The sequence below is a fragment of the Bacillus sp. SRB_8 genome (assembly GCF_003264205.1).
In the GTDB taxonomy this organism is placed as follows: domain Bacteria; phylum Bacillota; class Bacilli; order Bacillales; family Bacillaceae_G; genus Bacillus_A; species Bacillus_A mycoides.
Genome location: NZ_NADT01000003.1, coordinates 1 through 57,357 on the forward strand (window position 1 = coordinate 1; position 57,357 = coordinate 57,357).

The window sequence follows — 57,357 nt, forward strand, 5'->3', positions numbered from 1 at the left end:
AGAGAAAGAGAAAGAGAAAGAACAACGAGAAGAAAGAAAGATAGAAACAGACCGAGGAATTATTACAGTTAATAAGCAGGAATTAAAAGTTGGCGAAGAATTGCGAATTGCTGTAGCGCCAAATGAAAAAAATATTCAAAGTGTAAAAGGTATACTGCAATTACAAAAAAATGGTGTGCAGTACAGGCAGGAAAGAGTAATATCTTTCGAGTATGAAGAAGGAATGAAACGATGGATCGCCAATTACAAAGTCGGAATATATGATTTGCAAGGTGATTGGAACCTTCAGCTCGTTGAAAGTTATAAAGAAGATGCGAAGGAAGAAGTAATAGAGAATGAATTAAATGTACCGCTCATTCGAATAAATAACGAAACACCGACTATAGATAAAGAATTGCCGAAGTTTGAGAAGGTTACTATTGATGATGCGAAAGAGAACTTCATTGAACGGAAAAAGGGAGAATCCGTTCATATACGAGTAAAGACGGTAGATATAGAATCTGCTGTTAAAGAAGTGCGAGTTATATTAAAGGGAAAAGAAGAAGGTAACGATATTACTTTTTTATTAGACTATAATAAACACGACATGGATTGGCAGAAAATAATTGAAATAACAGAAGCGCTGCCTATTGGCCCGCACCAACTTATTGTGGAAGTAACAGATGTGGCAGGTAACAAACTTGTGACAGAGAGTGAATATATCATTTCTATTATCGAACAAAAAGTGGAAGATAATGAAAAGATAGAAGAACATGAGAATCAAAATAAACTAGAAGATAAGAAAGAAGCTGAGAAGCAGGAAGATTCGAAAATAGCGACTCCGCTTCCGGAAGAAAAGCTTCCAGTTGTTCAAATCCCAAAACAAGAAGAGAAAGTAAACTATTTTATAAAAGAGCCGTTGAAAGAGAAAGAGGAAAGCAATTACGTTATAAAAGAGCCAGGGGCAGACAATAGGGAAGTAAATAATGTGAAGGCTCATAAAGAGAAAAAAGGTAAAAATGACGATCAAGTCGTTTCTAAAAAGAAAGAAAAAATAGAAGAACAGCAAGAGAAAAAAGAAGAAGAAAGTGAACAGGGAGTACAAGCCTCTAATGTGTTTGCTATTATGTCAGGATTATTTGTACTGTTTTTAGTTTTAAAGAGTAATAAAGAGTGGGGCTAATAATTTGATAGTAGTGGAGGCGCTTAAATGGAAATTAAACGTACTACAATTGAAAATAAGACGCTACACCCATTAAAACAGCCTGCTGCTATTTCAGAACATGAAATTCAGAAAGAACGAAAACGGAGTAACCTTGTGTTTACGGGGCAGTCCCAAATCATTTCGAAAAATAATGAAATAGGGATTCTACTTGCGAGTTTAGGTGATGGAAAGATTGTAAAAGAAATGCTTTCTAAGGAAATGGATACCGTGTTGCAGTTGTTTTCAAAGCTACATATGTTGTCTGAAGAAGGAAAGCAATCGGACAAAATATATGAACAAATTGTTAGAAGTTTGCAGGGGCTTATTAAACAAGCGCATATAAAGGGAGTTCCGTTATTAGATGGAACGTATGATTTCGCTGAAGTGCAGCTTGCGTTTGGAAGAAAAGTACATATTCCGTTACTTGATGTAAGTGCGCTCATTTCTAGAGTGGAACAAGATCCATCAGAAGGAAATACGAACTTAATGATAACAGTTATTACAGCTTACATGACAAAATTGTCTAACGAAACAATTTTAATTAGCGGTACGGATCGTATTTCTAAAGAACGTGATGCAAGTGTGTGGAAAGCACTTGCAGAAATGAATATGACGCAATTATCGCATGCGTTGAAACATACGATTCAAGAGCACAAATGGTCTGTTACCGCTCTATTTCTCTTTATATGGGTTATAGGTATCATATTGATTCGTATTATATAATAAAAAAAGGTCGTCATTTCAATTATGACGACCTTTTTTTATATTTTTTCGTAGAAGAATGTATCAAAACGCTGAAGGTTGTAGCGTTCGGGTGTTAAAATTTGTTCTGTGCTACCAACGAATAGTACGCCACCTTTTCGTAAAGAACGACTAAACTTTTCATAGAGCTTTATTCTTGCTTCTTCTGTAAAGTAAATCATTACATTTCGACAAATGATTAAATCGTAGTTCGTATCAAATGTCTGCATTAATAAATCGTGTTGTTTGAATGCAACTTGCTGTTTAATATTTTGATGCAATATATATGTATCATCTTCTTTTGTGAAATGACGTTGTTTTAAATCATTAGGTAATTCTTTCAAAGAGCGTTCCGTATATTGACCACGTTTCGCAGTTTCTAAAACATGAAAATCAAGATCCGTTGCTTGAATGTCATAACGAAACGGAGCTAGATGCTTCGATAATATTAAAGAAAGTGTATATGGTTCTTCACCGGCAGCGCAAGCAGCACTCCAAATTTTTAATTTACCGTTATTTTGTTCAAGTAGCTTTGGTAGAGCTTTTGTCTCTAATGTTTGCCAGCGTTCTTTATTTCTGAAAAACTCTGAAACGTTAATCGTAATGTAGTCAATAAAACTTAAAAATAATGTTTGATCAGTGCGTAAATTGTTTAAAAAGCTTGTATAATTGTCAAAACCTTTTCTTGAAATGAACGCATCGATTCTTCTATGCATTCTATCTTGCTTATAGGAAGCGATATCCATATTAAAAAGCTGTTTAAAACTCGTAATAAAATGATTATAATCTTGTTCAGTTTTCATATTTACAATAGGCACAATAACGATATTGTGCCTCCCCCTTTACATCATACGAATTTTTTGTTCAAAGCTTTTTTTCATCTGCTTTTCATGTAAGCCAGGTAAATCATAAATAACGGCGTCAATTCCTGCTTCTTTTGCAATGTCAACAGGAATGACAGACGTATGTTTATCCCTATTATAAAAACAGAGAACTAAATCAGTATCTTCGACAATTTGTTTTACAAAAAACATATAATCTGATCGATAAATGGAGTCGGAAGGATGATCAAAAGCAATATATTCAGCTCCGTGTTTTTTTAAATAATCAACGACTTCTTGAAATTCGTCTGTTAATACATGTAACGGTTGTAGCGTATAAAAGCATAAATTTTGAGCGAGTCTTTCATTTTCAATGAAAAAACGAAGAACTTCATTTTCAATAGACTTATAACATAATATGCAAATTTTATGTTTGTGAGCATAGTCAATTAAAATTTTTTTTATTTCTTCTTGATCTAATGCTGTTAATTGATTTGAACCACAAAGAAAAATATTCATAGATTCGTGCCACCTCATGCTAAATTGTAACATATCTTCTATAAAAAATAACTGCAAAATATGAGTGTTCAGAGTATAATTATAAATAACTGGATTTTACGATTAAGTTTTGAAAGAAATAAAAAAATAAATAGGTGATATATATGCTACGTTCTATCTCGCATAATCCAATTTTATCGCATATACCGCCTGCTACTCAAATGCCGAAAGAAGCAAATGTCAGGACAGGACTTGCATTTTCGGATAATTTGCATGCAGATCCGAAAAAAGATAAATTGTTAGAACAAATGGAAGCGCTAGTTGATAATATTGGGGAAATTAAAGAGAAAATTGAATTAGAGTTAACGCTCGATAATGTTATGGAATACAAAAATACTGTGAAATCATTTTTGAATTTTTACGTTGATAACTTACTGCAATATAAAGATGTTATGTCTCGTCATCCACGTTATGGATATTCGCAGAAAATGACAATTGTAAAACAAGCTGAAGTGGGATTAAATGAAATGGAAGATGTTATGAATTTAATTAATACGAAAACAGGGCATTTAGAAATGTTAAATCAAATTGGAGAAATTCATGGTTTAATTGTAAATTTAGTCTTGTAAAAGGGAAGGAAGCTATATGTACATACAATTATATGAAAAGCTTGTTATCATTCAAAAAGCATATGAAAATATTCAAACGCTTGGAGAACAAATATATGAGAATTTAAAACATAAAAATGTAAATGCAGTTCAAAAGCTGCAAGTGGAACAATTGCAGTACATAGAAGGTGTAAAAGGATTATCTCGCTCTTTTGAGGAGATGGTTGTTCAGTTTTGTGAAGAAAAGAAAGTCGAACAATTGCGTATGCGTTCGCTATTTTCGTATTTTTCACCGGAAGAAATTGAAAAAATGGAAGAATTACAAAAAAGTTTAAATGAATTAGAAGGAAATGTAAAAATGATTCTTTTGAAAAATCAATATTACTTAAACGTGCTATTAAAAACTACAGAGAGTATTGTGGATTCCGTTTCTGAATACAATTTGGAGAAAAACAATAATTCGCAAATCTTTATGAATGAACTATTGTAAAGGAGAAGTGAAGCATTATGAGGTTATCCGATTATAATACACCGCTATCTGGTATGCTAGCGGCCCAAATGGGATTACAAACGACGAAACAAAATTTATCTAATATTCATACACCTGGCTATGTGCGTCAAGCCGTGAATTTAGGTTCTGTAGGAGCAAGTAACGGTCATACGCCAGGACAGAGAATTGGTTCGGGTGTACAAACATTAGGTGTTGACCGAATTACTGATGAAGTGAAAACGAAGCAATTTAATGATCAGTTGTCACAGTTCTCTTACTACGCATATATGAATTCTACTTTATCACGAGTAGAGTCTATGGTAGGAACTACAGGAAAGAATTCATTATCTAGTTTAATGGAGGGTTTTTTTAATGCTTTTCGTGAAGTTGCGAAAAATCCAGAACAATCAAACTACTACGATACATTAGTTGCTGAAACTGGAAAGTTCACAAGTCAAATAAATCGTCTTGCGAAAAACCTAGATACAGCGGAAGTACAGACGAAAGAAGATATTGAAGCGCATGTCAATGAATTTAATCGTCTTGGTGCTAGTTTAGCAGAAGCGAATAAAAAAATTGGACAGGCAGGAACACAAGTACCTAATCAACTATTAGATGAACGTGATCGCATTATTACAGAGATGTCTAAATATGCCAATATAGAAGTGTCTTATGAATCTATGAATCCTAATATCTAGAGTATTAGAATTAATGGTGTTTTAACAGTAAATGGACAAGACACATATCCACTTCAATTAAATAAGGGGAACGAACCGATGACTGTTGCGATTTATGGATCGGATATTCCTTTAACAGGTGGAGCCATTCAATCAGCAATAGATACGAAAGGGAAGATTGCTAGTTATAAGAAAAATATTGAAGACTTAATGAGTTCTGTGAAAAATCAAGTGAATACAGTGATGGGAAAAGATTTCTTCGTTGGAGATCAGGCGAAAGATATTCAGTTAAATCCTGAATTCGCAAAAGATGTTTCAAAAATGAAAATTTCTGCTGAAACAGCAAATAAACTGGCTGGAATTACAGATGGAGATTATAAAGAAGGTCTTTCTTATAAACAAGCGTTAGACCAATTCATCGTTGGTGTAGCTTCTGATAAAAGTGCAGTGAATGCTTATCAAAATATTCATAAAGACTTATTAGAAGGTATTCAGCAAGAAAAGATGAGTATAGAAGGCGTCAATATGGAAGAGGAAATGGTTAATTTAATGGCCTTCCAGAAATATTTTGTCGCAAACTCTAAAGCTATTACGACGATGAATGAAGTGTTTGATAGTTTGTTTTCGATTATTAGATAAAACGTAATAAAAAAGAAAAAGCTTTTTTTATGCTGGAAGAGAGGGTCTAGCATAGTGTGGAAGCGGACAGAGCCTTTTAGTGGACCGAGCGATATGAGACCAGAGATATGAAGTAGTTGTGGGATAAGTTAGGTTAGAGAACAGCCGTGTCAAATAGAAACGAAGCCCCTTTTTTATGTGTAGAGAGAGGATCCGGTATAGTGTGGAAGCGGATAGAGCCTTTTAGTGGGCCAATCCGTGTTAGATCAGAGATATGAAATGGTTGAAGGCTAGGGAAGAAACTAACAGTACATAGTTGCAGTTGCTTCTCTAGCCCAGTCAAATATAGATAAAGGAGAAGATAGGGATGAGAGTATCTACATTTCAAAATGCAAACTGGGCAAAGAATCAGATGATGGATTTGAATGTGCAACAGCAATACCACCGAAATCAAGTAACTTCTGGGAAGAAAAACCTTCTTATGAGTGAAGATCCACTTGCGGCAAGCAAATCATTTGCGATTCAGCATTCTTTAGCAAATATTGAACAAATGCAAAAGGATATAGCGGATTCTAGAAATGTGTTAAGTCAAATGGAAAATACATTACAAGGTATTGTGAAATCTTTAACGAGAGTAGATCAATTAACTTTGCAAGCGGTAAACGGGACGAATAGTCCTAATGAATTAAAAGCAAGCGCTGTAGAAATTGATCAGCTTTTAAAACAAGTGGTGTATTTAGCGAATAAACAAGAACAAGGGCGATATATTTTTGGTGGAGATAGTGCTTCAAAACCACCATTTGCAGAAGAAGGTACATATCAAGGTGGGGAAAATGACGTTACCTGGAAATTAAATGATGGATATGAACTCAAAATGTTTCGTACTGGAAAAGATTTATTGGAACCCGTAATTAAAACGTTAACAAAAATAAGAGATGCTATGCAAAAAGGAGACCAAGATGCACTGGAATCTGTAATGGGAGAAAATAAAAAAAGTTTAGATAATATATTGAATCGTACGACTGAAGTAGGTTCAATATTAAATACAGTGGACACATTTAAGACGATATTAAGTGAACAAAATCTAGCTCTTCAAGAAAATAGAAAAGAGATAGAAGATGTAGATTTAGCGGTAGCAATTTCAGATTTAGCTTATATAAATGCGACGTATGAGGCAACATTAAAAGCGGTTAGTACAATGAGTAAGACAAGTATTTTAGATTATATGTAGAAAAGGAGTGAAAAACTTGGGGACTTCAGTATCAAATTTAGGTGGAAGACAGCAAATATGGAATCTTGGTAACAATATTATTGATACCTCTAATCTAGTAAATTTAGAATTGCAGGCTTTAGAAATGAAAAAAACGCCTTACAATAATCAAAAACAAACCTTAGCTACGGAACGAAATGTATATGCGAGTATGAAAAAAGAATTCGGTAGTTTTATGCAAGTATTCAAGGATATGTATGCGTTTAAAGGGAATGAGAAGAAAGCAGGGGTGTCTAAAGAGGGATTTATTAATGTTCAAGCTGATGCTTCCGCAATTGCAGGAACGTATACGATTAATGTTAAAAAAGTAGCGGAAAGACATCAGATTACAACTACACTCATAGATAAATCTGATTCTGAAAATCCTAAAAATATAATCGACTTGGATTCGGAAATTGGAAAAGATGCTACATTTCGTATTAACGATAAAGAAGTTAAGCTTACTAAAGAGATGACATATAAGGATTTTGTTAATAAAATGAATAATGGAAATTATGGAGTGTCTGTATATTCATTAGGTGGACAGTTGTTTTTCACATCAACTACTGCTGGGAAAAATGGAGAAATTAAATTAGTTGATGGTGAAGGTGGAATATTAAAAGACATTGGATTGGTAACTTCGGAAATGATAGATGGAAAAAATGTAATTGCCAAACAAGTAACAGCGCCTCGAAATGCCGAATTTACAATTAATGGTATGACTGATAGCAGTCCCTCTAATAAAATTGATACAATTCCAGGATTAACTATTGATTTGGAAAAGGAAACGACTGAACCAATTAAGGTTACGATTGAAGATTCAAACATTAAAGAATCAATCAATATGATAAAAAAAATGAGAGATCAATATAATAAGGCTGTTTCAACGCTCGATTTATTTGCCGGCGAAAATGGAGCTATGCAAGGTAATAATATTGCATTTTCTATTAGTAATATTATGGCTAATGTATTTAGACACAAACAAGATGATAAATTTATGTTTTCATTTGGAATTGAAGTCGATAAGACTGGAAAAATGGTTCTCGATGAAGAAAAGCTAAGTAAGGCTTTTAAGGAGAATCCAGAAACTGCAAAACAGTTCTTCTTTGGCTTTAATGGACTAGGGCATGAGATAGAAAAAAAACTAGATGGTATTTTAGGAGATGAAGGTGTAATAGGGCAGAGGTCAAAAAGTATAGAGGGGCAAATAAAAGAGCTAGATAAAAAAATTGATGCAATAGATAAGCTGAATAAACAAAAACAAGAGACCATTATTGATAAATATTCAAAGTTAGAACAACAGTTATCGATGTTAGATCAGCAACTAAAAACAATTAAAGCAATGACAAAGCAAAAAAGTGATGATTAATGAAAGTTAAGGACGTGATCGTATGCAAGCATGGCAACGCTATATGCAAAATGATATTATGACGAGTAATCCAATTAAAAATACAATTTTTATTTATGAAAGATGTATCGTTGAGTTTCGTAATTTAGAAGAGCTTTTAAATACTTTTAAACTACAAGAAGGAGATGCACTTCTTGAAAAATTAGAACGTATTTTTGAAGAGTTAAAGCTTCAATTAAATCCTGAGATTACTAAATATTTGTATGATAGTCTATTCGGTTTATATGATTGGATTAGTATTCAAATTCAGACGATGAAAGTAACGCGTGAAGCAAAAGACATTGATGCGATTGTACAAGTGTTACAAGATTTAATAGACGGTTACCGTGGAGCACTTGAAAATGAACAATGATATTTATCGAGCGTTTGTCGGCTGCTTTAATGAAATCGGTGAATTGCAAGTGTCAGATGAAGAATTTGCTGAGAAAAGTGCTATGTTAAATCGCTGGATGATGACCTTGGATGAAAAGACGAGAGCAGATGTTGCAGCGGAAGTGAGTCCATTAATAATAAAGGCAGCTCAACATATTCGAGATAAGCAAAAAATCTTGGAAGAAATGATTATGACAAATGGTGGACGAATGAAAGCTAATTCGTTTTACGGTAAATATTAATTGTAAAGTATGGAAACGGGTTCTCTTTATTACAAGGGGGATCCATTCCGTTGTTTAAATAAAGGCGTTCCGCTCATTGAGGTTTCACTTTATGACTGTAATGAAAAAACAGAAATAATATAAAAAATAAAAAAATGAACTTTTTTTATTGTTCTTATATTGAAATGTTATATAGATTACTAAGTGAATACAGTTTTTTTTATTCTTTTATATATTTTTGTATTTTTTCTAAAGACAACAATGGGAAAATGGAATAAAATATGAAAGGGTACATAAGAGGTAATATTTTAATAAATACATATAAGGAAATGAATAATAAAGTGAAACTTCCATCAGTGGATGATCATGCCATAAGCGAGCTTGATGGAGTAAAGAAGGGTGTGGAATATGCCGGACTTAGTTAGTGATGTTAGTCATTATATGAATTATTTAGTAACGAAGCGAAATACTGTTTCTAGTAATATTGCAAATGCGAATACACCGGGGTTTAAAGCACAAGATGTAACATTTGCTGAACAAATGAATATGAATAATCCACTATTCAAAAAAAATGCTGCGGATTTAAAGAGTAATTCAGACTTATATCAAACGAATGAAATGCACTTGCCGACAGCGAATACGAAAAATACATATGCAAAGATTCAAACGAAATCAATGCAAACGAATAAAGATGGAAATAGTGTGGATGTAACGACAGAAATGCTAGATTTAATGAAAACAAACCAATTATATGGTATCTCAATTAACGCGATTAATACGCAATACGCAATTAACCAAGCAGCACGTGGACGTTAAGAGTAGAAGGGGAGACAACGATGTTCCAAGCAATTAATGCAAGTGGCTCAGCGCTAACTACAGCGAGAAAATGGATGGAAGTTACTTCTAACAATATCGTAAATACGAATACGACGGGAGCGCCAGACGCAGAGCCGTATCACCGCCGAAGTGTGGTGCTAGAATCAAATAATAATTTTGCAAATATGCTACAGGGAGCTCCTGCTAACGGAGTGAAAATAAAAAGTATTGAAACAGATCGAAATGAAAATCTAGTATATGATCCAACACATCCACATGCAAATGAAGAAGGCTATGTACGTTATCCGAACATTGATGTGACAGCTGAGATGACGAATGTAATGGTTGCTCAAAAAATGTATGAAGCAAATACAAGTGTATTAAATGCGAACAAAAAAATGCTCGATAAAGATTTAGAAATCGGCCGAGGATAAGAGGGAAGAGGGGAAATATGAAAATCCAACCAATGTTAAATGCCCAGCCATTTGGAGCGATTCAGCCAATTGGTGCACCGAAAACTTCACAAACATCTGTAGTTGAAGGCAAAAAATTTATTGATTTATTGGAAGATATGGATCAAACGCAAAAAAATGCACAAACAGCAGTATATGATTTACTGACGAAAGGGGTAGGAGAAACGCATGATGTTTTAATTCAGCAGAAGAAAGCTGAATCACAAATGAAAACGGCTGCTCTTGTACGAGATAATCTTATTGAGAATTATAAGTCACTAATTAATATGCAAATTTAGGAAAATGGACGGGTGTGTTTAAATGGAAAAGATAAAAAATGTTTTCCAATCGTTGAAAACGTGGCATAAGTTAGTAATTGGTGCTGCGCTCTTAGCGATTGTAACAGGAGCACTTTTATACTTCACCTTGCCAGATAAATATGTTGTTGTATATCAAAATTTAAACGATACAGATAAGCAAGAGATTACAGCAGAATTATCGAAGCTAGGTGTTGATTACCAATTAGCAGCCGATGGTTCGATTCGAGTGCAAAAGAACGATGCTCCATGGGTTCGAAAAGAAATGAATGGAATGGGCTTACCGTTTAATTCAAAAAGCGGTGAGGAAATTTTATTAGAAAGCTCGCTCGGTTCAAGTGAGCAAGATAAGAAAATGAAGCAGATTGTCGGTACGAAAAAGCAATTGGAGCAAGATATTGTACGAAACTTTGCGGCAATTGAAACGGCAAATGTTCAAATTACATTACCTGAAAAAGAAACCATTTTCGATGAAGAAAAGGCAAAGGGAACAGCAGCAATTACTATTGGTGTGAAACGTGGACAACTATTAACAGCTGATCAAGTTGCGGGTATACAGCAAATGATTAGTGCAGCCGTTCCAGGTGTGAAAGCAGAAGAAGTAAGTGTTATTGATAGTAAAAAAGGTGTTATCTCAAAAGGAGCAGATGCAGCGCAATCTACTAGTTCCTCTTCTTATGAAAAAGAAGTTGAGATGCAACAACAAATTGAAGGCAAATTAAAGCAAGGTATTGATGCGACGTTAATGACGATGTTTAAGCCAAATGAATATAAAGTGAATACGAAAGTCTCTGTAAATTATGATGAAGTTACACGTCAGTCAGAAAAATATGGGGATAAAGGTGTACTTCGCAGTAAACAAGAGCAAGAGGAAAGCTCTACTGCGCAAGAAGGGGCGGATACGAAGCCAAGTGCTGGTATTACAGCGAATGGTGAAGTGCCAAACTACGGTACGAACAATAATCAAAATGGTAAAATCGTCTACGATAATAAAAATGGTAACAAAGTTGAAAATTATGAAATAGATAAAACAGTTGAAACGATTAAGAAACATCCAGAATTAACGAAAACAAATGTTGTTGTATGGGTAGATAATGATACGTTAGTAAAACGAAGAATTGATATGACGACGTTTAAAGAAGCAATAGGTACAGCAGCTGGACTTCAAGCTGATCCGAACGGAAACTTTATAAATGGTCAAGTTAACGTTGTAACTGTTCAGTTTGATCAGCCGAAAGTAGAGAAAGAGAAAGAACCAGAAGAAAGTGGTATTAATTGGTGGTTATTCGGTGGAATTACAGGTGGATTGTTAGCGCTTGGTGGCCTATTATTATGGTTCTTCTTAGCAAGACGTAAGAAAAAGAAAGAAGAAGAGGAATATGATGAATACTTAGCAGAAGAGGAAGTTGCTGCTAGTAGTGAAAGCATTATGGAAATTCCTGAAGAGAAAATAGTACCAGAGCCAAGAAAAGAACCAGTAGAACCGACAGAACCTACATTAGATGACCAAGTGCAGGAAGCTACGAGAGAGCATGTAGAAGGTACTGCAAAAGTTATTAAAAAATGGCTAAACGGATAGTAAGGGAGGAAAAACAATGTTAGATGAAATCTCCTCCAAAGAAAAAGCTGCCATCCTCATTCGTACATTAGACGAAGAGGTGGCAGCAAAAGTCATTGAATATATGACGGCTGAGGAAAAAGAAGTGTTACTTCGTGAAATTGCGAAGTTTCGTGTATATAAAGCAGAAACGTTAGAAAATGTACTAGGGGAGTTTCTGTATGAACTAAATGTAAAAGAATTGAATTTAGTGACCCCAGATAAAGAATACATTCGTCGTATATTTAGAAATATGCCAGAAGACGATTTGGAAAAATTATTAGAAGACCTTTGGTACAATAAAGATAATCCGTTTGAATTCTTAAATTCACTAACAGATTTAGAGCCACTTCTTACAGTGCTTAATGATGAATCGCCACAAACGATAGCAATTATTGCTTCTTATATTAAGCCTCAATTAGCATCTCAATTAATTGAGAGATTACCAGATCATAAGCGTGTAGAAACGGTAATGGGCATTGCGAAGCTAGAGCAAGTAGATAGTGAATTAATTAATCAAATTGGTGAGTTATTAAAAGCAAAATTAAATAATATGGCATTTAGTGCTATTAATAAAACAGATGGCTTGAAAACGATTGTGAACATTTTAAATAATGTTTCACGAGGCGTTGAAAAAACAGTCTTTCAAAAGCTCGATGAAGTTGATTATGAGTTATCTGAGAAAATTAAAGAAAATATGTTTGTCTTTGAAGACTTACTTGGTCTTGAAGATCTTGCACTTCGCCGTGTATTAGAGGAAATTACAGACAACGGTGTTATTGCGAAAGCAATTAAAATTGCAAAAGAAGAAATTAAAGAGAAATTATTTACATGTATGTCTTCAAACCGTAAAGAGATGATTTTAGAAGAGTTAGATGGCTTAGGACCGCTTAAGATGACGGAAGCTGAAAAAGCGCAGCAAACGATTACAGGTACAGTGAAAAAGCTAGAGAAAGAAGGAAGAGTTATCATTCAAAGAGGTGAAGATGATGTCCTTATTTAAAAACAGAATTCCGAAGAATTCTGTTTCTTTTTCTGAGGAAACGTATGAATTACAGTTTCCAAAGCCAATACCAGTTCACAATGAAGGGGAAATACAAGTAGATCATGCAGAACTTCTTGCGCAGCAAGATGCATTGCATATTGAAATGAATCAGCTAAGGCAGCATCAACAAACGTTAGAACGAGAGCATCAGCAGTTGTTGCAGGCTAAAGAAGAGTTTCAAATGCATATTCATGAACAAATGGGACAGATGGAAGCAGCGCGTATGCAGTTTCAAAAGGAGCAACAAGAAACGGCATACGAATGGACTGAGTTATTATGGAATCAATCTTTTCAATTAGCAGAAAAAATTGTGAATCAAGCGGTAGATTCACGAGTATTAGACGTTCTGCCAATATTAACAGGTATCGTTCAAACTTTGCCTACTTCATTTGAAAAGTTAATTATAACGGTTCATCCAGAAACATTTGAGCGTATACAAGAAGAGAAGGAAAATACGAAAGAGTATTGGTTGCTACAATTAGTAGAATGGAAGTATGATTTTTCTTTACAGTTTGGCGAATTTGTTTTGGAAGAAGAGAAGGAGTTCTTTGAATTTAAATTTGCACCTATATTTGCGAAACTTCGTCATAAATGGGAAGAAGAAAAGTTGTTTGAGGAGCAAAACGTATGAACAATAAGCTCATGAACGAACATAATAAATGGAATACGTTTATTGAAACGCCGTTTTATACGAAATTTGGCAAAGTTCATAGTGTACAAGAGCAGTTTTTTGTAGCGAAAGGTCCGAAAGCGAAGATTGGAGATGTTTGTCTCGTTGGAGAACATAGCGTCTTATGTGAAGTTATTGCAATTGAAAAAGAAAACAATATGTTACTCCCATTTGAACAGACAGAAAAAGTGTGTTACGGAGATTCAGTTACATTAATTGCAGAAGATGTCGTTGTGCCCCGTGGTAATCATTTGCTTGGCAAAGTGTTAAGTGCAAATGGAGAAGTGTTAAATGAAGATTCTGAAAATATTCCAGTACAAAAAATAAAATTAGATGCACCGCCGATTCATGCATTTGAGCGTGAAGAAATTACAGATGTATTTGAAACGGGAATTAAATCGATTGATTCTATGTTAACGATTGGAATCGGTCAAAAGATTGGTATTTTCGCTGGATCAGGTGTTGGGAAATCTACATTACCTGGAATGATTGCAAAAAACGCAAAAGCTGATATTAATGTTATTAGTTTAGTAGGTGAGCGTGGCCGGGAAGTAAAAGACTTTATTCGAAAAGAATTAGGCGAAGAAGGCATGAAAAAAAGCGTCGTTGTTGTAGCGACATCAGATGAAAGTCACCTTATGCAACTTCGTGCGGCAAAGCTTGCTACATCTATTGCTGAATATTTCCGTGACCAAGGAAATATTGTATTACTTATGATGGATTCGGTTACTCGTTTTGCTGATGCTCGCCGAAGTGTTGACATTGCAGTCAAAGAATTACCAATTGGTGGTAAAACACTGTTAATGGAAAGTTATATGAAAAAGTTATTAGAGCGATCCGGAAAAACACAAAAAGGGGCAATAACAGGTATTTATACAGTGCTAGTTGATGGTGACGATTTAAATGGTCCTGTACCAGATTTAGCTCGTGGTATTTTAGATGGACATATTGTATTAAAACGTGAGCTCGCAACTCTTAGTCATTACCCTGCCATTTCTGTACTAGATTCGGTTAGTAGGATTATGGAAGAAATCGTATCGCCGAAGCATTGGCAACTTGCAAATGAAATGAGAAAAATTTTATCTATTTATAAAGAAAATGAATTGTATTTTAAACTAGGAACAATTCAAGAAAATGAAGAAAATGCTTATATTTTTGAATGTAAAAATAAAGTGGAAGCTATAAATATGTTTTTAAAACAAGGTCGAACGGATAGTTTTCATTTTGAAGGTGTTGTCCAAGCAATGCACCATATTGTATAAGATCTCGTCCCTTGAGGTCTTATTTTTTTGTTTTTAATATTTCACAGATTTTTTTGTGAAAAAACTATATAATAGAAAAAGGGAACGTTATAATAGGAAGGGGCTATGAAAACGGGTGGATAAGCAGCAGTACGACACGATAAAATTGCAGATTAATCAAGAGAAAGAACAAATCTTGAAAGAAGTGTATGAACTAACAGCTGAAAAAAGAAAAATAGAACAAAAAAAAGAATATGATCTGTATGTTGTGAAATCACGTAGTAAAGTCGTACAAACTGGGCAACGTATTATGGCTGGTATGCTGTCTTCACATACATTTTCACCTGAAAGAATAGAAGAATGGAATCGAAAAATTAAAAAAACAGAAGGTTTTATTCAAAAAAATGAAAGCCTTTTAGAGCAAATAAAAGAAAAAGAACGTGTCCTTGATGAAATGTATCAAGAAGATTGTAAGAAGCTTGTGGAAGTAAAAGAAAAGTTAGAAGAAAAAATGCTTCTTGATTTAAAAATGTGTATGAACGGATGAGGTGGATGTAGTGATGCAATTTGTATTACCGGTGCAACAAAGTTTACCTCCGCAAAAAGAAAAAGGGCTAGAAATAAAATCGAAAAATGAAAATTCTTCATTTGATAATACAATGAGAATTGAAAATAAAAAGCAGCCGAAAACGGAGAAAACGAAACGAGAAGAAGCACCAATAGAAGAGAAAAAAGATTATATTCTTTCTAAAAAATCGGTAACGAAAGAAGAGCCTATTGTTAAGAAAGAAGAAAAAAAAGAGACAGAACAGTTATTATTATCTGTATCTGAGCAAATGGTTGCAATTGAGCAATTACGTGTGCAGTCAGAATTGTTATATCAATACATACAAAAAATACAAGAGTTATATAAAGAATACGGAAATATTAAACTGAACGAATTGCCCGCAGCTGAATTACAGCAATTACAAGAGCTTCTTTCAAACATAAATATTAAAAATGCCATATATTTAGAAGGTACAATGCGAATGACGTTAGACAAGGTGACGATGCCAGAGCAGATGTTGCAAGTATTAAAAGTCGTAGAATCAGAAACTTGTAATATTGCAAAGAAACAAGAAGAATTTAAAGACTTAGATGTAGATCTTCCGAAATCAGAGAGTGATGATGTAAAGATAGACTTGCCAGAAGTTGATACATTAAACGATTCGAGTTCTGCGGGTGTGGAGTTATTAAATAAAGCGACCAGTACCGATCAAATAGGAAAATCAAATGGTGGCGCTGAGAAGGTTTCATTGCCTGACTTAGGAAAGAAAATGGAAGCGCAAGTAGAGGCGCTACAAAAATTTGTAGTGAAACAAGAACGCGTTTTATTCCAGCTAAATCCAGAAAAACTTGGTATATTAACTGTGTTTATGAAAAAACATGGAGACCAAATTGATGTTCATGTAGAAATGGAAAAACACGATGCGAAAAAACGTGTTGAAATCATTTTTGATGAATTGAAACTAAAGTTAAAAGAAAAAGAAATCAATATTCAAATTAGCTATTCAGATAAAGATGAAAATCGTAAAGAACAGCGAGAACAAGAGCAAAGGCAAAAGCAAAAATTAGCAAATACGAAACATGAGAAACAACAATCAAAAGAATTTGCGGGATTATTGGAGGAATAAAGCGTGCCAACAGTTGGATTAAATACAACGAGTACAAATCATATTCCGTTACAAGCAGGAGCGCAAAAAAGTAATGTACCTGTTAACGGTTTACAATCGCCAGTTCAACAAGCAAATGGAGTTTCAGCAGGAGAGCAAAAGACTCCTGGGGTAATGGGGAAAGATGATTTCCTAAAATTGTTTTTATCGAGTTTCCAGCACCAAGATCCATTTAATGCGATGGATATGAATCAAATGATGAACCAAACAGCGCAGTTATCTCTTATGGAACAAGTACAAAATATGACCAAAGCAGTTGACTCCTTAAGAACGACGATGTATTCGACAGCGCTTGATGGTGGAATGAAGTTTTTAGGAAAGTATGTAAGAGGTATTGACGGTGAAGGGAACAAAGTAACTGGTCAAGTAGAGACAGTTCGCCTTGCAGAAAATAACGATGTACAGCTCGTTATTAATAATAAAGTAGTATCTCTTCGTTTCGTTGAAAGAGTGTCTGATAAACAGATTGGAGACACGAATCCAGAAGATGTAAAGGAAGCCGATCAAAAAGTAGTTGAAGAAGTAAAAACAACAAATTCATAAGGAAGTGTCCATACATTATGATTAAAGCGTTATATACAAGTATTACAGGGATGAATGCAACACAAAATGCATTAAGTGTAACTTCAAATAATATTGCCAATGCACAAACAGTTGGTTATAAAAAACAAAAAGCAATGTTTGATGATTTATTATACAACAATTCAATTGGTGCAAAAGGTGATGATAGATACGCAGGGACGAACCCTAAAAGTATCGGTAACGGTGTAAAAATGAGCGGAACGGTTACGGATTATAGCGATGGTACAATTACGTTAACAGGTGGTAAAACACAAGCAGCAATGGAAGGTAATGGTTTCTTCGTTGTAGGTGATTCAAAAGCTGGAAATATGGAATTTACACGTAAAGGGACATTTACAATATCTTCAGATTACTATATTACGAATATAGAAGGTCAATATGTATTCGCTTATCCAGCAGATCCATCAACTGGTAATGTTGACTTATCTGGTATCCCGGGACCATTGCAAATTCCAATGGGATCAGCAATCGGTGGTATTCGAACATCAAAAGGAGTCGTTGGAGGGAATATTCCAGCCGATGCAAAACAAATTACGCAAGAATTGCCTGTATACGATGATGCCGGTAATACATGGACAATGCGCGTGGAGTTTACACAAACTAGTGAACATAATTATAAATATACAGTAAAGATGCGTAACGACTCGAAGAAAGAAACAACGTTTAATGAGGTTCAAGGCGCAGGTGGTGATATGACGTTTGATGCAGTAGGAAAGCCAAATCAGCAAAATCCTGGAGCATCTATTCCATTTAATGGCGGCACAGTAAATTTAGATTTTAGTAAACTAACAAACCATCCGACAGAAAAAACATTAGCAGTAACAAACGTAGATGGTAGAGCAGCAGCGACTGTTAAAGATTGCTTTATTGCTGACGGTGGATATTTGATGGTGAAATATTCTGATGGAAGTATGAAAGCTGCGGGTCAATTAGCTGTTGCAATGTTCCCGAACGAAGGCGGCTTAATGAAAACTGGTAATGGTAACTATACAGCGACAAATACAACGGGTATTTTAGCAATGGGTGTATCTGGTCAAAATGGTGCAGGAAAAGTACGCGGTAGTGCACAAGAAGGTGCAAACGTAGATTTATCTGTAGAATTCGTTGATTTAATGTTATACCAACGCGGATTCCAAGGAAATGCGAAAGTAATCAAAATTTCAGATGAAGTATTAAATGAAGTTGTGAACTTAATTCAATAATAAATCGTAAAGAAAAATTGTAACGTAGTAGGAAGGGTTTTATATTCGTATGACAAGACAAGAGCGAATTTTACAATTGCCTTTTTTCGAAAATAAACGTGAGCTTGCTGAGCAAATGTTAAAAATAGAACGAGAAGAGCATGTATATTTACCAGATCAATTTGAAATCAAACAAGTGCCTCCATATTCGTTTGGTGAAAAACAAGCAATCATTGGCCGTATACACGAGTTTTACTTCGTAAGTATTGGTAGTAGTGGTGTTTGGAAGTATCAACTGTTTAAAGATGAGATGAAGTGCCGTGAGTTTTTTGTTATGTTGCCGGATATTACGGATCAGCAGCTTGCTTTTTGGTTCAATAACATTGAGTTGTTGAAAGGGGCTTAAAAGATTTCTTTTAGGTTTTGAGAGAGGGCCTAGCGATGAGTAGTAGCGGTCAGTGCCTATGAGTGGTTCGTGCATTGTTTAAGATGTGTGAACCGATAGTTTAGATGAATAACGATTATAGTTGTATTCATTTAAAGTTTTGAGAGAGGGCCCAGCGATGTTTAGTAGCCGTCAGTGCTTATGAGTGGCTCGTATGTTGTAAGACTAGAGATATGTAGTGGTTTTAAGGTAGTTGGAGAGGCTGGAATCCAAGTGTTTAGGTGGTGCCTCTTCGCTCTTTGAAGATATAGGGCCTATGAGCAGTGATTTGAAATAGATATAGATTAATTTAAGATAGTTGTGCTATGTTGTACAATTAGACTAAATTTATATAAAAGGAGAGGTGAGGAGGATGGCGCAGAATAAGTATCGCGTTACATTCATTTCGCCAAGTGAGGTTGAGCAACGTACTGTAATGATGGCGAGTAGTTTGCCTAATTTAATACGTCAAGTAGAGAGTATTATTGCAGATCTGAACGGTTATTTTGTAAATGATAAAAAGAATAATTGCTATTTTAAAGTGATTAAAGAAAATGTTACGTTTATTCAATATGAGTTACTATTTTCGGATAAGGAAATTCACATTGAAAAGTTAAAACATATAGCACCGGCGGTATTGAAACAATTATTTGAAAAAATAAACGATCCGGAATTATATGCACTTGCACTTCTTGATGTCGATATAGCGACAAAGGAATATGTGCTAGGAGAAATGAATCCAGAGCTTAGAGTGAGAGTGGAAACAGAGCTTTCGAAAAAATGGGAAGCGATGCCGACAGAAATTGTAGGAGCGCAAGAAGTGTTACTAGAAGCACTTGCTTCGTTTATACAAGATTAAGCTTTACCAGTGTTTTTATTATTTTAAAACGGCAAGGCTCACGCAACTATCTATATTTTTCATATAGGTAGTTGACTTTTGGATGTTATTAAAGCTTAATAATTAAATATACGGAATTAATGGAAGGGGAGCGACACCTTTATGTCACAAGCACAAAGTATTTTATTAGAAAGTGGAACAAACGAATTAGAAATCGTAACTTATACTGTGGGTGAAAATTTATTTAGTATCAATGTAATGAAAGTGCGTGAAATTATTAATCCATTCCCTGTTACAACTGTGCCGGAATCTCATCATGCAGTTGAAGGTGTTGTTCAAGTACGTGGCGAAATTTTACCTGTTATTAACTTAGCGACAGCTCTTAATTTAAAATCTACAAAGCCACTTGATCAAACGAAATTTATTATCTCGGAATTAAACCAAATGAAAGTTATCTTCCGTGTTGATGAAGTACATCGTATTCAACGCATTTCTTGGGAACAAATTGATGAGCCAGCTTCATTATCTATGGGACTAGAAGAAACGACGTCTGGAATTGTAAAACTAGATGGGAAAATTATCTTATTGTTAGATTATGAAAAAATTGTTTGCGAAATTAGTAACAGTGGTTATGACAATAAAACACTTTCAGGATTAGAGCAAAAAACAGATCGAGCTGAAAAGGTTATTTATATTGCGGAAGATTCAGCGATGCTTCGCCAAATACTAGAAGAAACATTATCAACAGCTGGATATACGAAAATGAATTTCTTCAGCAATGGTGCAGAAGCGTTAGCGCAAATTGAAAAACTAGCAAAAGAGCAAGATGAAAAAATGTTTGAACATATTCATCTGCTTATTACAGATATTGAAATGCCGAAAATGGATGGACATCATTTAACGAGGGTGATTAAGGATAGTGAAGTGATGAATCATTTACCTGTTATTATTTTCTCTTCTTTAATTACGAATGAGCTGTTCCATAAAGGTGAGGCTGTAGGAGTAAATGCTCAAGTGAGTAAGCCGGATATTCAAGAGTTAATTGGTTTGGTTGATAAGTTAGTGTTATAAAAAAGCTTTTTAGTTGGAAGAGGGAACTATCCTGTAGTACAGGGTGGTTCTTCTTTTTGTTCCATTTATGTAAAGAAAGAATGAGGGAGTGTTTCAAATATAGTTTTTGTTTTCTATAGTCACGGTTTTATTTGAAAGCGTCTTCTTGACTGGGGAATTGATTCTAGGACGTTTTTTATTATTTAATATGTAGAAATATTGAAATTGCTGTGTGTAGTTCAATTTAATTTTCATCCTGTATTCCTTACTTTTAGTATAAAGTTGAGTTTTTTATTTGGAAATATAGTGGTGAAATTACGTGATGGCGCAAATTTTCGGTGGAATTATATTGGAAATACCATATGATATAATCGGATAGATTCCTACTAATACCACTTTATACTATTTATATATATATTTTCTAAAAAGTTTTTCTATTGTTTTTTGATTTTTTTTGTAGATTTATCATTTGACGGACAATTTCGAAATGCTATAATGTTGATATGTAAAAATTTCTATTTTCTTGAAAGACATGGGGGTCATATGAGAATTGTGAAAGAATGAGGGGGAGTGACACGTATTATGTATCACCACACAGCAATCAATGTATTAAGTCTTTTAAAAAAAATGTCAAATGATAAAATGAACGATACGAAGTTGGGAGCGGAATTTCAAAAAATAGAGAAACAATTCCGCATAGAGTATGAAGAGCTAATAGATTTATATAATAGAATGGTATTATTTCAAATAGATATAGAGAAAAATGGTGGTATACGAGCCTACGAAAAATCAACGATTACATGGCTGAAGTCTGAACTAGAATTACTTTATGAAGTGTATCAATTTTGTCAACGTCACGGGTTAAACATCGCAAATATTTCAAAATATATTAGTAAAAATGAACTGAATCTTTTTCAAAAAACGGAAAGTCAATTGCAAAACACATATTATAAATTGAAGAAACAAGAGATACCGTTTGAAAATATTGAAAAACAAAAACCTGGGCGGAAACGTAAATATACATTTGCAAAAGAAACAACTTCTAAGATGAAACAGGAGAGAAAACAGGAAGTAATCGAAGAAATTCAAAATGAAGCAGATGAAAAAAAACTCGTAACAGTTATATCTGGAATTGTTGATAATTTTGAAACAATTAATCAACATGGTGAAGAAAAAGAAGGTGAATTACATAAGTTTATGAAAGGGATTTATAAACTTTCTAGCATGGCCGCAGAGCGTTCAAAAGATGAAAAAAACACACGTGGTCTTGAGGGTGAATTACAGTTACTACGAGCTGAAAATGATAAGTTAATACGAGAAAAAGAAGAACTCATTTACGATATTAAAGATTTAACGCAGTATCTGATTCATTTCATAACTAGCTCTGATATTGATCAACTTCGTACGTTACCGACTTTCGTAAAATGTTGTAAAAAAGATTTAAATAAACTTGGATTATATAACGCACAAGACGGTAAAATGAAAATAATGGTCGACCGTAGAGGGCAAGTTATGACAGTAACACCTTAAATATAGGATACAAAAAAGAACCTGTTTCTAAAAATCGTCAAAAACGATCTTTTGGAGACAGGTTTCTTATTTACTTTTATATTGTGAAAATATGTAAGTTTAAATAATTAACTGCTCATAATAAAACAACATAGATTCTTCATAACCTAAAGAAGAGTATATGTCTTTAAGTATTCATCCATAATAACCCATATGAAACACAACAACGAAAAAGGTGAATGTATGGATTCTTTTCATAAATGGTTACGAGGTGAAAAATCTTTTTCTACGCAGGAACAAGCTGACATTGTAATAAACGGTTCGGTTTCTTCTATGTCTTATAAACCTAGAGCAATTGTCCAAACTATTTAGCGGAATTCCAGAGCTAGTTATAAGAAGTTTTCCGTTGAAAAGCGGACAAAGAGTCACGCTCGTGTATATGGAGGGGTTAGTAGACAAAAATGTCATTAATACGGATGTTCTACGACCTCTCTTATTTCAAGAATGGAATGAAAAAGATTTTTGGGAGTCTTCAATTTCTATTGGGCAGATTAAGAAGGTAAAAAAATGATTAGAAATCGAATAGGCTATTTTACATGGTAAAAGCATTTTGCTTATAGATGGTCAGTACACAGCGTTAGAGTTAGACACGCAGGGGCACCTAAGAGGAGTATTCAGGAACCAACAACTGAAACTTCATTAAAAAGTTCACACGAAGGTTTTACGGAAGTAGCTAGCGAGAGTATTGCCTTCATTCGCTGATATATTCCAAATCGTGAATTGAAGGTGAAAGAGTTCACTGTTGGAGATCGGGCAAATTCAAAAATTGTTATGCTGTATTTAGCAGATGTTACAAATGAAACTGTCGTCCACGAAATGGCAAGTCGTATAAAATCAATCAACATTGATGCTATTCTCAGTACCGGTACATTAGAGGGACTCGTTGAAGATAATTCATATACACTATTCCCACAGTTTTCTATAACCGAACGTCCAGATACAACTTCGCATCATATTTTGAAGGGCCGAATTGCGATTGTTCACCAGGTGTGTTAATTGGTCCGATGACTTTTTTATCATTTTTTCAAACGATGGATGATTACAGCTTAAGGATAGCTATAGCATCATTTACATGGCTACTTCGCCTCACGGGATTATTTATTGCGATCTTTGCTTAGGCTCTTTATATTGCTATGATTTCCTTTCATTATGAAGTAATTCTTCTTAAAGATAGTCATTTGATTTATCTATTGCCGAGCGTACATTCGATGTAAATATGAAGAAAGATAAAGGGGAACTAGTTGCACTTATTATGATACAGCTAAATCATGATTTAAATGATCTAATTCATAAAGTACAAAGGCAGAAGCTAGATCCATTTGGATTTGGTGACTATGCACGTACTTTTCAATATGAGCATTGGAAAAAGTCGAAAATGAATGGCCGAATACATTTTCAGAAGCAAGTGTTAAAGTAACGCTGGTATTAAAGATTTTAGAAAGTGGGATTATTAAATGATTTCAACTTATAACAAATAGAGGACAGAAAAGTAACTGTCAAAATGTTTTAGCCATAAGTTTTAGGATTTAATTTGGCTTAATAGGAAATTCTATTGATAGCAAAGCCCTTATCTGATTTTAATTTTAGAAAGGAGAGAAACGGATGGAGTCAATATGGCTAGAGTATGCTTGGGCATTATTAATTCTAATCGGATTAGAAGGTTTGTTATCAGCTGACAATGCCCTTGTACTAGCAGTTATAGCGAAACATTTACCCGAAGAAGAGAAAAAAAGAGCTATAAATTACGGAATCATTATGGCCTTTGTATTTCGATTTGCAGCCCTATTTGCCATTTCATTTATTGCAAATGTTTGGCAAATACAAGCGATAGGAGCAGCCTATCTTCTTTATTTAGGATTGAAGCATGTCATTCAGGCGCAATTCGGAAAAGGCAATCAAAATATTCATAAGGACGATGAAAAGAAAGCGGCAGGTAAAAGCTACTGGTTCACAGTAGGGAAGATTGCATTAGCTGACCTCGCGTTTGCAATTGATTCGATATTAGCTGCGGTTGCTCTTGCTCTGGGGCTTCCGGATTCACCGCTTGACGATTTCGGAGGTATGGATGGAGGACAGTTCATTGTTGTACTTCTTGGAGGGATCGCTGGACTTATTTTAATTAAATTTGCGGCAACTTGGTTTGTTGGGCTTCTTGAGAAACGGCCAGCATTGGAAACAACGGCATATGCGATTGTTGCTTGGGTTGGTGTCAAACTAGCTGTAATTACACTGGCTCATGAGGACATTGGTATTTTAAATGATGATTTTCCGCACAGTACAACTTGGACTTTAATCTTCTATGGAGTATTAGTTGCCATCGCACTAATTGGTTGGTTTGCACCGGGAAATAAGTCAGCCGAAAATAATCCCGAAAGGTAAGTATCATTAACTGTATTTAGCGTTTTAAACATTTGTTCTTTTCTAATTTAAGGAATACGGAGTGAAACTATACTAATTTTTATTCAATATATAGTTTCTTTTTTTACATTAAAGAGAACGATTGGAGTAGAATCATTACTAAAAAAGGTCAGAGCATTATATGCTTTGTCCTTTTAGCACATTATTCGAAAGAATTTGCACTAATTGCAAATCGAACAGCTAAATCACGCATACGAGTCACAATTGTCACATTCGCAGGATTATCAGAAGCAGCATTTAACTTCTTACCAGTCGCTAAACGCTCCATCCCAACATTTATACTCTGCTCATTCTTATATAAAGCTAACTTAGCGTTCATACTTAAAACGTTTGTACTAATACGCATATTGGACACTCCTTATAGATTGATATATGGTCAGTATTCTAACGCTAATAAACGGCTATGAAGAGAAAAAAGGGCTTATGCTCACTTTATCTTTTGGTTTTCATACACAGGACGAGGATAAAATAAGCCCTGATCGCTTCTAAATATGGCTGGAGCTTCTCTCCAGGCTGAAAAGAAATCTATTAATCTATTTATATAGAAAAAACAAACCTCTTCGCAAGCAGAGAGGTTTGTTCATGAAACTAACTCAAATGGCTTATTGTAATAATTTAGAAACCATTTGTGGAGTTTGGTTTGCTTGAAAAAGCATGCTGATACCAGCTTCGTTCAAGATTTTGAACTTAGTCATTTCAGACATTTCTTTCGCCATGTCAGCGTCTTCGATTTGAGAAGCAGAAGATGCCATGTTAGAAGCTTGGTTATTTAAGCTTTCTACATTGAAGTCTAGACGGTTTAATGTAGCACCTAAATCAGCACGGCTACCTGCGATAGATGCGATCATACCATCGATAGCTTTAATTGCATCGTTAGCATTATTGATAGCAGTAGTATCATCTTCAGTTCCAGCAGTGCCTGCGTTTGTTGCTGAGATAGAAATTTGGTTAAGTTTCTTTTCATTACCTTCTAAATTAGCACTTGTAACATTTGCTAGTTTGATATCGATAGTGCCGTTAATAGCAGGTTTTGTAGTACCAGGATCAGTACCAGGATCAACAACAGGAGCTGCTGATCCTGTTGCAGCAGTTGCTTGTCCATCATCATAACTATGGATTTTAATAGATCCATTATCACCATTTAATAATGTTTTTCCGTTAAACTGAGTGTTTGTTGAAATGTAATCAATTTGATCTCTTAATGCAGAAAATTCTTTTTCTAGTGCACCACGGTTTTCGTTTGTGTTTGTACCGTTGGCAGATTGAACTGCTAGGTCACGCATACGAAGTAAGATGTTAGATACTGAGTTCATTGCTGAATCAGCTGTACGAATCATAGAGATACCATCTTGTGTATTACGAGATGCAACACCTAATCCGTTTTCTTTTGCACGCATACGAGTAGCGATTGCAAGTCCAGCTGCATCGTCAGCTGCACTGTTAATACGTTTACCGCTTGATAAACGGTTCATAGAAACGTTCATTTTGTCTTGGTTTTGACGCATGTATTCTTGCGTACGCATGCTATTAATGTTTGTATTGATTCTCATGTGAAGAACCCCCATTTTTTTATATTGACTTTTCTGCAAATTAAAAAACGGTAATATGCGAAAAAATCGATTTCGAGATTTATTGTAAGCCTTGCTACAAAGGGTGTCAACTAAAAATCCGAATTAATAAATATAAAAAAATAACAGTTTAACAATATAGTCATTTTTTTATTGCAAAGGATTATTGCAAACTTTTAAAAAAAAATCTAATATTAGATTATCTTTGTTTATCGAAAAGGTGATATTATGGTAGTTGGAAATATAGTAAAAGAAGTTCTTGCATATAAAAAAGGACAATTTCAGCAAAAATTAAGTAGTCCGCAGGCGTTCGTTAGTAGTCGTTTTCAAGATCAATTGCAAAGTGAACCTGCGAAGGAGACGAAGGTTGCTCCGCAAACGGCAAAAGTAGAGGATATGAGTCAGCCGGTACAATCTATGAAAATAGAAACGGTTGTTAATAAACCGGAAGAACCTATTAATAAAGTAGTAGAGGAAACGAGTAAGCCTGAGGAGAAAGCTGAAACGAAGAAAGTAGATGAAGTGCAAGTTGCACAAAAAGAGTTTGAGCGACGTTTCCCAGAAACGAAAAATGAGCCTGCTGATACGTGGGGATTAACGAATAAATATAATATTCGGAAAATACGTTCTTCAAATGAAGGTAAGTATGAGGATATTATTGATCGCGTAAGTAATACATATGGAATTCCGAAAACGTTAATTCAAAAAATGATTGAAGTCGAGTCTAATTTTAATCCGAAAACGGTGTCACATGCAGGAGCGATGGGGCTTATGCAGCTTATGCCAGCAAATGTGAAAGAGATGGGTATAAAAAATCCATTTTCACCAGCTGAAAGTATTGAAGGCGGTGTGAAAGAGTTAAGCGGTTATTTAAAGAAACATAACGGTGATCTCGTACTAGCGCTTGCTTCTTATAATGCTGGTCCTGGTAATGTGAGAAAGTACGGAGGCGTACCGCCATTTAAAGAAACGCAAGGATATATAAAGAAAATATTGAATATAGACGTTTCGAAATAAGAAATTTCATTTATATATAAAGTGAAACTTTAATCAGTGGGGGTTTTGTTCATCCCCCACTGATTATTAGCCTTCACCAATCGGGCTTTTACGGGCAGTTGCCCCTCCGCCTAACTTCTTTGCTTTCGCTGAATTTTGAGGTAGGGGTCTTACTGCCCGCAAATAGCGGGATAAATAGAGAATATGAAATTTTCGTTAACATGATATGGGAGTTGGCTAGATTTGAAATTACAAGATGATATTCCGTTAACAATTTATTTTGAAATCGGAAATACAAAAAAGAAAATTGAAGATCTGCTTCATATTACGAAAGGTACATTGTATCGTCTTGAAAATTCAACGAAAAATACGGTGCTTATTATGCTTGAGAATGAAGAGATTGGAACCGGAAAGATTTTGACGAAGAATGGAAAAATGTACGTTGAAATTGTTGAATTGAAAAGGTAGGGAAGGGGATTTTCATGAGTAGCGATAAATTAAGTCAAGAGCAAATTGATGCCCTACTGAAGGCGGTAAATGAAGGCGAGGAAATGCCAGCTTTCGCACAAGAAGCAGGGAAGCAAGATAAATTTCAAGAGTATGATTTTAATAGACCGGAGAAGTTCGGTGTTGAGCATTTACGTAGTTTGCAAGCGATTGCGTCTACTTTTGGCAAACAGACGTCACAGACGTTGTCAGCGCGTATGCGTATTCCAATTGAACTAGAGCCTTCGACCGTTGAGCAAGTTCCGTTTACGAGTGAGTATGTGGAGAAAATGCCGAAAGATTATTATTTATATTGTGTTATTGATCTCGGTCTTCCAGAGCTTGGAGAAATTGTAATTGAAATTGATTTAGCGTTCGTTATTTATATTCATGAATGCTGGCTTGGCGGAGATAGTAAGCGTAACTTTCTAATGCGTAGACCATTAACGGCGTTTGAGTTTTTAACACTTGATAATATATTTACTCTTCTTTGTAAAAATTTGCAACAATCATTTGAAAGCGTTGTTGCGATTGAACCGAAATTTGTAACGACGGAGACAGATCCGAATACGCTGAAGATTACGACAGCGAGCGATATTATTTCACTATTAAACGTAAATATGAAAACGGATTTTTGGAATACGACAGTTCGTATCGGTATTCCGTTCTTATCTGTTGAAGAAATTATGGATAAGTTAACGTCTGAAAATATTGTCGAACATTCTTCAGATAAGCGTAGAAAGTATACGTCTGAAGTAGAAGTGAAAGTAAATCAAGTGTACAAGCCTGTTCACGTTGCGATTGGTGAGCAGAAAATGACAATGGGCGAGATTGAGCAAATTGAAGAAGGCGATATTATTCCGCTTCATACGAAAGTAACAGACCAACTGCGTGGTTATGTAGATGGAAAACATAAATTTAATTGTTTTATCGGGAAAGATGGAACGCGTAAGGCGCTCCTATTTAAAAGTTTTATAGAGTAGGAGGATCTATATGAAGCATGAAGTATCTCCTGTGTCATTAATGGGATTAGAAGAATTTGCAGGGAAGCGAAATGAAGCGGGGAAGGCACATATTGATACCGTTTCGGATATTTCGATTGAACTTGGAGTAAAGCTTGGGAAGTCATCTATTAAGCTTGGTGATGTGAAGCAATTAAAAGTTGGCGATGTTCTTGAAGTAGAGAAAAATTTAGGACATAAAGTAGATGTATATTTAAGTGATATGAAGGTCGGTATTGGTGAAGCGATAGTAATGGATGAGAAATTCGGCATTATTATTTCTGAAATTGAAGCTGATAAGAAACATGCAGCGCTTATGAAGGCGCAAAATCAAATGCAGGATAAAGAGTAGAGGAGGAGTCATATGTCGTATATGACGACCTTATTTCAAGTCGTTTTACTGTTTGGTGCGCTCGGCTATGGTGCATATTATATGACGAAAAAGACGCGCAAACAGCAGTTTTTTAAGCAAGGTGAAAACGGCCATATTCAAGTGAAAGACGGCGTATATTTAAATCATCAAACGAGCGCCTTTTTGTTTGAAGTGGACGGAAAGCAAGTGTTCACTGTTATTAGTAATAACGGTGTACAATCTGTGCAGTTAACAGGAACAGGAAATCAGTTTCAGCAAGCGCTAGAAGACGCGGTGAAGAGTGAAACGAAAAAAGTAGAGGATCCATCATGAGAATAAAGAAACAGTTATCGTTATTTGCCGTTATTTTCGTATTTTCTATTATTTTTTCATTTGTTTTTGTAAATCCAGCGTATGCAGCCCCGAACGGCTTTATTAATTTCGAAAATGGAAAAGAGTTTACGAGTAATTCAAGTGTACAACTATTCGCACTCGTTACCCTTCTATCATTATCTTCTTCTATCGTTCTTTTATTTACGCAATTTACGTATTTTATGATTGTTCTTGGGATTACTCGTCAAGGACTTGGGGTTATGAATTTACCACCGAACCAAGTGCTTGTTGGACTTGCATTATTTTTATCACTATTTACGATGCAACCAGTACTTGGTCAGTTAAAGAGTGATGTGTGGGACCCGATGACGAAAGAAAAAATAACAGTAAGTCAAGCTGCGGAGACGACAGCTCCGATTATGAAAGATTATATGTCGAAGCATACGTATAAGCATGATTTGAAAATGATGCTGAAAGTGCGCGGAGAAGAGTTGCCGAAAGATTTAAAGGATCTTTCACTGTTTACGCTTGTGCCATCCTTTACGTTAACGCAAATTCAAAAAGGTTTACTTACAGGGATGTTCATTTATTTAGCGTTTGTCTTTATTGATTTAATTATTAGTACACTTTTAATGTACCTTGGGATGATGATGGTACCGCCGATGATTTTAAGTTTACCATTTAAAATACTCGTTTTCGTATATTTAGGTGGATATACAAAAATCGTCGATATTATGTTTAAGACGGTCGCCTGAAGCGTTTGATGCTATGTGATAGGAGTCATATAAATGAATACGTCACCAATTATAGATATTTTCCAAACCTTTTTTTATAAAGGGGTTATGATTTTAATGCCGATTGCCGTTGTAAGTATGATTGTCGTTATTATTATCGCGGTTATTATGGCGATGATGCAAATTCAAGAGCAAACGCTGACGTTTTTACCGAAAATGGCGAGTATTGTGCTCGTTATTATCATTTTAGGTCCGTGGATGTTTCAAGAGTTAACGATGCTTATTTTAGATTTATTTGATAAAATCCCATCGCTATTGCGTTCGTACTAAGATAGGTGAACTGAAATGAATATGGAATTATGGGCGGCGACGTTTTTTGCGTTTTGTCGCATTACTTCATTTTTATATTTTCTACCGTTTTTCTCAGGCCGATCAATTCCGGCGATGGCAAAGGTTACATTTGGAATCGCTCTTTCGATTACAGTGGCAGATCAAGTGGATGTCTCTCACATAAAGACAGTTTGGGATGTAGCAGCTTATGCAGGAACGCAAATTGTAATTGGGTTATCACTTTCAAAAATTGTAGAGATGCTGTGGAACATTCCAAAAATGGCAGGGCATATTTTAGACTTTGATATCGGTTTATCACAGGCAAGTTTATTTGATGTAAATGCAGGATCACAGTCTACTTTACTATCAACAATTTTTGATATATTTTTTCTTATTATTTTCATTTCACTTGGCGGCATTAACTATTTCGTTGCCACGATTTTAAAGTCGTTTCAATATACAGAGGCGATTTCAAAATTGTTGACGACTAGTTTTTTAGATAGTTTACTCGCAACGTTATTATTTGCAATTACATCAGCGGTCGAAATTGCTTTGCCGCTTATGGGGAGCTTATTCATCATTAACTTCGTTCTTATTTTAATCGCAAAAAACGCACCGCAATTAAACGTTTTTATGAATGCGTACGTAATTAAAATAACGTGTGGTATTTTGTTTATTGCGATGAGTGTACCGATGCTCGGTTATGTGTTTAAAAATATGACAGACGTATTACTGGAAGAGTATACGAAACTATTTAACTTTTTCTTAACGAAGTAGGGGGACGCGCATGGCAAAGGATAATAAAACAGAAAAGGCCACCCCGCAGAAGCGTAAAAAATCGCGTGAAGAAGGGAATATCGCCCGGAGTAAAGATTTAAATAATTTATTTTCCATTCTTGTATTAGCAGTTGTCGTTTACTTTTTCGGAGATTGGCTCGGTTATGAGATCGCACATTCCGTAGCGGTACTGTTTGATCAAATTGGAAAAAATACAGATTCGACCGAGTATTTTTATTTAATGGGCATATTACTTCTGAAAGTATCGGCTCCTATATTAATACTTGTATATGCTTTTCATTTGTTCAATTATATGATTCAAGTCGGTTTCTTATTTTCTTCTAAAGTACTTAAGCCGAAAGCATCACGTATTAATCCGAAAAACTATTTTACGAGATTGTTTAGTCGTAAAAGTTTAGTAGATATTTTGAAATCACTATTTTATATGGGATTAATCGGTTACGTTTCGTACGTTCTCTTTAAAAAGAATTTAGAGAAGATTGTTAGTATGATTGGATTTAACTGGACAGCGTCACTTACTGAAATTATTAGCCAAATTAAATTTATCTTTCTAGCCATTTTAATTATTTTAATCGTTCTTTCTATTATTGATTTCATTTATCAAAAATGGGAGTACGAACAAGATATTAAAATGAAAATAGAAGAAGTGAAACAAGAGCATAAAGATAATGAAGGGGACCCGCAAGTAAAGGGGAAACGAAAAAACTTTATGCATGCCATCTTGCAAGGGAGAATTGCGAAGAAGATGGATGGTGCAACGTTTATTGTGAACAACCCGACGCACATTTCAGTTGTGCTTCGTTACAATAAACAAGTTGATGCAGCGCCTATTGTCGTTGCAAAAGGGGAAGATGAGTTCGCATTATATATACGAACGCTTGCCCGTGAACAAGAAATACCAATGGTGGAAAACCGTCCGCTTGCTCGTTCTTTATATTATCAAGTTGAGGAAGACGAGACGATTCCAGAAGATTTATACGTAGCTGTAATTGAAGTTATGCGCTATTTAATTCAAACGAACGAACTTGAAGTATAATAGCGCGTTTGGAGGGGATCTCTTTGTTTAAGATGGATTCTGCAAGAACCTATTTTTCTATCTTTTTAGCAGCGTCATTCGTTGTGGCGCTCTTAATTCCACTTCCACCATTTATACTTGATATCGTTATCGTTTTTCTACTAAGTATGTCAGTGCTTATTTATATGCGAGCTACAAGTATTAACGAGTGGGATGAATTAAAGTCATTTCCGACGATGTTGTTATTAATCGGGATTTTCCGCGTATCGATTAACGTTTCGACGACGCGAGCGATTTTAACAGACGGAAATGCGGGTCATGTTATTGAAGAGTTCGGTCAGTTCGTAATTGGCGGGAACTTATTAATTGGTATCGTTATTTTTATAGTTTTAATCATATTCCAGTTTATCGTTGCAAACGGTGCGTCTCGTACAGCTGAAGTAGCAGCTCGTTTTACACTTGATTCTTTACCAGGGAAACAAATGTCTATCGATGCTGACTTGAATCAGCGTCTTATTACAGAAAAAGATGCACAGGCAAAACGAAAAAAATTAAATATGGAAACAGAGTTTTACGGAGCGATGGATGGTGCCGGAAAGTTCATTAAAGGGGACGTTATTTTCGGGATTGTCATTTTATTCGTAAACATTATTTTCGGTTTAATTGTCGGTATGATGCAGCAAGGAATGAGCTTTGCAGATGCGGCTATTCACTATACGCAGTTAACTGTCGGTGACGGAATTGTAAACCAAATCGGTTCGTTAATGCTTGCGATTTCAACAGGTATTATCGTAACGCGAGTATTTGACGGTTCATCTGATACAGTAACTGAAGGAATCTTTAAAGAGTTATTAGCGCATGAAGTTGTTGTATATGCACTCGGTGGTTTATTTATCGCAATGGGTGTTTTTACACCGTTACCATTTCTACCCTTTGCTCTCGTTGGAGGCACGATTGTTTTCTTAGGAGTTCGTAATAAAAAGCGAATAAAGAAAGAAAAAGAAGACGAGCTTCAAAAAGAATTAGAAATGATTCAAGGCGATGAAGAGCAACTGCAACAAGTGGAAGATTCATTCGGCGTCTTTACAGATAAATATCCAATTATCGTAGAGCTCGGTTTAGATTTAGCGGCACTTGTAAAGCAGAAGATTAACGGGGAAACAGCTCGTGATAAAGTTGTTCTTATGAGGAAGTCAATTATTACCGACCTTGGAATTAACGTTCCGGGAATTAACTTTAAAGATAATACGAGCTTTAGACCACGCGGACGTTACATTATTCGTATTAAAGGTGCGAAGGCGGCTGAAGGTGTTTTAAAATCAGGTTATTTATTAGCACTGAAAACACCGAATGTAATGGCTGATTTAGATGCAGAGCCGGCGAAAGATCCAATTTTTGGTGAAGATGGATATTGGATTTTGGAGCATATGGTACAAGATGCACAAATGAAAGGCTATCAGGTGTTAGAGCCGCTCAGCATATTAATTACGCATTTAGATGTTGTCGTTAGACGTAATCTTCATGAGTTAATTCAGCGTCAACATGTGAAAGACTTGATTAACTCGCTTGAAACTGATAATGGCGTTTTATTAGAAGAAATTAAGAAGAAAGAAATCGATTTATCACTCGTGCAAAATGTTATTAAACAACTTCTGAAAGAAGGAATTTCAATTCGTGATTTACCAACAATTATTGAAGGTATTATTGACGGGAAAGAAATTTATCAAAACCATGTTGATGGTGTCACTGCATTTGTTCGTGAATGTATTTCAAAAGTTATTTGTGAGAGTGCGAAAAATCCTGATGGAAAAATTTATGCAGCGCTTTTCGCTGATTCAATCGAGTTAGATGCGGATGTTGTTAATAATTCATACCAAGGTTATTTATTAAACTGGGATTTAGATTTAGAAACGCGAGTAGTAGAGCAAGTACAGCGCGTTTTCAAACAAGCTCGTTTAATGGGAAGAGAGCCAGTATTATTAACACGCAGAAAAGATTTCAGGTTTGCGATTGTGAGACTTCTTGAACGTTATCAAATAGAAGCTAAAGTATTATGTATTAGTGAATTAGCACCAGAAATTGTTGTAGATCAAATTGCTTATATTGAATAGTAGGGGGTGAAGTAATGGAAAGTACAGAAAAAAAAGAAGCGTTAATGCGAATAAAAGCAGCTTCGAAAAATGAATTGTATCGAAAGTTATTTGACCAATATGGTACAGATTATTACTACGTTGTCGATGAAAGTGTAAAACGAAACATCCCGTTTTTTTGGAAGAAGAATTATGAAATGTTAGTCGCTTTTCCTGAAGATAAACAGGAAGAAAGTAACGAAGGCGTAACTCAATTTCATGAACAATTAATGGATGTTGTAAATGAACCTTCAGAAGAAATTGTGAAGGCAAATGGAATTCAATCGGTACTGCACAATTTAGAAAACGTAACGACTTCTATGCCGTACGCAGCGATGCAAACAGGAAATAGTGAAGAATGGGCAAGAAAAAAAGAGAAACTATTACAACTGTTTGAAAAAGGGATTGTCGTTGTGAAACATACGGAGGCGACGAAAGTAACGAAAAAACAGCCTGCTGTGAAACAAGCTGTTCCTGTAAAGAAAGAAGAAGTAGTTGTTAAAAAAGAAAAGCAGGAATCTGTGCCATTTATTATTCAAAAAGTAATTCGGATGTTAGAACAAAACGATGTGGAACAATATTTCATTCATGCATATGCTGAAAAATTAAAAGTGAAGTTTGAGAATGCAACGATGATTACAGAAGAGGAAGTCATCGGATACATATTGGAAGATATGAGATCTCATTTCAATACTGAAAACGTATTTGAAAAAGAAGTACAAACGATTGCATTAATAGGTCCAACTGGTGTTGGAAAAACGACGACACTTGCGAAAATGGCATGGCAGTTTCATGCTAAGAAAAAACAGTTGGTTTTATTACGACGGACCACTCTCGCATTGGAACAGTGCAGCAATTACAAGATTACGTAAAAACAATTGGGTCAGAAGTAATCGCTGTGCGAGATGAAGCAGCTATGACAAGGGCACTCAGTTATTTTAAAGAAGAAGCGCGCGTCGATTATATATTAATAGATACAGCCGGTAAAAATTATCGTACGTCAGAGACAGTTGAAGAGATGATTGAGACGATGGGACAAGTAGAGCCAGACTATATTTGTTTAACGTTATCAGCTTCCATGAAAAGTAAAGACATGATTGAAATTATTACGAACTTTAAAGATATTCATATAGATGGTATCGTGTTTACGAAATTTGATGAAACAGCGAGCAGCGGTGAATTGTTGAAAATTCCAGCTGTATCATCAGCTCCAATTGTATTAATGACAGATGGACAAGACGTGAAGCAACATATACATATCGCTACAGCTGAACATTTAGCAAAACAAATGTTACAAACATCGTAAGAAAAGAGGTGAAGAATAAGGCACTTGCCTTATTCAAACGAGTATGAACGGTCTTTATATAGGTTCTATGGGTATGATGAATTACATGCAGCATATTAATGTTCATTCGAATAACGTCGCAAATGCCCAAACGACAGGATTTAAAGCAGAAAACATGACGTCTAAAGTATTTGATGTGCAAGACACATATCGCCGCGGAGACGGATCGGCGACAAATATCGGCTCGGTCGATTACGCTGTCGTACCAGCTGCGACGCATGTGAACTTAGTACAAGGAAATGTACAAATGACAAATAGTGCTACAGATTTCTTTTTAGACGACGGTGCGGCTGGCACATCATCATTTTTCGTTACATCTAAAAATGATGAAACATTTTTAACGAGAGATGGTAGCTTTACATTAAATAGTGATCGTTATTTACAAACAGCATCTGGTGCTTTCGTAATGGGTGAGAATAATGAACGTATTCGTATTCCAGAAGGAGCAAAGGTAGCTGTACAAGCAGACGGTACATTATACGATGAAGCAACACAAAATAATATTGCCCGTCTGCAAACGAAAACAGTAGACGTAGAAACGAACGCTCGCCTCGTACAACGTGAAAATAAAAGTTTTACACTAGCAGAAGGAAACGTTGCTGATTTACCGAATGGAACAGGGGCAGTACGTAATCATATGCTAGAAAATTCAAATGTGGATATGACGAAAGAAATGGCTGACCTTATGACGAATCAAAAAATGATTCAAGCATCGCAGCGCATCATGACTTCGTTTGATAAAATTTATGAAAAAGAAGCGAATGAAATATTGAGATAAAGGACTTCCAATTAGTGGTGGTCTTTTTTTTATCCCGCAAAAGCCCGATTGGTGAAGGCTAATAATCAGAGGATGGGAGCTCCTCCTCTGATTAAAGTTTCACTTTATTGTTGCTTTTATTATAGTTACACCATAAAATGATAATGATTATCAATATCATTTTATCTTTAATAAGAATAGAAGCTGTTAGGGTCGTATCATTTGTTTAACTAGGTAAATTAAAAATAAGGGGAAGGTGTGTACATATGTCTACAAAAAAACAGCTTTGCATTGGACTATGTTTGATTTCTAGAAAGAAAGAACAAGAGAGTATGTTTAATTCAGGGATAGATGAACAAGTAGAGTTGGCACTACAGGCAGAAAAGGCCAAGTTAGATTTTGTTTTTAAAGCGGATTATTTAGTGGCACATCCAGATTTAATTGCACGTAATAAGGGGAATGTAATTTTAGATCCAACACTATTGTTTACTGCTATTGCTTATGCAACAGAAAAAATTGGAGTCGTTACGACCGCTTCAACATCATTTTATCCACCATATATACTAGCGAGGCAACTACAATCTTTAAATTGGATTAGTAACGGCCGAGTAGGATGGAACATTGTCACATCAATTGATGGTGCTGAAAACTTTGGTGAGGCAGGGATGCCACCATCTGAGGAACGATACGCGAAAGCGGCAGAATGTACAGAGTTAGTAAGAAAACTTTGGAGGAGCCACCCTTATGAAGTTTTGAAAGAAGACAACGCAGATGTAATTAGAGAGATGGTACAGCCAATTGAGCATCGTGGTGAGCATTTTGAGGTGAAAGGTCCACTTAATATCCCGCAACATATTTCTGGGGAAATGCCTTTATTTCAAGCGGGTGCTTCAGAGTCTGGCCGGAATTTCGCTGCTTCTGTTGCGGATGCGATTTTTGCCGCAATGCCAGATGTAGAATCAGGAATCGAACTTCGTCAAGATTTAAGAAGAAGAGCAGAAAAGCATGGCCGAAAGCAAGATGATATACGTGTATTGCCTGGTTTATATTTCTTTATTGGCGATTCATATGAAGAAGCGCTAGAAATGCACAGGCAAGCTCATCAACACCTTACAAAAGAGAAGAGGTACGCTTTACTCGAAATGGTTCTCGGATTAGATGTTAGAGGGATGCCATTAGAAAGTAAGGTTACTGAACATATGCTACCAAGTAGAAATCAAGCTGTACGTAGTAAAACACATGCCGAATTATTACGGAATTTCATCATAAAACATGAACCAACTGTTGAGCAAATACTAGAACGACCAGAAGTTGTTGGTTCTGCTCATTGGGTTGCAATTGGTACACCACAAGACGTTTTCAAACAAATTATGGAAAGGTTTGAAGCAGGAGCACTAGATGGATTTATTGTAATTCCAGGGGGACCTCCAAAATCATTGGATTTATTCTTTAGTGAGGTCATTCCTTTATTCGTGAGAGCAGGTGTATTTAGAGAAGAGTATACAGGTTCAACCTTACGTGAGCATTTGGAGGGTAATATATCAAATGCTCTACAGTTGAAATAATTCATTATGCACAAAAAGCCTTCAAAAGAAGGCTTTTTATTTCGAATAAAAATTCGGAATTGTCAGTTGACTTGTAGAGGCTTCTTTTTTATATTAGTAGGTATAGCAATAACTACTAATGGAAAGTGAAATCGTCGTTTTGAAATTAGAGCTATATAAATTGTGAGGGGTTACCGATGGATGAAATAATAAAGGAGTTACAAAAGTTAGGTTTTTCCCAGTACGAATGTAAAGCGTATATTGGACTATTAAAACATTATCCAGTAACAGGTTATGAAGTGAGTAAACAAACAGGCGTACCGCGTTCGATGATTTATGAAGTACTTGGCAAGTTGATGGATAAAGGAGCGGTGCATATCGTTCCTTCTGAACCAGTGAAATATGTACCAGTGCCAGCTACGGAATTAATGGATCGAATGCGAAAAGATTTTGAAAAGTCCTTTGAATTTTTAGACCGAAAATTAAATTGTTTAGAACAAGAGCGACAAATTGATGTAATTTCGCATATTCGCTCAAATGATCGTGTTTTGAAAGAAATATGCAATATAATTAATAGAGCAAAAGAAGAGTTATGGATTTCTGTATGGGAAAATCAAGTGCACGAGATTGAGCCGTTCATTCATCAAAAGGAAGCGGAAGGCGTACATATTTTTTCAATTTTATTTGGTGCTCCAGAAACAAAAATAGGAGCGACATTTCACCATAATTATATGACACCTCACGTCGTTGAAAAGAGAATGGGTGGTCATTTAACTGTTATCGCGCGTGATGGGGAAGAAGTATTAATTGCTAATTTTTCAAATGATAGCACTTCATGGGCCGTTACAACGTATGATCCAGCTTTAGTTCTCGTCGCTACAGAATATGTTCGGCACGACATTATGGTGGAGGAGATTACGAAGGAGTTTGGAGCTGATAAATTAGATACATTATGGCGTGAAAACATAGATTTAGTTCAGGTCGTAACAGGAAAACGTACTATGGAAGAAATGGAGGGAGATAATGGTGAATAAAGCTCAAGCACATATGACACTGCAGAGCGATGATTCATTTCAGCAAGGTGTAAAGGATTGTTTACCAACTGTATTTGGATATTTGAGCATCGGTATAGCGGCTGGTGTTATTGCGAAAACAGCAGGTTTCTCGATCATAGAAATTGCTTTTATGTCCACATTAATTTACGCAGGTTCTGCTCAGTTTATATTAGCGGGTATGTATGCAGCGGGTGCCCCAGCCTCGGCAATTATTTTTACTGTGTTCTTTGTTAATTTACGTCACTTATTAATGAGTGCTGCACTCGCACCTTACTTCACTAAGATACCTCTTTTTAAAAATTTAATAATTGGTTCGCAAATTACAGATGAAACTTTCGGCGTTGCAGTGCAACAAGCAGCACAAAAAGGCCATTTAGGCGAGAAATGGATGATGGGACTTAATGTAACAGCATATTTAAATTGGATTTTAGCTACAGTTCTCGGAGGGCTTTTTGGAGAGTGGATACCAGATCCTCATACGTACGGAATGGATTATGCGTTACCAGCGATGTTTATCGGATTATTTGTACTTCAGCTAATAAGTAGTAAACCGAAACTAGCCATTCATCTAAGTGTTGCAATTGTAGCGATTATTATCGCATACGTTTCACACTTATTTATGCCAGATAGTATAGCAGTTATTATCGCAACACTTTTAGCTGCGACAATCGGGGTGGTGATTGAAAAATGGAAGTAAGATTGGACGTATTATTCCTTTTACTAGCAGCCGGAGTTGTCACACTCGTACCACGTATTTTACCTCTTCTCGTATTTAGTAAACTACAAATTCCAGACTGGGGTTTAAAATGGTTAAATTACATACCAATTGCGATATTAGCAGCACTTTTAGCACAAGTATTATTTATGCATGAGACAGTGCAGTGGGATTATATCATTGCGGCAATTCCTACATTTTTCGTAGCGATATATACTCGTAGTTTATTAGGAACAGTATTAACAGGAGTCATTGTAATTATTTTGTTACGTTTATTTTTCTAAAAAGGATTCAGCTCATATAATAGCGAAAGGTGTAATAACATGAAATATATAGGGGTGGTGTTATGATACTTTTAACGATAGGAGCAATATTGTTAACGTTGTTTATTTTTTTTATTATCGGTTTTATTACGTTTATGATGTTTGTTGATAAGGCGACACCTCAAATTTATTACACACCTTGTGAAACTATGACAATAAAATCTAAAGGTAAAAATAGAAGGAAGAAAAGTTGAATGAAGGCTTTTCTTTCTTCTATTTTTCTTGCTTTATAATGTTCTATAAAACGTTATAGAACATGCTAATGTAAAAGGGAAGTCATGTTGAGGAATTGTTCGTTTCATAAATATATCTTAAAAAGGAATTCAATTTAATATCAAGTTTGTGTATAAATGTTCTATACACAAGGGTAAAGCCTTTTGATATACCATACCCTAAAATGACACCCATACAATTAAAAATTACATCGTTTATATCGACATATCGAAAAGTGAATCCGGCATAAAGTGCTGATAAAAGTTGTAGAATTTCTAACAAGAATCCTAAGACAATTCCTGATAAAACAACTTGTTTGAAATTCGTCTTTTTTATGTAAGGAAAACCAAAGCCAAAAGGAATTGTTAGTAGTATATTAAGTAATGATGTTGTGATAGCGAAATGCTCCGTGTTGAATGGTATAAAATTAGCATCTCTCCAAACATTTTGTCCAATTTCTTTTTTCATATTTTCATCTATAATAATTGGGAATTGGGTATAATTAAGTACTACACAAAGGTACAAATAAAATATTGAAAAAAATAGTAAGTACATGTTCCTCTTTTTTAGGTGTAACTTAAAAAAGAGGAGTAAAAATAACCATATAATAAATGCTCCAATAAGAATAAAACCATCAAAGTCAATTAGCATGTTTAAAATCCCTCATATTTTCATATTTAAACTATGATGTCTATTATTAGACATCATAGTTTAGTAGCAATATTTTAATTAGATATTTTTCCGTTCCCTTTTACATTCTGTCCATCGTCATTTGTTTTCCAAATAAATAAGTAGTATTCATTTGAATTTGTATCAACATTGTATGCACCAGAGAAAGATTTATTTATGCCACCATTAACTGTTCCATAACTAGGGTCCGAACCCCATGCAGATCTGTACAGAGTATATTTTACATCGTAAGGTCCCATCGCTCCTCCATCAGTAGAATATACATATGCGCTCCCATTGATATATACACTTCCTTTAGACAGTGTGTGGAACTGTTTGTTTTTACTACCATCCACCACTCGATAGTCCATTTTAAAACTGTAACTACTAGATGCTGCTAATGTTGGTATAGCGAAACATGTCATTAAAGTTAAAGCTGTAATAATAGAAAAAATTTTTGTTTTCATGTTTTTCTCCCTGTTATTTTATTATTGAGAGGCCTTCTCAATAAAGATAATAATCCATTTAACTGTACGTGTAAATAATAAGATATAAAGATTTATAATTTTTACAATGGTTTTACAATCATTAAGAAAATGCCATATAGTTTCAATTTGTTTAAGATAAGATAGTTCAATTGTTAAAAAGTGATTAATGAATTCATTAAAATTGGTATGATTATATGGGGATCATGAATATACGACTTCAAAAGTATATTGAGGAGAATGAAGCAGCTGAACAATTCCTTGATACTATGAATTTCTAAGTTTAAAAGACTGTGGAATGATTTCAAGAAGAGAGTGTAAAATAGATGAGATATAATAATTACATAAAAATTAAGGAGAAATTAATAGACCCGAACTTGGTATTATACCAAGTTCAGGTCAAAGCTGTTAATGAAATAAAGTGATTAGGTTTTTACTACCATTTCACAGTCACATTCCCGAAAGAACTAACAAAAATAACCCAAATAGAAAACTAATAAAGTGAAACTTTAATCAGTGGGGGGTATCCCCCACTGATTATTAGTTGAACCAATCGGGCGTTTACGGGCAGTTAATCTCTCACCTAACTTCTTTGCTTCAGCCGAATTTTGAGGTGGGAGTTTTACTGCCCGTTAATGCGGGATAAAAGAAAACCGATAGATATGGAAAAAACACGATTGTTTTTCCATTCGCGTGTGAAAATGATTAAACCTAAAACGCAAAGGAAAAACCAAATGGGTAGGAATATAAATTGACTAACTTTCTCAGGTAGTAATGAATAAAAATTTGTTAAATATAATATCCAATTCGCAAAGAATAGAGTGCATACGATGAATGATTGTAAGTGTGGTCGGTTTAGAAAAGTTCCTTTTTTAACCGTCATAAAAATGAGAGCTAATGCTGAAATGAAGGGAATTATTATGAATATGAGTAATAGTAATGTTAGTGGCATATGAAACTCCTTTACAAGATTTCTCTCTGAAACTTATATTCTTTCTCAACAAGGCAGATGCGCAGGTGGAAATTTTCATACCATTGCTCACGGCCTCTTTTTTTCGCTTCTTTATGTAAGGCGTTCCTTTTCCAATTTTCAATTGCTTCAAGTGACTCCCAATAAGAAATTGTAATTCCGAGTCCGGAATTATCACGTGCACTTTCGACACCTAAAAATCCAGGTTGCTGTTTCGCAAGGTCTTCCATTTTTTCAGCAACGGTACTATAGTCTGTTGTATCATTTGATAGGTTAGAAGTGAATATAACTGCATAATAGGGCTTGTTTTTTTCTAAATCATATTTCATTATTTTCCCCCTTAATGTATAGTGCGAATAATTAATTCATAGTTTGTATTTTAGCAGGTTAAAAAAAGAAGTAGAAGATTCTTATTTTTTTTAGGTGTTGTAAAACAGAGGATAGAAGGGATTTATATTAAGTAATCTAAAGTAAGAAAAATGCCACTTCAAAAAAAAGAAGTGGCATTTTTTATATTTCCTCTAAGCTATTAACTGGAACAGTTAATTCGCGTTTTGGATTTGTTACTTCATATATGCGGGCGGTTTCGTTGCTTTCATCGACGTGTTGAATCATAACAGGCATGCCTTGAAAACTGACATTGGCTTCTTCAGATGACTCGGAAAGCTCTTTTGCGCGTTGTATATTCATTTATATTCCTCCCATCATTATTATCTTTGCAAAAAAGGAGGAATAATATACCATTTCGAGACATTTTTAAAGTTTTTGTATTATTTGTAATGTTTCTTTAATAAAAGAAGAAAAGATGGAATCCGGGTAGGATTGTATCTTTTGAGCGGCTTCTGTAGCTTCCTCCAGAGCCCTTTTTTTATCGTTAAGTTTTACATAACAAAGGGCACGATATGCACCTGCTGTTGTAAGCCACGCTTGATCAAGTGGATGGTTCATATAATCCGGCATGATACCACGTTGCAATGCTTGTAAAGCTTCCTCGTAACGTTTCAATCCGTATAAAGCTTTTCCTTTTTCAAGATAATACAATCCGTCGTCTTGAAAAAGTGGCTCATCTTTTAGTTTCTCTCGAAATTGTTCTAGATGTTTTAATGCGATTGTATATTCATTAGTAATCGTGTTGTAGTAGTAAGCTTTTAAAATATCAATAATCGCAATGGATAGAGTATCTTCTGTAAAAATGGCAAATTGCTCAGATTTTTTTATGTAATATAAATATTGTTCTTTATCAGCTGTAATGACTTTTTGGTAAGATAAAATCCGATAAAATTCGTCTGTTTTAAAATATACTTGATGCTTTTTTGAAAACTCGAGTGCCTCTAATATTGTTTTTTCACATGTTTCATAATCGCCGCATGCTAGTAAAATGATGGCTTCATATAAACATAACTCGATATGTATAATGAGATCCATTTCTAAATGTTTCTCCTCATAATCATTTCTAATACTAGCTATAAGTTGTAAACATTCACCATACTTTTTACGTGTGAATATCGTAAAGGATAATTTTAATTTTGTTTCCGTACTGTCCCGGTATAACGTATATTTTTCAAAAATAGAAGTAGCCTTTTCAACGTAATATTCAATGTTGTAATCTTTCATAATCGCCGCAGCTGTTACAAATTGTTTATATAAACGAGCGGTATTTAAAGTAGAAGGTAGCTCTTTTTGAACGATAGGTAGTAAAGTCTCATATACTTCATCACATTTATTTGCCTTTATTAGTTGTTCCATTTGTTGAATGATTTCTACAATTTCTACATCATCTTCTTCTAGTAAAAAACTCGTTTCGCATCCAAGTTTTTCAGCGATGTATTGTAATGTTTTCATGGAAGGTGTAGCTTTTCCATTTTCAATTTGACTTAACATACTTTTTGTCAGTTCTGAACCTGCTAATTCAGTTTGAGTAAGCTTTTTTTCTTTTCGTAACGTTTTAATTTTCTCGCCGAGAGTAGCCATCATATGCTCCTTTATAATCAAAAAGTTAAATATAATTAAACTTTTCGTTGTAAAAATTGGAAAGTTTTATATATAATAAGTTTAACACAATTTAACTTTTAAAGGGAGAGTGTCATAATGGGGGATGTAAGTATAGGTCAAAATGATTGGAAAATGAAGATTGCAACGAGAAATATTATTTTAATGATGATTGGAAAAATGACGTCCTTGTTAGGGGCGGGTATTTATACGTTTGCAATGGGGTTATACGTATTAAAGACAACTGGTTCAGGTATGGGGTTTGCAACTACGCTCATTTGCGGATCAATACCAAGAATGATCTGTGGACCAATTGCAGGTGCTGTAGCTGACCGTGTGAACCGAAGATGGCTTGTCATTGGTACTGATTTATTAAGTAGCTTAACAATGCTTATTATGTTTATTCTTGCTACTATGTTTGGGCCATCACTTCTTTTTATTTATGTTTCAGCAGCATTATTATCAATTTGTGCAAGCTTTTATTCTGTAGCATTAACTTCGTCTATTCCTAATTTAGTAGACGAGGAGCGTATTCAAAAAGCGAGTGCTTTGAACCAGACGGCAGCATCTTTATCGAATATTTTAGCACCGATTATTGGAGGAGTTGTATTTGGTTTCTTTTCAATCAAAACATTTTTCCTGTTAAATAGTATTACATTCTTTTTAGCAGTTATTGTACAATTATTCATCGTATTTGATTTATATAAAAAAGAATTGGCCGAAAGTAAAGAGCATTTCTTGACGAGTATAAAAGAAGGTTTTTCATATGTAAAACGACAGCATGAAATATATGGTTTAATGAAAATTGCAGTAGGGGTAAACTTTTTTGCGAGTGCACTGTTCGTTTCACTTCCGTATATTATTGTTCAAAATTTGCATTTATCCTCGAAGCAACTCGGTGTTGTAGAGGGAATGTTAGCAGTCGGGATGCTAATTGGTGCGATTGTTTTATCAGTACGTAAAGAAGTGAATAATCCGTTTCGCTCTGTTTATATTGGGCTGTTTTTATTTGCGGGCTTGAGTTTATGTACAGTCTTTCCATTGTTAGTTACCATTCCGAAAGTAGTAAGTTTTATTTACTATATCGCTTTTATGATTTTAACTGGTATATCAATGATGGTTGTAAATATACCTATGCAAGTACATATTCAAAAGACGACAGACCCAAGCTATTTAGGACGCGTTTTCGGTTTACTTGAAACAATTTCTACCGCAATCGCACCGCTTGGTATGATTGTATATGGATTATTATTAGATATGTTACCGACTAGCATTGTTATGATGACATTAGGTGGAGGGTTATTATTAGTTGTATTAGTTGGAGTAAGAAAGCAAGTGGCGAAAAAGCAAGTGGATGTGTCGGCCTAAAAATAAGAAAGTAATAAAAAATTGACTGGAAATAATAAAAATGACCAAATTAGTATTTTAGTTTTTGAAACTCTTTTTCATGTATGTTACAGTATAGTGAGCAGGCAAAGAAAAGGAGAAAACATCATGAGAAAATTAAGTTTTGTAATGCTTTTTCTGTTAGTCGTAATGACTGGATGTAGTAATTATGACACGTATATTGAAACAGGTATGCAATCATTGAAAAATGAAAAATATAGTGATGCGATTATGTGGTTTGAAAAAGCGGAAAAAGAGAAATCAGGAAATGAAGCGAAGGCATATAAAGAAGTCGCTCAGTTACTAGATCGCGGTGCGACAGCATTAAAAGACGGTAAGTATTTAGAAACGAAAGATATTGCAAATGAAGTGTTACAAAAGAAAAAAGATGATGCACTTGAAAAAGCTGTGACATCAAATGCAGAGAATATGCTTCAAAAAGCAAAAGATGTGGAAGAGAAAGTAAATGAAAGAGTAGCGAAACGAAAAAAGGTAAATGAAGAAGGAATCGATAAATTAATTAAAGCTGTTGATAGTATAGATGATGTAAAAGAAAAAGAGAAAAAAGTTTCAGAAGCATTAGATAAGGCTGAAGAGGCACAAGCAAAAATTGAGGATAAGAAAAACAAATAGAGTTATAGTTTAAAAGGCTGTCGTGTATAACGACAGCCTTTTAATTTTTTTCTGCAAAAGAAGTAATGCTATGTAGTAAAAAAGAAATTATTTTAGAATTCCATCTGTCCTCATGATGAATGGTATAAATATTACGCTGAAATTCAAAATCAGGGATCGGTATATAGCATAGCTCATTTCGTTGTACTTCTTGCTCAATAGCAAGTTTTGAAATAAAGGCAACCCCATTACCATATTTTAAAATTTGTTTCATCGTTTCTAATGAATCTAGTTCAATTTCTGATTGGAATGTAATGTTATGTGCTAACGTCCATTGTGTAAGTAAATCTCTCGTTGTAGATGGGTTACGATGCAATAATATACGTTCTTTTTCGATATCTTGTAATGATACATTTGTTCTTTTAGAAAGATGATGTTCTTTGGAAAAGGCAAGAACAAGTGTATCAGGCATTACATTCATTTGTTTTAGAAGTGGTTCGTCAAACGGTGCCGCAGAAATTACCCCGAGATCAATTTCATGATTTTGTAGCATCGTTCGAATTTCAGGAGCTGTTTTTACTATGAGTGTTATTTTTATATTTGGAAATTCGCATTGAAATTGGTGAACAACTTCTGGTAAAAGATAAGTCGCGGGTACATAACTAGCACCAATTGTTATAGCGCCTTTATTAAAATCTTTAAACTCTTGTGTGACCCGCCTAGCTTCTTTCATAAGTGCATCTATTTTACAAGCATAATGATGCAACGCTTCACCAGCTTCTGTTAAGAAATACCTTCCGGAACGTAATTCAAATAAAGGCACACCAAGTTCCTCTTCTAAGCTTTTTATATGAAACGTAATAGTAGGTTGTTTAACGCCAAGTTTTTCTGCAACAATAGTAAGCTTTTTGTATTTCTTAATAAGCACTACAATTTCTAATTTTAAGAGATTCATGATAAGTTGGCCCCTTTTTCTTCTAACTATAGAAAAAATCTATAGAAATAAATAGTTTATTAGAGATTTTTTAATTTAATCTTTACAGTACATTAACATTCAGTATAAAACTTCCAGATAGAATGAAAGCAGGTTAAGAATGAGGGGAGAGAGGTGAAACGATGGATATTAAAATTCATGGATTAGAAAAGGCATTTGGGAAAACACAGGCGTTAAAGCCGTTACAGATTGTAATGAAAAAAGGGGAATTCACCACACTTTTAGGACCTTCAGGATGCGGGAAAACGACTTTACTTAGAATGATTGCAGGGCTTGAGGAACCGGATAAAGGTGAAATATATTTTGGAGATAAGTGCATGTATTCTTCTGCTAAAAAGATAAAAACATCTCCTCATGAGCGGAATATCGGCATGGTATTTCAAGATTTTGCTTTATGGCCGCATATGACTGTATTTGAAAATGTTGCATTTGGTTTAAGGGCTACAAAGCAAACGAATCAATTAAGAGAAAAGGTAGAAGATGCGATAAAGCGAGTTCGTTTGCAAGGTATGGAGAAAAGATATCCGCATGAACTCTCAGGTGGACAGCAGCAACGTGTCGCATTTGCTAGAGCAATTGTAACGAAACCTCATTTTATTTTGTTCGATGAACCGTTAAGTGCACTCGATGCAATTTTGCGAGAAGAAATGCGATTAGAACTTATGGACATCGTTCATTCAATTGGTTTAACGGCATTGTATGTAACACATGATCAAACAGAAGCTATGTCAATGTCAGACCAAATTATTGTCATGAAGCAGGGTGAAGTATTACAAAAAGGAACACCAGAAGACATTTATGTGAAACCGTCTCATGAATTTGTTGCAAAATTTGTTGGTAAGGCAAATTGGCTTGTAGAGGGGAAAAAAATGATTCGTCCAGAGCATGTGAGCTGGACAAAAAATGACTTGTGCGAAATGTATACAGGTGAAGTTCAGCACGTTACATATGTAGGAGAACGTTATGAAGTGAAAGTAAACATGGGGACACTCGGTGTATGGACAGCTTATCACAATAGTAAGCTAAGCGTTGGTAAACAGGTATCGTTATATGTACCAAAAAAATGTATTCATCATATAGGGGGAGAATCGTATGAAGAAATTCAGTTCGCTTAAGTCTTTATTTGTATGTACTTTACTATTTTCTGCTGTAGTAACAGGTTGTAGCTCAAAGACAGGCAGTGTAGATGCAAAAAATAAAAACGCTAATGAAAAGAAAATCGTTGTATATAGTGCAGGACCAAAAGGATTAGCAGAAAAAATTCAAAAGGACTTTGAAAAGAAAACAGGGATAAAAGTAGAAATGTTTCAAGGAACAACAGGTAAGATTTTAGCAAGAATGGAGGCTGAAAAGAAAAATCCAGTCGTTGACGTTGTCGTACTTGCTTCTTTACCAGCGATGGAAGGATTAAAAAAAGATGGGCAAACGTTAGCTTATAAAGAAGCAAAACAAGCTGATAAGCTTCGTTCTGAATGGTCGGATGATAAAGGACATTATTTTGGATATAGTGCTTCAGCATTAGGAATTGTGTATAACACAAAAAATGTGAAGACAGCACCTGAAGATTGGAGCGATATAACGAAAGGAGAATGGAAAGGGAAAGTGAATCTTCCAGATCCAGCACTTTCAGGTTCAGCTTTAGACTTTGTAACAGGATATGTGAAAAAGAATGGACAAGATGGATGGAATTTATTTGAACAGCTTAAGAAAAATGAAGTTACAGTAGCTGGGGCAAACCAAGAAGCGTTAGACCCAGTTGTAACAGGTGCGAAAGATATGGTAATTGCGGGTGTTGACTATATGACGTACAGTGCAAAAGCAAAGGGTGAACCGGTTGATATCGTATATCCAAAAAGCGGAACAGTCATTAGTCCACGTGCAGCAGGCATTATGAAGGATAGTAAAAATGTAGAAGGTGCAAAAGAGTTTATTGATTATTTATTATCAGATGATGTGCAAAAACAAGTTTCTAAAGCGTATTTGTTGCCAGGTAGAAAAGATATAAAAGCTGAAAATAGACCGAATGTAGAAGAGATTCCAGTATTAAATATTGATTGGAAAACAGTTGAGAAAGAACAAGATGAAATAGCAAAACAATTTAAGAAAGTATTTCAATAAGATGGTGATTACATGGTAAATCGATTCGTATCAGTAAGACAAGTTGGAATGACAGTAGCGTTGTTACTTGTGGCGATGTTAATCGTCATTCCGCTTTTTCTCATTTTATTTTCTAGTGTATATGAAAATAGCAGTTGGAATTTTTTAAAGCCTTTTGAAGTCATGCAGAGTGGTGGATTAGCTGGGATTTTTCTAAATTCGATGCTTCTAGGTGTACTCGTTGTAATAGGAGCTACAATATTTGCGTTTCCATTGGCGTTCATTATGAGCAAAACAGATGTAGGAAAGTATAGTAAGTTAGATATTGTTTTTATGATCCCATTTATGACCCCGCCCTATATCGGATCGATGGGATGGATTTTGTTCATGCAACCTAACGGTTATTTTGAACAATTTTTTCCGGCTTTAAAGCCGATTTCATCATCGTTTTTTAGTTTAGGCGGTATGGTTTTAATTATGAGTCTGCATTTATTCCCATTCCTTTACTTCATGTTGAAAAACACGTTACTTCAGATTGGGAGTAGTAAAGAAGAAGCGGCAGCAGTTCATGGTGGAAGTTTTTTCTATCGCTTAAGAAAGATAATACTACCGTTATTGTTATCAAGTTATGTAATGGGTGCTTTACTCATTTTCGTAAAGACGATTGCTGAATTTGGAACACCAGCTACATTCGGACGTAGAATAGGATTCCATGTGTTAACATCTGAGATTCATAAATTTATCTCTAGTTGGCCGATTGATTTTGGCAGTGCCACAGCATTATCTTCTTTATTACTTAGTGCGTGTATGCTCATTTGGTATATGCAAAATGTATTGAATCGAAAGTATACATATGCAATGGTTAGTGGAAAAGGTGTGAAATCTAAAAGGTATACTTTGTCTATATTTGCGCGCGTTATAGCATGGGTTTATGTAATTGGCTTACTAATAGTAGCAATTGGAATCCCATACTTTTCTATACTTATTGCTTCTTTGTCGAAGTTAAGAGGCGGTGGCTTACATTTTAATAACTTTACAACAAGCCATTATGAAGCATTATTTACAATTGGTTCTCCGGGATTAGAAGCTTTATGGAACAGTTTTCTTTTTTCACTCGTAACGGCGATTGTTGCTGTAATTATTGGCGTATTTTTGGCGCTTATGATTCGAAAGGGGAAAAAGTCCTCTGAAAAATGGCTTGATATGTGCGGCATGTTACCGAATATGGTACCAGGAATAGTGATGGTTGTAGGGCTTATTTTATTTTGGAATTCACCCTATATGCCTATGTCAATTTACAATACACCAGTCATGGTTATCGTAACGTATGTTGTTCTCTTTTTACCTTATACGGTGCAGTATGTAAAAGCATCGCTCGGACAAATTGATGATTCTCTTGTACAGGCAGGAAGTATTTTTTCTGGGAATTATATTTATATTTTTAGAAAAATAATATTGCCGCTTATTATTCCAGGAATTCTTGCTGGATGGGCGATGACATTTACGATTTCGATAAGAGAGTTAGTAGCATCGCTTCTCGTACTACCTCCATCAGTAGAAACGTCAGCAACGTTTATTTTTGCTCAATTTGAACAAGGAGAAGTATCTATAGGAATGGCAATGGCTGTTGTTTCTGTTGGGCTTACAACAATGTGCTTATTACTTCTGCAACATATGGAGCAAAAACGAAAAGGGGTAGCATGATGAGGATGGAAGTATGGGGAGGAGCGGGAGAATACGGTCGTTCCTGCTATTTTGTAAAAAATAAAGAGACAAAAATAGTATTTGATTGTGGTATTAATCGATCATATGAGGATAGTTATCCTAAAATAGAAAGAGAAGTTGTTCCATTTTTGGATGCAGTATTTTTATCACATATTCATGAAGACCATACGATGGGTTTACCTTTATTGACGAAGTATGGATATAAGAAAAAAATTTGGACGACTCGTTATACGAAGGAGCAACTTCCAGCTTATTTTGAAAAATGGGGAAACTACAATCTTTCAAAAGGGTGGAATTTACCTTATAACGATCAAAATATTAAAGATCTAAATTATGTATGTATTGATGAGATTAGTAATCCAAATGAATGGATACAGATTACACCAACGTTGCGGTTTCAATGGGGGTATAGTGGGCATGTATTAGGAGCTGTTTGGTTTTTAGTGGATATGTGTAATACATACGTATTTTATTCTGGTGATTATTCAGCAGAATCTAATATACTACGAGCTAATTTACCTGAAGATTTGCGAAGCGATATAAAAATTGCTATTGTAGATGCCGCTTATCACACTGATGATGTTTCACAAAAGGAACGAGTAGACGAATTATGTGCAGAAATTGAACGAGTTGCTCAAAATAAAGGAACGGCATTACTACCACTGCCCTCACTTGGTAGGGCGCAAGATATAGTATTGTATTTATATGAACGATATCAAGAACTTCCAATTATAGTAGATAAAGAAATTTTTGCTGGATTTGAAGAGATGTTCATATATAAAGATTGGTTAAAAAATAATGAAAAACTTGAACGGGTTGTGGAGGATTTAAAAAGAAACATAATAGTTATGGATAAGGAAATTTGTATGCAAAATAGTTACGGAATAGTTGTAATGAGTGATGCGAATATGCAAACGAAACGAGCACAGTTGTATTATGAACAACTTCGGCATGAAGAACGAAATTCGATTATCTTTACTGGACATATTGCTAAAGGAAGTTTTGCAGAAAAAGTTTTGAAGGAACGTGTAGGTAAAGAATGTAGGGTGAAGCGAGTTCCATATAAAGTTCATCAAAGTATAAGTGACGTTAAGGAAATGTTAAATACACTATTACCAGAACATACGGTGTTAGTACATGCTTTGAAAGAGGATACGGATCGATTGCAGGAAAAGCTTAGCATAGCAGGATATGAAAATGTGTATTCACTTGCAATGGAATGTGTAGAAGTCATATAAAATGTAAAGGAGATTGGTATATGAAAAAAGTATTTGTATTCGTAAGTATTTTCTTTTGTTGTTTCCTTTATAACGTTAAGGAAGGTTTTGCTGCTAGTCCAATGAAACCTAGCTTTGAAGTGAAGTTATTATTAAAGCCAGAACAAGTATTAGGTTATAACAAAGAGATGAAGCAAGAGGTACTAGAATATTTTCAGGCTGGTACAAATTATGAAAGAATACAGGTGCAATTTTTAGATACGGCAAATAAAAATTTAAGTAATGAAGGTTGGTTTGCGAGAATTCGAAAGAAAGAATTTAGTAAAGATTTTGAGCTAACATATAAAAAAAGATATCCTATTCAAAATGGTGTAATTCAAGAAGCACTAGAAGTGGCTAAAAAGGATGGATTTGATAGTAAAACTGATAATTATGAGGCGGAAATAGATTGGGGATTTGAGAAGAAAACGTTAAGTATTTCAAATAAGAAAAGTTACAGTGCTAAAGGATATGGAGTACTTGATTTACCAAACGAACGAGCCGCTCAAAACATGTTAATAGAAAAGTTGCCAGGGAAAATGAACAAATGGTTGTATACGAATTGGGGAGAAGAAATGCTCAAGAATTCTCGTATTTATGGTCCTGTATTAATGAAAAGGTATACAGCTGAATTTGAAAATATTAAAACGAATATTGAAGTTTGGCCACTAAGTAATACCGGGAAGATAGAAGATGACTTCGTAATAGAAGTGTCGTTTAAAACAACTGTGGAAAGTATCGCGACAAAACAAAGAGAATTATTAATGGCGAGTATAGAGAAAAAAGGATGGTTGTTACCGAAAGATAGTTTGAAGACAGAGCTTATTTTTCAGTAAATAGGAAAGAAGGAATCCATGGCACATGGATTCCTTCTTCTAATATATGAGTATTAAGCTAAATCAGCTGACACGAACATATCATTATTTTGAAGGTTTTTAGAGCGTAAACTATAAGCAACTACCTTCTTTTTATGTTGTTTTACTACATCAACATGCTCTTCATGACTATAAATATAAAATGTAAAATCTTTTTTGCCACGTTTTGCAGTGATAATTAAAGGAGTGCCTTCATTGTGTGGTGGTGCATAATAGCGATCTAAAAATAATCCTTCGTTAAAATCATGAATAATTTTGGATTTCTTTTCGCCTTCTAAGTTATTTCCATTGATTGTAACAGTCACATTCTCTTCTTCAAGTTGTGGATGTGTTTCGTACTTGCTAATAATGGATTCAATAGCAGAGTTAGGAAGGCTAGAAACAATAATTTTAAATGCTCCAAATACAACTAACATTACAATAAACCAAGTCGTCATAGTATTTCATCCCCTTTATCCCACAGTAACGGTCCGTAAAATCCTGGTTGGTGCGGGCTAATAATCAGTGTGGGATAGATACCCCGTACTGACTAAAATTTCACTTTATCCTATTTAACAATATAACTCATGTGGCAATAGTACATATGGTGAAGTTTTGTATAATTTGTGAAAAATATTCCATTTTTATGAACGAAATATTAGAAAAATCAATTTTGTTACAAAAAGTTGAAATCGAAGTATTTTAAAAGAAAAAGGTTTATAATAAAAATATAACTAATAACAACATTACTAATTATAAGGAAGTGTAACTATGAGTACTGTAACAATCGTATATGGTATTATTCTTTCTACAATTATTGTTTTATTTATTGTCGGGGTATCGCGTTATATTCATAAATGGAAAGAAGGAGTTGCGAAATTAAATCACATTGAAGAAGAACTTAGTGATTTAATGTTACATCATGGTAAGTAAAAAGTTTATTTTTTAACTAAACAATGTGAAAAAAATCACAAAACATGCTCTCATCATGAAGGCATGTTTTTTTGTTATGTTGTTAATAGGCACATTTATAAAATTTCCCCATACGATACAGTGTAAAATCAGAAATGTTCGGAGCGGGAAAGAGGGATTGAATGAGTAATTCAGGTTATGTTACAGATAATAAAAATTTAAAGAAAAGCTCAGGAACGCCAAATCTTTTCTTTGATTCGAGAAAAAATGTCTTTTTTAAAAGAGATGAGAAAAACGTTGCATATGAAGTTACCTCAACGCAGTTACCTGCGATGATAGGAGGGGCGTTTGTTGATTTATTTATGACGAAAGGGCATATGCGGGAACCACATTGGCATCCGAATGCGTGGGAATTAGATGTTGTTGTATCAGGAGAAGCAGTTACATCCATTTTAAATCCCGAAACGAATCAATTGCAAAATTATCATGTGAAAGCGGGGCAAACTGTCTTTATTCCAATGGGATGGTGGCATTGGATTACAGCGGTAACAGAAGAAGTACAATTACATTTGTTCTTTAATAACGATCAGTTTGAAACAGCAGAGGGATCAGACATACTTAGATTAACACCGCCAGAAGTATTTCAAGCTGCATACGGTGTAAGTGCAGAAAAATTAGGAAAGGACCTTTCGCCAATTAAGGAGTCAGTTGTAATTGGTCCTCCTAACTCAAATCGACTAAATAGAGTTAAAGAAAGTGACGACTCAAATATAGTTGTTACGTTAAATGGACAAATAACATCATGTGAAATAGAGTAACTCTTTCTTTTTTTAGGAAGAGTTACTCTGTTTTGTATAATTTTGTATTTTTATTCGTTATAATTATTATATAGAAGGGAATTTATAGAGGGGGCATATTGTGAACATATTAAAGATTATAGGAATTGTTGCAGGAGTGATTGTAGTAGCTGTTATAGCTTTCTTTGTTATTATGAAGTACTATTTGTCAAAAGAAGATCCTGATTACGTATTAAACTACATAAAAGAACATAAAGGTGATGAAACATGTTCATTACTTATTAGAAAAAACGGTGAAGTAGTAACATCTGTAAATGAAAATAAAAAATTACCATTAGCAAGTATGGCAAAAATCGTAATAGCAGTTGAGTTTGCTAAACAAGTGTCAGAAGGGAAAATCCGCCGCGATGAACAAATTTCATTGAAAGAACTAGAAAAATACTACGTTAAAGATACTGATGGTGGAGCACATCCTGCCTGGTTAGAAGATGCTAAAGCTAGAGAGTTAGTGAAAAATGAACAAATCTCTTTAGAAGAAGTTGCCAAAGGGATGATTCATTATAGTTCTAATGCAAATACAACATATTTATTAGAGAAACTCGGGATAGATAGAGTAAATGATAGTATAAAAGAATTAGAGCTTACTAGTCATGATACGTTCTCTTCGTATACTGCTTCACTATATATGAGAGGGTATGTAGAAAAAGAGCTTAATGAGCCAGAAAATCAATCGTTAGAAATGATACGTAACATGTCTAATGATGAATATAATAAACACGTGTTACAAATACATGAATGGATGAAAGATGAAAGTGAATGGAAGAAACGTGATATACCATTAAAAATAGATATGGAATTCCAGCGTATTTGGTCAGATCGATTAGTGAGTGCAAATGCTAAAGATTATTTGAGTTTAATGGAAAAGATAAATAGTAGAAATTATTTTCCAAAATCAATGCAAGATGAAATTGATAATGTTTTTAAAGGAACAGTTGAAAATAGTAAGTTGGAATATGCTGGTCAAAAAGGTGGTTCTACCGCATTCGTATTGACAAAAAGTTTGTATACTACAGATAAGAAAGGGAATAAGGTAGAAGTTGTAATTATGTTTAACGATATAGAAGATCAAGTTGCATATCAAAAGCTGAGAAATAATATAGATTATTTTATTCAAGATGCTATAACAGATGAAGAATTCAGAAGAAAGTTATAATGGAATAATTTTATTATGTAAACAAAAGAGCGCTTTTTAAAAGGCGCTCTTTTCTATTCATGATACAGGATTTCCTATTTACTGCATGGAATATAGATTGAAACTAAGAAAGGAAGTTGAATAATGACTACAGTATATTTCGTTCGCCACGCTCACTCTACATATACAAAGGAAGAAAGGGAACGTCCCTTATCTGAAGAAGGAGAGATTGATGCAGGTAATGTAACAAGTTTGTTAAAGGATAAAAACATTGATGTTGTTATTTCTAGCCCGTATAAAAGGGCGATTCAAACCGTGCAAGGAATTGCGAATACATATAATTTATCAATACAACTGGAAGAAGATTTACGGGAAAGGTTATTAAGTAAAGAGCCAGTAACAGATTTTAACGATGCTATTCAGAAGGTATGGGAAGACTGGACTTTTGCATACGAAGGCGGAGAATCAAATGATGTAGCGCAAAGACGCGCTGTAATATGTATGCAAAGTATATTAAAAAAATATAAGGGTAAGAATATTGTAATAGGTACTCATGGGAATATTATGGTATTACTAATGAATTATTTTGATTCGAAATATGGTTTTCAGTTTTGGAAAACCCTTCATATGCCTGATGTGTATAAATTAACTTTTGATAATAATTGTTTCAGTTCTGCTGAAAGAATACAGTCTACAGATTATCAGATAAATAATTTGTAAAAGTTTATCAAAAAAAGAGGAAAGGGAGAAGGTATTGTAGAAGTATGACTTTGTAACATAAAAAATATTGGTTAAAGGAGGCTGTTTACATGTTTGAGAAAGAGAAAGAAGGGCTTATTGAAGTTCACAACGTATATGAAATCGCACCAGCAGATGGAGCAATTATAGGTATGGCAACGGAAGAAGAAATGGAGATTGCTGCTGAAC

General features: G+C 34.7%; 65 protein-coding genes and 4 pseudogenes (1 of these 69 only partly in view). 57 read left to right on the forward strand and 12 right to left on the reverse strand.

Annotation, left to right across the window (positions count from 1 at the left end; translation table 11 throughout):
- On the forward strand, positions 1-1,162 hold a 1,162-nt coding region (locus B5P40_RS00180; RefSeq protein ID WP_113708658.1), incomplete at its 5' end, for a transglycosylase.
- Between the two features lie 27 nt (positions 1,163-1,189).
- Positions 1,190-1,906: a hypothetical protein gene (locus B5P40_RS00185; RefSeq protein ID WP_113708659.1), complete on the forward strand. Its 717-nt coding sequence runs from the start codon at positions 1,190-1,192 to the stop codon at positions 1,904-1,906.
- Between the two features lie 38 nt (positions 1,907-1,944).
- On the opposite strand, the gene B5P40_RS00190 is transcribed toward B5P40_RS00185, so the two are convergent.
- Both B5P40_RS00190 and B5P40_RS00195 read right to left on the reverse strand, forming a co-directional pair.
- The gene (locus B5P40_RS00190; protein WP_044441423.1) at positions 1,945-2,727 is read right to left on the reverse strand and encodes a CheR family methyltransferase; all 783 of its coding nucleotides are present in this window, start codon (positions 2,725-2,727) and stop codon (positions 1,945-1,947) included.
- 39 nt (positions 2,728-2,766) lie between these two features.
- Positions 2,767-3,264, reverse strand: a complete 498-nt coding sequence (locus tag B5P40_RS00195) for a flagellar motor switch protein FliG (protein ID WP_113708660.1) — start codon at positions 3,262-3,264, stop codon at positions 2,767-2,769.
- A gap of 143 nt (positions 3,265-3,407) precedes the next feature.
- Here B5P40_RS00195 and B5P40_RS00200 point away from each other — a divergent pair, with 143 nt between their 5' ends.
- The 25 genes and pseudogenes from B5P40_RS00200 (at position 3,408) to B5P40_RS00335 (ending at position 24,759) form a co-directional block, all read left to right on the forward strand.
- Positions 3,408-3,872 carry a YaaR family protein gene (locus tag B5P40_RS00200; protein WP_002149161.1) on the forward strand — a complete coding sequence of 155 codons (465 nt, stop codon included), beginning with the start codon at positions 3,408-3,410 and terminating at the stop codon, positions 3,870-3,872.
- A 16-nt stretch (positions 3,873-3,888) separates the two neighbouring features.
- Positions 3,889-4,341, forward strand: coding sequence for a hypothetical protein (locus B5P40_RS00205; RefSeq protein ID WP_002193155.1), 453 nt, complete (start codon positions 3,889-3,891; stop codon positions 4,339-4,341).
- 17 nt (positions 4,342-4,358) lie between these two features.
- A pseudogene (flgK, locus tag B5P40_RS00210) lies at positions 4,359-5,657 on the forward strand (flagellar hook-associated protein FlgK).
- A 346-nt stretch (positions 5,658-6,003) separates the two neighbouring features.
- A complete protein-coding gene (locus B5P40_RS00215; RefSeq protein ID WP_113708661.1) occupies positions 6,004-6,867 on the forward strand; it encodes a flagellar hook-associated protein 3 in 864 nt (287 codons plus the stop codon).
- Between the two features lie 16 nt (positions 6,868-6,883).
- Positions 6,884-8,254, forward strand: coding sequence for a flagellar hook-associated protein 2 (locus B5P40_RS00220; RefSeq protein ID WP_113708662.1), 1,371 nt, complete (start codon positions 6,884-6,886; stop codon positions 8,252-8,254).
- Positions 8,255-8,276: 22 nt separating this feature from the next.
- Positions 8,277-8,645, forward strand: a complete 369-nt coding sequence (locus tag B5P40_RS00225; protein WP_002193151.1) for a flagellar export chaperone FliS — start codon at positions 8,277-8,279, stop codon at positions 8,643-8,645.
- Positions 8,635-8,907 carry a flagellar biosynthesis protein FlgG gene (locus tag B5P40_RS00230; RefSeq protein ID WP_078175685.1) on the forward strand — a complete coding sequence of 91 codons (273 nt, stop codon included), beginning with the start codon at positions 8,635-8,637 and terminating at the stop codon, positions 8,905-8,907. Before B5P40_RS00225 ends, B5P40_RS00230 begins: the two co-directional genes overlap by 11 nt.
- A gap of 387 nt (positions 8,908-9,294) precedes the next feature.
- Positions 9,295-9,702 carry a flagellar basal body rod protein FlgB gene (gene flgB, locus B5P40_RS00235; RefSeq protein WP_002117928.1) on the forward strand — a complete coding sequence of 136 codons (408 nt, stop codon included), beginning with the start codon at positions 9,295-9,297 and terminating at the stop codon, positions 9,700-9,702.
- Positions 9,703-9,722: 20 nt separating this feature from the next.
- Positions 9,723-10,136 (forward strand): flagellar basal body rod protein FlgC, encoded by a 414-nt coding sequence (flgC, locus tag B5P40_RS00240; RefSeq protein ID WP_002193147.1) that lies wholly within the window; start codon positions 9,723-9,725, stop codon positions 10,134-10,136.
- A 17-nt stretch (positions 10,137-10,153) separates the two neighbouring features.
- Positions 10,154-10,453 (forward strand): flagellar hook-basal body complex protein FliE, encoded by a 300-nt coding sequence (gene fliE / locus B5P40_RS00245; RefSeq protein ID WP_002193146.1) that lies wholly within the window; start codon positions 10,154-10,156, stop codon positions 10,451-10,453.
- Between the two features lie 22 nt (positions 10,454-10,475).
- Positions 10,476-12,050 carry a flagellar basal-body MS-ring/collar protein FliF gene (fliF, locus tag B5P40_RS00250; RefSeq protein ID WP_078175687.1) on the forward strand — a complete coding sequence of 525 codons (1,575 nt, stop codon included), beginning with the start codon at positions 10,476-10,478 and terminating at the stop codon, positions 12,048-12,050.
- A 16-nt stretch (positions 12,051-12,066) separates the two neighbouring features.
- Positions 12,067-13,071, forward strand: coding sequence for a flagellar motor switch protein FliG (locus tag B5P40_RS00255; protein ID WP_002193142.1), 1,005 nt, complete (start codon positions 12,067-12,069; stop codon positions 13,069-13,071).
- Positions 13,058-13,744, forward strand: coding sequence for a FliH/SctL family protein (locus B5P40_RS00260; protein WP_113708663.1), 687 nt, complete (start codon positions 13,058-13,060; stop codon positions 13,742-13,744). The genes B5P40_RS00255 and B5P40_RS00260 overlap by 14 nt, the downstream gene beginning before the upstream one ends.
- Entirely contained in the window at positions 13,741-15,045 is a 1,305-nt protein-coding gene (locus B5P40_RS00265; protein ID WP_113708664.1) for a flagellar protein export ATPase FliI, read from the forward strand. The genes B5P40_RS00260 and B5P40_RS00265 overlap by 4 nt, the downstream gene beginning before the upstream one ends.
- A 115-nt stretch (positions 15,046-15,160) precedes the next feature.
- The gene (locus B5P40_RS00270) at positions 15,161-15,571 is read left to right on the forward strand and encodes a hypothetical protein (protein ID WP_002193139.1); all 411 of its coding nucleotides are present in this window, start codon (positions 15,161-15,163) and stop codon (positions 15,569-15,571) included.
- 13 nt (positions 15,572-15,584) lie between these two features.
- On the forward strand, positions 15,585-16,697 hold the full coding sequence (locus B5P40_RS00275; RefSeq protein WP_113708665.1) for a flagellar hook-length control protein FliK: 1,113 nt from the start codon (positions 15,585-15,587) through the stop codon (positions 16,695-16,697).
- A 3-nt stretch (positions 16,698-16,700) separates the two neighbouring features.
- Positions 16,701-17,279, forward strand: coding sequence for a flagellar hook assembly protein FlgD (locus B5P40_RS00280; RefSeq protein WP_105589513.1), 579 nt, complete (start codon positions 16,701-16,703; stop codon positions 17,277-17,279).
- Positions 17,280-17,296: 17 nt separating this feature from the next.
- Positions 17,297-18,520: a flagellar hook protein FlgE gene (locus B5P40_RS00285; protein ID WP_113708666.1), complete on the forward strand. Its 1,224-nt coding sequence runs from the start codon at positions 17,297-17,299 to the stop codon at positions 18,518-18,520.
- Between the two features lie 49 nt (positions 18,521-18,569).
- Complete coding sequence (locus B5P40_RS00290; protein WP_002030948.1) at positions 18,570-18,905, forward strand: DUF3964 family protein; 336 nt, start codon at positions 18,570-18,572, stop codon at positions 18,903-18,905.
- Between the two features lie 391 nt (positions 18,906-19,296).
- Positions 19,297-19,782: a hypothetical protein gene (locus B5P40_RS00295; RefSeq protein WP_002186242.1), complete on the forward strand. Its 486-nt coding sequence runs from the start codon at positions 19,297-19,299 to the stop codon at positions 19,780-19,782.
- A gap of 141 nt (positions 19,783-19,923) precedes the next feature.
- On the forward strand, positions 19,924-20,832 hold the full coding sequence (locus B5P40_RS00300; RefSeq protein WP_113708667.1) for a chemotaxis protein: 909 nt from the start codon (positions 19,924-19,926) through the stop codon (positions 20,830-20,832).
- A 561-nt stretch (positions 20,833-21,393) separates the two neighbouring features.
- Entirely contained in the window at positions 21,394-22,341 is a 948-nt protein-coding gene (locus tag B5P40_RS00305) for a DNA-binding domain-containing protein (protein WP_002189066.1), read from the forward strand.
- A gap of 222 nt (positions 22,342-22,563) precedes the next feature.
- Positions 22,564-23,495: pseudogene (locus B5P40_RS33245) on the forward strand (spore germination protein); the annotation flags it as partial.
- 101 nt (positions 23,496-23,596) lie between these two features.
- The gene (locus tag B5P40_RS00330; protein ID WP_003188425.1) at positions 23,597-23,797 is read left to right on the forward strand and encodes a Ger(x)C family spore germination C-terminal domain-containing protein; all 201 of its coding nucleotides are present in this window, start codon (positions 23,597-23,599) and stop codon (positions 23,795-23,797) included.
- A gap of 185 nt (positions 23,798-23,982) precedes the next feature.
- The gene (locus B5P40_RS00335; protein ID WP_002189068.1) at positions 23,983-24,759 is read left to right on the forward strand and encodes a TerC family protein; all 777 of its coding nucleotides are present in this window, start codon (positions 23,983-23,985) and stop codon (positions 24,757-24,759) included.
- A 193-nt stretch (positions 24,760-24,952) separates the two neighbouring features.
- Here B5P40_RS00335 and B5P40_RS00340 read toward each other — a convergent pair.
- A pseudogene (locus B5P40_RS00340) lies at positions 24,953-25,144 on the reverse strand (flagellin); the annotation flags it as partial.
- Positions 25,145-25,400: 256 nt separating this feature from the next.
- Positions 25,401-26,348 (reverse strand): flagellin N-terminal helical domain-containing protein, encoded by a 948-nt coding sequence (locus B5P40_RS00345; RefSeq protein WP_113708669.1) that lies wholly within the window; start codon positions 26,346-26,348, stop codon positions 25,401-25,403.
- 246 nt (positions 26,349-26,594) lie between these two features.
- On the opposite strand from B5P40_RS00345, the gene B5P40_RS00350 reads away from it, so the two are divergent.
- The 17 genes and pseudogenes from B5P40_RS00350 (at position 26,595) to B5P40_RS00430 (ending at position 40,473) form a co-directional block, all read left to right on the forward strand.
- Positions 26,595-27,383 (forward strand): lytic transglycosylase domain-containing protein, encoded by a 789-nt coding sequence (locus B5P40_RS00350; protein ID WP_002189072.1) that lies wholly within the window; start codon positions 26,595-26,597, stop codon positions 27,381-27,383.
- Between the two features lie 222 nt (positions 27,384-27,605).
- Positions 27,606-27,830 (forward strand): flagellar motor switch protein FliN, encoded by a 225-nt coding sequence (locus B5P40_RS00355; RefSeq protein ID WP_002189074.1) that lies wholly within the window; start codon positions 27,606-27,608, stop codon positions 27,828-27,830.
- Positions 27,831-27,844: 14 nt separating this feature from the next.
- Positions 27,845-28,831, forward strand: a complete 987-nt coding sequence (fliM, locus tag B5P40_RS00360; RefSeq protein ID WP_113708670.1) for a flagellar motor switch protein FliM — start codon at positions 27,845-27,847, stop codon at positions 28,829-28,831.
- A 10-nt stretch (positions 28,832-28,841) separates the two neighbouring features.
- Positions 28,842-29,201 carry a flagellar motor switch protein FliN gene (gene fliN, locus B5P40_RS00365; protein ID WP_002031054.1) on the forward strand — a complete coding sequence of 120 codons (360 nt, stop codon included), beginning with the start codon at positions 28,842-28,844 and terminating at the stop codon, positions 29,199-29,201.
- A gap of 12 nt (positions 29,202-29,213) precedes the next feature.
- Positions 29,214-29,534 (forward strand): hypothetical protein, encoded by a 321-nt coding sequence (locus B5P40_RS00370; protein ID WP_000121176.1) that lies wholly within the window; start codon positions 29,214-29,216, stop codon positions 29,532-29,534.
- Positions 29,531-30,289, forward strand: a complete 759-nt coding sequence (locus B5P40_RS00375) for an EscR/YscR/HrcR family type III secretion system export apparatus protein (protein ID WP_113708671.1) — start codon at positions 29,531-29,533, stop codon at positions 30,287-30,289. Before B5P40_RS00370 ends, B5P40_RS00375 begins: the two co-directional genes overlap by 4 nt.
- Before the next feature lie 33 nt (positions 30,290-30,322).
- Positions 30,323-30,598 carry a flagellar biosynthetic protein FliQ gene (locus B5P40_RS00380; protein ID WP_002011993.1) on the forward strand — a complete coding sequence of 92 codons (276 nt, stop codon included), beginning with the start codon at positions 30,323-30,325 and terminating at the stop codon, positions 30,596-30,598.
- 15 nt (positions 30,599-30,613) lie between these two features.
- On the forward strand, positions 30,614-31,375 hold the full coding sequence (locus B5P40_RS00385; protein WP_002189079.1) for a flagellar biosynthetic protein FliR: 762 nt from the start codon (positions 30,614-30,616) through the stop codon (positions 31,373-31,375).
- Between the two features lie 10 nt (positions 31,376-31,385).
- Complete coding sequence (gene flhB, locus B5P40_RS00390; protein WP_113708672.1) at positions 31,386-32,432, forward strand: flagellar type III secretion system protein FlhB; 1,047 nt, start codon at positions 31,386-31,388, stop codon at positions 32,430-32,432.
- A 23-nt stretch (positions 32,433-32,455) separates the two neighbouring features.
- Positions 32,456-34,522 (forward strand): flagellar biosynthesis protein FlhA, encoded by a 2,067-nt coding sequence (gene flhA, locus B5P40_RS00395; RefSeq protein WP_002189082.1) that lies wholly within the window; start codon positions 32,456-32,458, stop codon positions 34,520-34,522.
- A 14-nt stretch (positions 34,523-34,536) separates the two neighbouring features.
- Positions 34,537-35,846 (forward strand): annotated as a pseudogene (gene flhF, locus B5P40_RS00400) (flagellar biosynthesis GTPase FlhF).
- 43 nt (positions 35,847-35,889) lie between these two features.
- A complete protein-coding gene (locus B5P40_RS00405; protein WP_033728021.1) occupies positions 35,890-36,663 on the forward strand; it encodes a flagellar basal-body rod protein FlgG in 774 nt (257 codons plus the stop codon).
- Between the two features lie 245 nt (positions 36,664-36,908).
- Positions 36,909-38,207 carry an NtaA/DmoA family FMN-dependent monooxygenase gene (locus B5P40_RS00410; protein ID WP_002189087.1) on the forward strand — a complete coding sequence of 433 codons (1,299 nt, stop codon included), beginning with the start codon at positions 36,909-36,911 and terminating at the stop codon, positions 38,205-38,207.
- A 176-nt stretch (positions 38,208-38,383) separates the two neighbouring features.
- Positions 38,384-39,220 (forward strand): TrmB family transcriptional regulator, encoded by an 837-nt coding sequence (locus tag B5P40_RS00415; protein ID WP_113708673.1) that lies wholly within the window; start codon positions 38,384-38,386, stop codon positions 39,218-39,220.
- The gene (locus B5P40_RS00420) at positions 39,210-39,938 is read left to right on the forward strand and encodes an AzlC family ABC transporter permease (protein ID WP_002126646.1); all 729 of its coding nucleotides are present in this window, start codon (positions 39,210-39,212) and stop codon (positions 39,936-39,938) included. The genes B5P40_RS00415 and B5P40_RS00420 overlap by 11 nt, the downstream gene beginning before the upstream one ends.
- Positions 39,929-40,240, forward strand: coding sequence for an AzlD domain-containing protein (locus tag B5P40_RS00425; protein WP_002186217.1), 312 nt, complete (start codon positions 39,929-39,931; stop codon positions 40,238-40,240). The genes B5P40_RS00420 and B5P40_RS00425 overlap by 10 nt, the downstream gene beginning before the upstream one ends.
- Positions 40,241-40,302: 62 nt before the next feature.
- A complete protein-coding gene (locus B5P40_RS00430) occupies positions 40,303-40,473 on the forward strand; it encodes a DUF3951 domain-containing protein (protein ID WP_002011981.1) in 171 nt (56 codons plus the stop codon).
- 82 nt (positions 40,474-40,555) lie between these two features.
- Here the strand turns inward: B5P40_RS00430 and B5P40_RS00435 are convergent, their stop codons facing one another.
- The 6 genes from B5P40_RS00435 to B5P40_RS00460 form a co-directional block, all read right to left on the reverse strand.
- Positions 40,556-41,143 carry a VanZ family protein gene (locus B5P40_RS00435; RefSeq protein WP_002189089.1) on the reverse strand — a complete coding sequence of 196 codons (588 nt, stop codon included), beginning with the start codon at positions 41,141-41,143 and terminating at the stop codon, positions 40,556-40,558.
- A gap of 74 nt (positions 41,144-41,217) precedes the next feature.
- The gene (locus tag B5P40_RS00440) at positions 41,218-41,628 is read right to left on the reverse strand and encodes a hypothetical protein (RefSeq protein ID WP_002011979.1); all 411 of its coding nucleotides are present in this window, start codon (positions 41,626-41,628) and stop codon (positions 41,218-41,220) included.
- Between the two features lie 640 nt (positions 41,629-42,268).
- Positions 42,269-42,598, reverse strand: coding sequence for a hypothetical protein (locus tag B5P40_RS00445; RefSeq protein ID WP_113708674.1), 330 nt, complete (start codon positions 42,596-42,598; stop codon positions 42,269-42,271).
- 11 nt (positions 42,599-42,609) lie between these two features.
- Entirely contained in the window at positions 42,610-42,945 is a 336-nt protein-coding gene (locus B5P40_RS00450) for an antibiotic biosynthesis monooxygenase family protein (protein WP_002141167.1), read from the reverse strand.
- A 181-nt stretch (positions 42,946-43,126) separates the two neighbouring features.
- A complete protein-coding gene (locus B5P40_RS00455; protein ID WP_001025736.1) occupies positions 43,127-43,306 on the reverse strand; it encodes an H-type small acid-soluble spore protein in 180 nt (59 codons plus the stop codon).
- Positions 43,307-43,372: 66 nt separating this feature from the next.
- Complete coding sequence (locus B5P40_RS00460; RefSeq protein ID WP_002189092.1) at positions 43,373-44,587, reverse strand: helix-turn-helix domain-containing protein; 1,215 nt, start codon at positions 44,585-44,587, stop codon at positions 43,373-43,375.
- A 117-nt stretch (positions 44,588-44,704) separates the two neighbouring features.
- Between B5P40_RS00460 and B5P40_RS00465 the strand changes: the two genes are divergently transcribed.
- On the forward strand, positions 44,705-45,973 hold the full coding sequence (locus tag B5P40_RS00465) for an MFS transporter (protein WP_002193126.1): 1,269 nt from the start codon (positions 44,705-44,707) through the stop codon (positions 45,971-45,973).
- Positions 45,974-46,099: 126 nt separating this feature from the next.
- Positions 46,100-46,624, forward strand: a complete 525-nt coding sequence (locus B5P40_RS00470) for an outer membrane protein assembly factor BamD (RefSeq protein WP_002086429.1) — start codon at positions 46,100-46,102, stop codon at positions 46,622-46,624.
- Positions 46,625-46,664: 40 nt separating this feature from the next.
- On the opposite strand, the gene B5P40_RS00475 is transcribed toward B5P40_RS00470, so the two are convergent.
- Entirely contained in the window at positions 46,665-47,558 is an 894-nt protein-coding gene (locus tag B5P40_RS00475) for a LysR family transcriptional regulator (protein ID WP_002126660.1), read from the reverse strand.
- A gap of 161 nt (positions 47,559-47,719) precedes the next feature.
- Here B5P40_RS00475 and B5P40_RS00480 point away from each other — a divergent pair, with 161 nt between their 5' ends.
- From B5P40_RS00480 to B5P40_RS00500, 5 genes are read left to right on the forward strand one after another with little or no spacing between them, the layout of a single operon-like run.
- Positions 47,720-48,712, forward strand: a complete 993-nt coding sequence (locus B5P40_RS00480; RefSeq protein WP_078175703.1) for an ABC transporter ATP-binding protein — start codon at positions 47,720-47,722, stop codon at positions 48,710-48,712.
- The gene (locus B5P40_RS00485) at positions 48,690-49,715 is read left to right on the forward strand and encodes an ABC transporter substrate-binding protein (RefSeq protein WP_002086426.1); all 1,026 of its coding nucleotides are present in this window, start codon (positions 48,690-48,692) and stop codon (positions 49,713-49,715) included. Before B5P40_RS00480 ends, B5P40_RS00485 begins: the two co-directional genes overlap by 23 nt.
- A 12-nt stretch (positions 49,716-49,727) precedes the next feature.
- Positions 49,728-51,398: an ABC transporter permease gene (locus tag B5P40_RS00490; RefSeq protein WP_002031009.1), complete on the forward strand. Its 1,671-nt coding sequence runs from the start codon at positions 49,728-49,730 to the stop codon at positions 51,396-51,398.
- A complete protein-coding gene (locus tag B5P40_RS00495) occupies positions 51,395-52,657 on the forward strand; it encodes an MBL fold metallo-hydrolase (RefSeq protein WP_002193124.1) in 1,263 nt (420 codons plus the stop codon). Before B5P40_RS00490 ends, B5P40_RS00495 begins: the two co-directional genes overlap by 4 nt.
- Positions 52,658-52,677: 20 nt before the next feature.
- Positions 52,678-53,511, forward strand: coding sequence for a hypothetical protein (locus tag B5P40_RS00500; RefSeq protein ID WP_113708675.1), 834 nt, complete (start codon positions 52,678-52,680; stop codon positions 53,509-53,511).
- A 53-nt stretch (positions 53,512-53,564) separates the two neighbouring features.
- Here the strand turns inward: B5P40_RS00500 and B5P40_RS00505 are convergent, their stop codons facing one another.
- The gene (locus B5P40_RS00505) at positions 53,565-53,987 is read right to left on the reverse strand and encodes a YfmQ family protein (protein ID WP_002168706.1); all 423 of its coding nucleotides are present in this window, start codon (positions 53,985-53,987) and stop codon (positions 53,565-53,567) included.
- A gap of 131 nt (positions 53,988-54,118) precedes the next feature.
- Between B5P40_RS00505 and B5P40_RS00510 the strand changes: the two genes are divergently transcribed.
- From B5P40_RS00510 to B5P40_RS00535, 6 genes are all read left to right on the forward strand, one after another.
- A complete protein-coding gene (locus B5P40_RS00510; RefSeq protein ID WP_002031004.1) occupies positions 54,119-54,235 on the forward strand; it encodes a hypothetical protein in 117 nt (38 codons plus the stop codon).
- A 65-nt stretch (positions 54,236-54,300) separates the two neighbouring features.
- A complete protein-coding gene (locus B5P40_RS00515) occupies positions 54,301-54,462 on the forward strand; it encodes a hypothetical protein (protein WP_000109008.1) in 162 nt (53 codons plus the stop codon).
- Positions 54,463-54,623: 161 nt separating this feature from the next.
- Entirely contained in the window at positions 54,624-55,259 is a 636-nt protein-coding gene (locus tag B5P40_RS00520) for a cupin domain-containing protein (protein WP_002086416.1), read from the forward strand.
- A 100-nt stretch (positions 55,260-55,359) separates the two neighbouring features.
- Positions 55,360-56,451 carry a serine hydrolase gene (locus B5P40_RS00525; protein ID WP_002189099.1) on the forward strand — a complete coding sequence of 364 codons (1,092 nt, stop codon included), beginning with the start codon at positions 55,360-55,362 and terminating at the stop codon, positions 56,449-56,451.
- 123 nt (positions 56,452-56,574) lie between these two features.
- Complete coding sequence (locus tag B5P40_RS00530) at positions 56,575-57,150, forward strand: histidine phosphatase family protein (protein WP_002030998.1); 576 nt, start codon at positions 56,575-56,577, stop codon at positions 57,148-57,150.
- A gap of 89 nt (positions 57,151-57,239) precedes the next feature.
- Positions 57,240-57,357, forward strand: the beginning of a protein-coding gene (locus B5P40_RS00535) for a hypothetical protein (RefSeq protein WP_000461762.1). Its footprint extends 254 nt past the window's final position; 118 of the gene's 372 nt are visible here — the first part of the coding sequence; the start codon lies at positions 57,240-57,242; its stop codon lies off the right edge, out of view.

Coding starts and splice junctions, on each gene's coding strand:
- B5P40_RS00405 (WP_033728021.1), top strand. CDS start 35,890: ATGAACGGTCTTTATATAGGTTCTATGGGTATGATGAATTACATGCAG.
- B5P40_RS00275 (WP_113708665.1), top strand. CDS start 15,585: ATGCAATTTGTATTACCGGTGCAACAAAGTTTACCTCCGCAAAAAGAA.
- B5P40_RS00520 (WP_002086416.1), top strand. CDS start 54,624: ATGAGTAATTCAGGTTATGTTACAGATAATAAAAATTTAAAGAAAAGC.
- B5P40_RS00410 (WP_002189087.1), top strand. CDS start 36,909: ATGTCTACAAAAAAACAGCTTTGCATTGGACTATGTTTGATTTCTAGA.
- B5P40_RS00490 (WP_002031009.1), top strand. CDS start 49,728: ATGGTAAATCGATTCGTATCAGTAAGACAAGTTGGAATGACAGTAGCG.
- B5P40_RS00260 (WP_113708663.1), top strand. CDS start 13,058: ATGTCCTTATTTAAAAACAGAATTCCGAAGAATTCTGTTTCTTTTTCT.
- B5P40_RS00495 (WP_002193124.1), top strand. CDS start 51,395: ATGATGAGGATGGAAGTATGGGGAGGAGCGGGAGAATACGGTCGTTCC.
- B5P40_RS00185 (WP_113708659.1), top strand. CDS start 1,190: ATGGAAATTAAACGTACTACAATTGAAAATAAGACGCTACACCCATTA.
- B5P40_RS00530 (WP_002030998.1), top strand. CDS start 56,575: ATGACTACAGTATATTTCGTTCGCCACGCTCACTCTACATATACAAAG.
- B5P40_RS00230 (WP_078175685.1), top strand. CDS start 8,635: ATGAACAATGATATTTATCGAGCGTTTGTCGGCTGCTTTAATGAAATC.
- B5P40_RS00335 (WP_002189068.1), top strand. CDS start 23,983: ATGGAGTCAATATGGCTAGAGTATGCTTGGGCATTATTAATTCTAATC.
- B5P40_RS00215 (WP_113708661.1), top strand. CDS start 6,004: ATGAGAGTATCTACATTTCAAAATGCAAACTGGGCAAAGAATCAGATG.
- B5P40_RS00350 (WP_002189072.1), top strand. CDS start 26,595: ATGGTAGTTGGAAATATAGTAAAAGAAGTTCTTGCATATAAAAAAGGA.
- fliM (WP_113708670.1), top strand. CDS start 27,845: ATGAGTAGCGATAAATTAAGTCAAGAGCAAATTGATGCCCTACTGAAG.
- B5P40_RS00385 (WP_002189079.1), top strand. CDS start 30,614: ATGAATATGGAATTATGGGCGGCGACGTTTTTTGCGTTTTGTCGCATT.
- B5P40_RS00425 (WP_002186217.1), top strand. CDS start 39,929: ATGGAAGTAAGATTGGACGTATTATTCCTTTTACTAGCAGCCGGAGTT.
- B5P40_RS00330 (WP_003188425.1), top strand. CDS start 23,597: ATGAAGAAAGATAAAGGGGAACTAGTTGCACTTATTATGATACAGCTA.
- B5P40_RS00285 (WP_113708666.1), top strand. CDS start 17,297: ATGATTAAAGCGTTATATACAAGTATTACAGGGATGAATGCAACACAA.
- B5P40_RS00515 (WP_000109008.1), top strand. CDS start 54,301: ATGAGTACTGTAACAATCGTATATGGTATTATTCTTTCTACAATTATT.
- B5P40_RS00195 (WP_113708660.1), bottom strand. CDS start 3,264: ATGAATATTTTTCTTTGTGGTTCAAATCAATTAACAGCATTAGATCAA.
- B5P40_RS00460 (WP_002189092.1), bottom strand. CDS start 44,587: ATGGCTACTCTCGGCGAGAAAATTAAAACGTTACGAAAAGAAAAAAAG.
- fliE (WP_002193146.1), top strand. CDS start 10,154: ATGAAAATCCAACCAATGTTAAATGCCCAGCCATTTGGAGCGATTCAG.
- B5P40_RS00430 (WP_002011981.1), top strand. CDS start 40,303: ATGATACTTTTAACGATAGGAGCAATATTGTTAACGTTGTTTATTTTT.
- B5P40_RS00470 (WP_002086429.1), top strand. CDS start 46,100: ATGAGAAAATTAAGTTTTGTAATGCTTTTTCTGTTAGTCGTAATGACT.
- B5P40_RS00485 (WP_002086426.1), top strand. CDS start 48,690: ATGAAGAAATTCAGTTCGCTTAAGTCTTTATTTGTATGTACTTTACTA.
- B5P40_RS00265 (WP_113708664.1), top strand. CDS start 13,741: ATGAACAATAAGCTCATGAACGAACATAATAAATGGAATACGTTTATT.
- B5P40_RS00370 (WP_000121176.1), top strand. CDS start 29,214: ATGTCGTATATGACGACCTTATTTCAAGTCGTTTTACTGTTTGGTGCG.
- B5P40_RS00375 (WP_113708671.1), top strand. CDS start 29,531: ATGAGAATAAAGAAACAGTTATCGTTATTTGCCGTTATTTTCGTATTT.
- B5P40_RS00450 (WP_002141167.1), bottom strand. CDS start 42,945: ATGAAATATGATTTAGAAAAAAACAAGCCCTATTATGCAGTTATATTC.
- B5P40_RS00295 (WP_002186242.1), top strand. CDS start 19,297: ATGGCGCAGAATAAGTATCGCGTTACATTCATTTCGCCAAGTGAGGTT.
- B5P40_RS00225 (WP_002193151.1), top strand. CDS start 8,277: ATGCAAGCATGGCAACGCTATATGCAAAATGATATTATGACGAGTAAT.
- B5P40_RS00200 (WP_002149161.1), top strand. CDS start 3,408: ATGCTACGTTCTATCTCGCATAATCCAATTTTATCGCATATACCGCCT.
- B5P40_RS00435 (WP_002189089.1), bottom strand. CDS start 41,143: ATGCTAATTGACTTTGATGGTTTTATTCTTATTGGAGCATTTATTATA.
- B5P40_RS00380 (WP_002011993.1), top strand. CDS start 30,323: ATGAATACGTCACCAATTATAGATATTTTCCAAACCTTTTTTTATAAA.
- B5P40_RS00455 (WP_001025736.1), bottom strand. CDS start 43,306: ATGAATATACAACGCGCAAAAGAGCTTTCCGAGTCATCTGAAGAAGCC.
- fliF (WP_078175687.1), top strand. CDS start 10,476: ATGGAAAAGATAAAAAATGTTTTCCAATCGTTGAAAACGTGGCATAAG.
- B5P40_RS00255 (WP_002193142.1), top strand. CDS start 12,067: ATGTTAGATGAAATCTCCTCCAAAGAAAAAGCTGCCATCCTCATTCGT.
- B5P40_RS00465 (WP_002193126.1), top strand. CDS start 44,705: ATGGGGGATGTAAGTATAGGTCAAAATGATTGGAAAATGAAGATTGCA.
- flgC (WP_002193147.1), top strand. CDS start 9,723: ATGTTCCAAGCAATTAATGCAAGTGGCTCAGCGCTAACTACAGCGAGA.
- B5P40_RS00500 (WP_113708675.1), top strand. CDS start 52,678: ATGAAAAAAGTATTTGTATTCGTAAGTATTTTCTTTTGTTGTTTCCTT.
- B5P40_RS00440 (WP_002011979.1), bottom strand. CDS start 41,628: ATGAAAACAAAAATTTTTTCTATTATTACAGCTTTAACTTTAATGACA.
- B5P40_RS00300 (WP_113708667.1), top strand. CDS start 19,924: ATGTCACAAGCACAAAGTATTTTATTAGAAAGTGGAACAAACGAATTA.
- flgB (WP_002117928.1), top strand. CDS start 9,295: ATGCCGGACTTAGTTAGTGATGTTAGTCATTATATGAATTATTTAGTA.
- B5P40_RS00475 (WP_002126660.1), bottom strand. CDS start 47,558: ATGAATCTCTTAAAATTAGAAATTGTAGTGCTTATTAAGAAATACAAA.
- B5P40_RS00345 (WP_113708669.1), bottom strand. CDS start 26,348: ATGAGAATCAATACAAACATTAATAGCATGCGTACGCAAGAATACATG.
- B5P40_RS00420 (WP_002126646.1), top strand. CDS start 39,210: ATGGTGAATAAAGCTCAAGCACATATGACACTGCAGAGCGATGATTCA.
- B5P40_RS00505 (WP_002168706.1), bottom strand. CDS start 53,987: ATGACGACTTGGTTTATTGTAATGTTAGTTGTATTTGGAGCATTTAAA.
- B5P40_RS00305 (WP_002189066.1), top strand. CDS start 21,394: ATGTATCACCACACAGCAATCAATGTATTAAGTCTTTTAAAAAAAATG.
- flhB (WP_113708672.1), top strand. CDS start 31,386: ATGGCAAAGGATAATAAAACAGAAAAGGCCACCCCGCAGAAGCGTAAA.
- B5P40_RS00290 (WP_002030948.1), top strand. CDS start 18,570: ATGACAAGACAAGAGCGAATTTTACAATTGCCTTTTTTCGAAAATAAA.
- B5P40_RS00205 (WP_002193155.1), top strand. CDS start 3,889: ATGTACATACAATTATATGAAAAGCTTGTTATCATTCAAAAAGCATAT.
- fliN (WP_002031054.1), top strand. CDS start 28,842: ATGAAGCATGAAGTATCTCCTGTGTCATTAATGGGATTAGAAGAATTT.
- B5P40_RS00190 (WP_044441423.1), bottom strand. CDS start 2,727: ATGAAAACTGAACAAGATTATAATCATTTTATTACGAGTTTTAAACAG.
- B5P40_RS00445 (WP_113708674.1), bottom strand. CDS start 42,598: ATGCCACTAACATTACTATTACTCATATTCATAATAATTCCCTTCATT.
- B5P40_RS00415 (WP_113708673.1), top strand. CDS start 38,384: ATGGATGAAATAATAAAGGAGTTACAAAAGTTAGGTTTTTCCCAGTAC.
- B5P40_RS00480 (WP_078175703.1), top strand. CDS start 47,720: ATGGATATTAAAATTCATGGATTAGAAAAGGCATTTGGGAAAACACAG.